This window comes from Parapusillimonas granuli (assembly GCF_013416525.1).
Taxonomy (GTDB): domain Bacteria; phylum Pseudomonadota; class Gammaproteobacteria; order Burkholderiales; family Burkholderiaceae_B; genus Parapusillimonas; species Parapusillimonas granuli.
Genome location: NZ_JACCEM010000015.1, coordinates 1 through 56145, shown reverse-complemented (window position 1 = coordinate 56145; position 56145 = coordinate 1). Strand labels below are relative to the sequence as shown.

At 62.4% G+C, this 56145-nt stretch carries 57 protein-coding genes and 1 pseudogene (1 of these 58 only partly in view); 26 read left to right on the top strand and 32 right to left on the bottom strand.

The window, feature by feature from the left end:
* On the bottom strand, positions 1–19 hold the 5' end (the start) of the coding sequence (locus H0A72_RS20820; RefSeq protein ID WP_180158438.1) for an NADH-quinone oxidoreductase subunit A. Its footprint begins 341 nt before the window's first position; the window shows 19 of its 360 coding nt (coding positions 1–19); the start codon lies at positions 17–19; the stop codon falls past the left edge of the window.
* Positions 20–262: 243 nt separating this feature from the next.
* Positions 263–1402, bottom strand: coding sequence for a porin (locus tag H0A72_RS20815; protein ID WP_180158437.1), 1140 nt, complete (start codon positions 1400–1402; stop codon positions 263–265).
* Positions 1403–1540: 138 nt separating this feature from the next.
* Here H0A72_RS20815 and H0A72_RS20810 point away from each other — a divergent pair, with 138 nt between their 5' ends.
* On the top strand, positions 1541–1837 hold the full coding sequence (locus H0A72_RS20810; RefSeq protein ID WP_180158436.1) for a hypothetical protein: 297 nt from the start codon (positions 1541–1543) through the stop codon (positions 1835–1837).
* A gap of 55 nt (positions 1838–1892) precedes the next feature.
* Here the strand turns inward: H0A72_RS20810 and H0A72_RS20805 are convergent, their stop codons facing one another.
* From H0A72_RS20805 to H0A72_RS20790, 4 genes are read right to left on the bottom strand one after another with little or no spacing between them, the layout of a single operon-like run.
* The gene (locus tag H0A72_RS20805; protein ID WP_180158462.1) at positions 1893–3008 is read right to left on the bottom strand and encodes a DUF1513 domain-containing protein; all 1116 of its coding nucleotides are present in this window, start codon (positions 3006–3008) and stop codon (positions 1893–1895) included.
* Complete coding sequence (locus H0A72_RS20800; protein WP_343060234.1) at positions 2998–4176, bottom strand: imelysin family protein; 1179 nt, start codon at positions 4174–4176, stop codon at positions 2998–3000. Before H0A72_RS20800 ends, H0A72_RS20805 begins: the two co-directional genes overlap by 11 nt.
* On the bottom strand, positions 4173–5684 hold the full coding sequence (locus H0A72_RS20795; protein WP_180158435.1) for a di-heme oxidoreductase family protein: 1512 nt from the start codon (positions 5682–5684) through the stop codon (positions 4173–4175). Before H0A72_RS20795 ends, H0A72_RS20800 begins: the two co-directional genes overlap by 4 nt.
* A 21-nt stretch (positions 5685–5705) precedes the next feature.
* Positions 5706–7004, bottom strand: a complete 1299-nt coding sequence (locus H0A72_RS20790; RefSeq protein ID WP_180158434.1) for an imelysin family protein — start codon at positions 7002–7004, stop codon at positions 5706–5708.
* Between the two features lie 132 nt (positions 7005–7136).
* Between H0A72_RS20790 and ku the strand changes: the two genes are divergently transcribed.
* Positions 7137–8288, top strand: a complete 1152-nt coding sequence (gene ku, locus H0A72_RS20785) for a non-homologous end joining protein Ku (protein WP_180158433.1) — start codon at positions 7137–7139, stop codon at positions 8286–8288.
* 5 nt (positions 8289–8293) lie between these two features.
* Entirely contained in the window at positions 8294–10729 is a 2436-nt protein-coding gene (ligD, locus tag H0A72_RS20780; RefSeq protein WP_180158432.1) for a DNA ligase D, read from the top strand.
* Here the strand turns inward: ligD and H0A72_RS20775 are convergent.
* From H0A72_RS20775 to H0A72_RS20735, 9 genes are read right to left on the bottom strand one after another with little or no spacing between them, the layout of a single operon-like run.
* A complete protein-coding gene (locus H0A72_RS20775) occupies positions 10686–11294 on the bottom strand; it encodes a glutathione S-transferase (RefSeq protein WP_180158431.1) in 609 nt (202 codons plus the stop codon). The two genes, ligD and H0A72_RS20775, sit on opposite strands and share 44 nt — an antisense overlap.
* Entirely contained in the window at positions 11291–13024 is a 1734-nt protein-coding gene (locus tag H0A72_RS20770; protein ID WP_343060232.1) for an FAD-binding protein, read from the bottom strand. Before H0A72_RS20770 ends, H0A72_RS20775 begins: the two co-directional genes overlap by 4 nt.
* A 5-nt stretch (positions 13025–13029) precedes the next feature.
* Positions 13030–13755, bottom strand: a complete 726-nt coding sequence (locus H0A72_RS20765) for an SDR family NAD(P)-dependent oxidoreductase (protein ID WP_180158430.1) — start codon at positions 13753–13755, stop codon at positions 13030–13032.
* Positions 13756–13761: 6 nt separating this feature from the next.
* On the bottom strand, positions 13762–14481 hold the full coding sequence (locus H0A72_RS20760) for an ABC transporter ATP-binding protein (protein ID WP_180158429.1): 720 nt from the start codon (positions 14479–14481) through the stop codon (positions 13762–13764).
* Positions 14474–15238 carry an ABC transporter ATP-binding protein gene (locus tag H0A72_RS20755; protein WP_180158428.1) on the bottom strand — a complete coding sequence of 255 codons (765 nt, stop codon included), beginning with the start codon at positions 15236–15238 and terminating at the stop codon, positions 14474–14476. Before H0A72_RS20755 ends, H0A72_RS20760 begins: the two co-directional genes overlap by 8 nt.
* On the bottom strand, positions 15235–16218 hold the full coding sequence (locus H0A72_RS20750) for a branched-chain amino acid ABC transporter permease (protein WP_180158427.1): 984 nt from the start codon (positions 16216–16218) through the stop codon (positions 15235–15237). The genes H0A72_RS20755 and H0A72_RS20750 overlap by 4 nt, the downstream gene beginning before the upstream one ends.
* The gene (locus H0A72_RS20745; protein ID WP_180158426.1) at positions 16215–17117 is read right to left on the bottom strand and encodes a branched-chain amino acid ABC transporter permease; all 903 of its coding nucleotides are present in this window, start codon (positions 17115–17117) and stop codon (positions 16215–16217) included. Before H0A72_RS20745 ends, H0A72_RS20750 begins: the two co-directional genes overlap by 4 nt.
* A 10-nt stretch (positions 17118–17127) precedes the next feature.
* On the bottom strand, positions 17128–18348 hold the full coding sequence (locus H0A72_RS20740; protein ID WP_180158425.1) for an ABC transporter substrate-binding protein: 1221 nt from the start codon (positions 18346–18348) through the stop codon (positions 17128–17130).
* 33 nt (positions 18349–18381) lie between these two features.
* Positions 18382–19164: an SDR family NAD(P)-dependent oxidoreductase gene (locus H0A72_RS20735; protein ID WP_180158424.1), complete on the bottom strand. Its 783-nt coding sequence runs from the start codon at positions 19162–19164 to the stop codon at positions 18382–18384.
* A gap of 185 nt (positions 19165–19349) precedes the next feature.
* Here H0A72_RS20735 and H0A72_RS20730 point away from each other — a divergent pair, with 185 nt between their 5' ends.
* Positions 19350–20090 carry a GntR family transcriptional regulator gene (locus H0A72_RS20730; protein ID WP_343060231.1) on the top strand — a complete coding sequence of 247 codons (741 nt, stop codon included), beginning with the start codon at positions 19350–19352 and terminating at the stop codon, positions 20088–20090.
* A gap of 22 nt (positions 20091–20112) precedes the next feature.
* On the opposite strand, the gene H0A72_RS20725 is transcribed toward H0A72_RS20730, so the two are convergent.
* Entirely contained in the window at positions 20113–20652 is a 540-nt protein-coding gene (locus H0A72_RS20725) for a cytochrome b (RefSeq protein ID WP_180158422.1), read from the bottom strand.
* A gap of 267 nt (positions 20653–20919) precedes the next feature.
* Complete coding sequence (locus H0A72_RS20720; protein ID WP_246437036.1) at positions 20920–21276, bottom strand: hexameric tyrosine-coordinated heme protein; 357 nt, start codon at positions 21274–21276, stop codon at positions 20920–20922.
* Positions 21277–21773: 497 nt separating this feature from the next.
* Here H0A72_RS20720 and H0A72_RS20715 point away from each other — a divergent pair, with 497 nt between their 5' ends.
* Genes H0A72_RS20715 through H0A72_RS20705 form a run of 3 tightly spaced genes read left to right on the top strand, consistent with a single transcriptional unit; the run spans position 21774 to position 23459 of the window.
* Positions 21774–22067 (top strand): plasmid mobilization protein, encoded by a 294-nt coding sequence (locus tag H0A72_RS20715; protein WP_180158421.1) that lies wholly within the window; start codon positions 21774–21776, stop codon positions 22065–22067.
* Positions 22068–22117: 50 nt separating this feature from the next.
* Complete coding sequence (locus H0A72_RS20710; protein ID WP_180158420.1) at positions 22118–22789, top strand: TrbM/KikA/MpfK family conjugal transfer protein; 672 nt, start codon at positions 22118–22120, stop codon at positions 22787–22789.
* Between the two features lie 10 nt (positions 22790–22799).
* A complete protein-coding gene (locus H0A72_RS20705) occupies positions 22800–23459 on the top strand; it encodes a lytic transglycosylase domain-containing protein (RefSeq protein WP_180158419.1) in 660 nt (219 codons plus the stop codon).
* On the opposite strand, the gene H0A72_RS20700 is transcribed toward H0A72_RS20705, so the two are convergent.
* Complete coding sequence (locus tag H0A72_RS20700; RefSeq protein ID WP_180158418.1) at positions 23435–23686, bottom strand: hypothetical protein; 252 nt, start codon at positions 23684–23686, stop codon at positions 23435–23437. The two genes, H0A72_RS20705 and H0A72_RS20700, sit on opposite strands and share 25 nt — an antisense overlap.
* A 111-nt stretch (positions 23687–23797) precedes the next feature.
* Here H0A72_RS20700 and H0A72_RS20695 point away from each other — a divergent pair, with 111 nt between their 5' ends.
* From H0A72_RS20695 to H0A72_RS20675, 5 genes are all read left to right on the top strand, one after another.
* Positions 23798–24118, top strand: a complete 321-nt coding sequence (locus H0A72_RS20695) for a TrbC/VirB2 family protein (protein ID WP_180158417.1) — start codon at positions 23798–23800, stop codon at positions 24116–24118.
* A gap of 3 nt (positions 24119–24121) precedes the next feature.
* Positions 24122–24442, top strand: a complete 321-nt coding sequence (locus tag H0A72_RS20690; protein ID WP_180158416.1) for a VirB3 family type IV secretion system protein — start codon at positions 24122–24124, stop codon at positions 24440–24442.
* An 11-nt stretch (positions 24443–24453) separates the two neighbouring features.
* Positions 24454–26898, top strand: a complete 2445-nt coding sequence (locus H0A72_RS20685; protein WP_180158415.1) for a VirB4 family type IV secretion/conjugal transfer ATPase — start codon at positions 24454–24456, stop codon at positions 26896–26898.
* A 9-nt stretch (positions 26899–26907) separates the two neighbouring features.
* Complete coding sequence (locus H0A72_RS20680; RefSeq protein WP_180158414.1) at positions 26908–27453, top strand: hypothetical protein; 546 nt, start codon at positions 26908–26910, stop codon at positions 27451–27453.
* Positions 27454–27644: 191 nt separating this feature from the next.
* Positions 27645–28025 carry a hypothetical protein gene (locus H0A72_RS20675; RefSeq protein ID WP_180158413.1) on the top strand — a complete coding sequence of 127 codons (381 nt, stop codon included), beginning with the start codon at positions 27645–27647 and terminating at the stop codon, positions 28023–28025.
* Between the two features lie 121 nt (positions 28026–28146).
* Here the strand turns inward: H0A72_RS20675 and H0A72_RS20670 are convergent, their stop codons facing one another.
* Complete coding sequence (locus H0A72_RS20670; RefSeq protein ID WP_180158412.1) at positions 28147–28683, bottom strand: hypothetical protein; 537 nt, start codon at positions 28681–28683, stop codon at positions 28147–28149.
* 150 nt (positions 28684–28833) lie between these two features.
* Here H0A72_RS20670 and H0A72_RS20665 point away from each other — a divergent pair, with 150 nt between their 5' ends.
* The 13 genes from H0A72_RS20665 (at position 28834) to H0A72_RS20605 (ending at position 39686) form a co-directional block, all read left to right on the top strand.
* A complete protein-coding gene (locus tag H0A72_RS20665; protein WP_180158411.1) occupies positions 28834–29538 on the top strand; it encodes a TrbJ/VirB5 family protein in 705 nt (234 codons plus the stop codon).
* Between the two features lie 74 nt (positions 29539–29612).
* Positions 29613–30500, top strand: coding sequence for a TrbL/VirB6 family protein (locus H0A72_RS20660; RefSeq protein ID WP_246437035.1), 888 nt, complete (start codon positions 29613–29615; stop codon positions 30498–30500).
* A gap of 76 nt (positions 30501–30576) precedes the next feature.
* The gene (locus H0A72_RS20655) at positions 30577–30714 is read left to right on the top strand and encodes a conjugal transfer protein (RefSeq protein ID WP_102776198.1); all 138 of its coding nucleotides are present in this window, start codon (positions 30577–30579) and stop codon (positions 30712–30714) included.
* Between the two features lie 3 nt (positions 30715–30717).
* Positions 30718–31404 carry a VirB8/TrbF family protein gene (locus tag H0A72_RS20650; RefSeq protein WP_180158409.1) on the top strand — a complete coding sequence of 229 codons (687 nt, stop codon included), beginning with the start codon at positions 30718–30720 and terminating at the stop codon, positions 31402–31404.
* 26 nt (positions 31405–31430) lie between these two features.
* Positions 31431–32282: a P-type conjugative transfer protein VirB9 gene (virB9, locus tag H0A72_RS20645; RefSeq protein ID WP_180158408.1), complete on the top strand. Its 852-nt coding sequence runs from the start codon at positions 31431–31433 to the stop codon at positions 32280–32282.
* Positions 32283–32293: 11 nt separating this feature from the next.
* The gene (gene virB10 / locus H0A72_RS20640) at positions 32294–33403 is read left to right on the top strand and encodes a type IV secretion system protein VirB10 (protein ID WP_246437034.1); all 1110 of its coding nucleotides are present in this window, start codon (positions 32294–32296) and stop codon (positions 33401–33403) included.
* On the top strand, positions 33375–34400 hold the full coding sequence (gene virB11 / locus H0A72_RS20635) for a P-type DNA transfer ATPase VirB11 (protein ID WP_180158406.1): 1026 nt from the start codon (positions 33375–33377) through the stop codon (positions 34398–34400). The genes virB10 and virB11 overlap by 29 nt, the downstream gene beginning before the upstream one ends.
* Before the next feature lie 129 nt (positions 34401–34529).
* A complete protein-coding gene (locus H0A72_RS20630; protein WP_180158405.1) occupies positions 34530–35447 on the top strand; it encodes a TrfA in 918 nt (305 codons plus the stop codon).
* 449 nt (positions 35448–35896) lie between these two features.
* Positions 35897–36355 (top strand): hypothetical protein, encoded by a 459-nt coding sequence (locus H0A72_RS20625; RefSeq protein ID WP_180158404.1) that lies wholly within the window; start codon positions 35897–35899, stop codon positions 36353–36355.
* 26 nt (positions 36356–36381) lie between these two features.
* On the top strand, positions 36382–36849 hold the full coding sequence (locus tag H0A72_RS20620; RefSeq protein WP_180158403.1) for a hypothetical protein: 468 nt from the start codon (positions 36382–36384) through the stop codon (positions 36847–36849).
* Positions 36846–37553 carry a StbB family protein gene (gene stbB, locus H0A72_RS20615; protein WP_180158402.1) on the top strand — a complete coding sequence of 236 codons (708 nt, stop codon included), beginning with the start codon at positions 36846–36848 and terminating at the stop codon, positions 37551–37553. Before H0A72_RS20620 ends, stbB begins: the two co-directional genes overlap by 4 nt.
* 6 nt (positions 37554–37559) lie before the next feature.
* Positions 37560–37994, top strand: a complete 435-nt coding sequence (locus tag H0A72_RS20610; RefSeq protein WP_180158401.1) for a hypothetical protein — start codon at positions 37560–37562, stop codon at positions 37992–37994.
* Between the two features lie 12 nt (positions 37995–38006).
* Entirely contained in the window at positions 38007–39686 is a 1680-nt protein-coding gene (locus tag H0A72_RS20605) for a type IV secretion system DNA-binding domain-containing protein (RefSeq protein ID WP_180158400.1), read from the top strand.
* Here H0A72_RS20605 and H0A72_RS22460 read toward each other — a convergent pair.
* A complete protein-coding gene (locus H0A72_RS22460; RefSeq protein WP_343060230.1) occupies positions 39664–40410 on the bottom strand; it encodes a DUF2321 domain-containing protein in 747 nt (248 codons plus the stop codon). The genes H0A72_RS20605 and H0A72_RS22460 overlap by 23 nt on opposite strands.
* Positions 40411–40647: 237 nt before the next feature.
* Between H0A72_RS22460 and mobF the strand changes: the two genes are divergently transcribed.
* Complete coding sequence (gene mobF / locus H0A72_RS20595) at positions 40648–43545, top strand: MobF family relaxase (RefSeq protein WP_180158398.1); 2898 nt, start codon at positions 40648–40650, stop codon at positions 43543–43545.
* Positions 43546–44044: 499 nt separating this feature from the next.
* Here the strand turns inward: mobF and H0A72_RS20590 are convergent, their stop codons facing one another.
* From H0A72_RS20590 to H0A72_RS20535, 12 genes and pseudogenes are all read right to left on the bottom strand, one after another.
* A complete protein-coding gene (locus H0A72_RS20590) occupies positions 44045–44245 on the bottom strand; it encodes a type II toxin-antitoxin system PrlF family antitoxin (protein ID WP_180158397.1) in 201 nt (66 codons plus the stop codon).
* Positions 44242–45378: a Fic family protein gene (locus H0A72_RS20585; protein WP_180158396.1), complete on the bottom strand. Its 1137-nt coding sequence runs from the start codon at positions 45376–45378 to the stop codon at positions 44242–44244. Before H0A72_RS20585 ends, H0A72_RS20590 begins: the two co-directional genes overlap by 4 nt.
* 279 nt (positions 45379–45657) lie before the next feature.
* A pseudogene (locus tag H0A72_RS20580) lies at positions 45658–45942 on the bottom strand (hypothetical protein); the annotation flags it as partial.
* A gap of 45 nt (positions 45943–45987) precedes the next feature.
* Positions 45988–47142 (bottom strand): S1C family serine protease, encoded by a 1155-nt coding sequence (locus tag H0A72_RS20575; RefSeq protein WP_180158395.1) that lies wholly within the window; start codon positions 47140–47142, stop codon positions 45988–45990.
* Positions 47143–47165: 23 nt separating this feature from the next.
* Positions 47166–48131 carry a zinc metalloprotease HtpX gene (locus tag H0A72_RS20570; protein WP_180158459.1) on the bottom strand — a complete coding sequence of 322 codons (966 nt, stop codon included), beginning with the start codon at positions 48129–48131 and terminating at the stop codon, positions 47166–47168.
* A 7-nt stretch (positions 48132–48138) separates the two neighbouring features.
* Entirely contained in the window at positions 48139–48393 is a 255-nt protein-coding gene (locus tag H0A72_RS20565; protein ID WP_180158394.1) for a phosphate-starvation-inducible PsiE family protein, read from the bottom strand.
* A gap of 65 nt (positions 48394–48458) precedes the next feature.
* The gene (trxC, locus tag H0A72_RS20560) at positions 48459–48899 is read right to left on the bottom strand and encodes a thioredoxin TrxC (protein ID WP_180158393.1); all 441 of its coding nucleotides are present in this window, start codon (positions 48897–48899) and stop codon (positions 48459–48461) included.
* Positions 48896–50779, bottom strand: a complete 1884-nt coding sequence (gene ftsH, locus H0A72_RS20555) for an ATP-dependent zinc metalloprotease FtsH (protein ID WP_180158392.1) — start codon at positions 50777–50779, stop codon at positions 48896–48898. The genes trxC and ftsH overlap by 4 nt, the downstream gene beginning before the upstream one ends.
* Before the next feature lie 27 nt (positions 50780–50806).
* Positions 50807–52237, bottom strand: coding sequence for a cardiolipin synthase (gene cls, locus H0A72_RS20550; protein WP_180158391.1), 1431 nt, complete (start codon positions 52235–52237; stop codon positions 50807–50809).
* A 16-nt stretch (positions 52238–52253) separates the two neighbouring features.
* On the bottom strand, positions 52254–55103 hold the full coding sequence (gene clpK / locus H0A72_RS20545; RefSeq protein ID WP_180158390.1) for a heat shock survival AAA family ATPase ClpK: 2850 nt from the start codon (positions 55101–55103) through the stop codon (positions 52254–52256).
* Between the two features lie 100 nt (positions 55104–55203).
* Positions 55204–55776 (bottom strand): Hsp20/alpha crystallin family protein, encoded by a 573-nt coding sequence (locus H0A72_RS20540; protein WP_180158389.1) that lies wholly within the window; start codon positions 55774–55776, stop codon positions 55204–55206.
* A 28-nt stretch (positions 55777–55804) separates the two neighbouring features.
* Positions 55805–56014 (bottom strand): helix-turn-helix domain-containing protein, encoded by a 210-nt coding sequence (locus tag H0A72_RS20535; protein WP_281389353.1) that lies wholly within the window; start codon positions 56012–56014, stop codon positions 55805–55807.
* Between the last annotated feature and the right edge of the window lie 131 nt (positions 56015–56145).

Here is a 56145-nt window from a genome sequence, read left to right as displayed (position 1 = left end):
AGTACTGTTGCAGATTCATCCGGGGCGTCCAATCACAATAAATAAACTCTCGGATTGTAGCATTTCGAGCGCGTCATTCGGCTGAAAGTCCCTGAACGGAAACAAGTTTATGACCGCGCGCAAACCTTTCTTCACTAGGAAAAAGCGCGCAGCAAAAAGCCACCCGCGAGGGGTGGCTTTTTGCTGCAAGCCTGGCTTGCCGCTTTTTGCATCGGCCCGGAAAACCGGGCCGACTCGGTGCATAGCGAGCTATGCGAACCGATTAGAAGCGGTGACGCAGGCCGACGCCGATGACGGTCGACTTGGCATCGGGCAGGAACTGGGCGTGCTTGGTGTACGAACCGAGAGCGTACACGTTGGTGCGCTTGGACAGGTCGTAGGTGTAGCCCAGGCTGTACGTTTGCTGCTTGTCGGTGTCCAGATCGGTGCCGTTCCATGCATCGGGGTTGCTGCGCGGATCAGCCATGTGCCAGGAAGCCAGGATCTTGCCAGCGCCCAGGGGAGCGGACAGACCAACCAGGTAGGAGTTGATCTTCAGGCCTTCGGCGTTGATTTGGCCGGTGGGCAGTTGGCTGCCGAAGCTTTCAGCCGCGAACAGACCATTGCGGGTTTGGCCATAAGCCAAGTGCAGCTTGACGACTTCGAAGTCGTACGCTGCGCCCAGGTTCCAGGCGCGGACCGTGAAGCCTTGCGAGGAAGTCTTGGTCTGGTCGTAGCTCAGAGCAGCGGTCAGAGGACCGTTGGCGTAGCGCAGACCGGTGGTGATGCCGCGGTTGTTGGGATCGTCGTTGCCGCTGATCTTGAACTGTTGCGTGCCGCTGGTACGGAAGGAGTAACCTGCACCAAACTGGAAGCCCGAGAAGCTGGGGGTTTGATACATGATCATGTTGTCCCAACGAACGGTGTTGACGGCCGTGAAGGCGGCACCGATGTTGGCTTGGCCAAAGCCTTGGGCGAACGGATCGATCGCGCCGAAGTACTTGGAACCGATGTTGGTTTGACGACCGACGTCCAGACGGCCCCATGCGTCGCTTTGCAGACCCAGGGTGGCTTGACGGCCGAACAGGCGATCGCTGTTGGTGCTGGAGCTGGACTGAGCCTGTTGGCCGGTGCCCAGATCAAAGCCGCTTTCCACTTGGAAAATGGCTTGCAGGCCATTGCCCAGATCTTCGGTACCACGCAGACCCCAACGGTTGCCGGACTGAACGCCGTTGATCATGCCAGTCTTGGTCGCTTTGGAATCGGTCGCGCCAGTGCGGCTAGCCGAGTAGCTGGTGTTACCTTTGACTTGTTGATAGCCAATACCACCGTCCAGGATACCGTAGAGGGTAACCGACGTTTCTGCTTGAGCAACGCCAGCGAAGCCGGCGACTAGAGCAGCAGCGAGCAGAGTCTTTTTCATGTAAGAAATCTCCGTAGATTTGAGTAACTAGAGCAGCGACTACCAAACTGTGCTGCTGCTCTTTCTAACTCCGCGATGGGAAGTTGCTGCTATTGCATCAAAATTCCGGCCCCATGGCTACGACCGGTTCAGCAAAAGATGCGTTTTTCGCTGTCTCTGTTGGCTAACAACAACAGAACAGCCTCGGGAGAAACAAAAAGTAAGGGATTACCCGAGGCTTTTTTGTGGCGGCGACACGACAGCGCAGGCCCTCGTTTTTGCTTTAAGCACGGTTTTAAGTATGCGCCGCAAGCACCTGTTTTTATTGATGCTTTTACGGATCCTCCCGGCATGGAAAAATCGCACGTTTTTCAATGGCTTACCTGCCTGGATCCGCAAAAAATAGCGAAAATTCACCTTTCCGGAGCCTGTACGCCGCGACGCATTCCTGGATAATGTAACGATCGCCGCGACCGGCGCCCGCGCCGTGGCCCGTCGACGCTGCCGGGCCCTAGACGCGGCGCAGGTGGTTGTCCCAGGCCACGCCGCGCGTGACCGGATCGGCAAGCGCGAAGCCATTGTCCGGCGCGGCTCTTGCCAGGCGGCCGTCGCCGCTGCTGATCAGGAAGCCGCCACCCGGCGCCGCCGCGACGCCGCAGCCGTCGAACACGGCGCAAGCGCCCACGCAGCGGCCGCCGGCCGCGTCCCAGAACACCGTCACGCCGCCCACCGGGCTGGTCGCCGCCACCAGCCCGCTATGCGGGTCATAGGCAAGCGAGCCTATATAGTTCCTCATGGCGCGCTGCGTATCGCCCGGCGCCGCGTACAGTTCGGCGGCCCGTCCGCGCCGGTGCCGCCCCAGCAGCGGGGGCTGGCGGGTTCCGGGCCCCGTGTACTGGCAGGCGAACCACACGTGGCCGGCGCCGTCCACCACCAGGTGCCGGATGGAAAGGCGGTTCAGCGCGTCGTCCAGGAAGACCTGCTCCGCCAGTTCGCCCGTGGCAAGATCCAGATAAGCCAGGGAAGGCCGCATGGTGTCGGCATTGAGCTGCAGCTTGCCGTAATCGGGATGCGTCAGGATGCCGCCGTTGGCCACGCACAGCGTGCGCCCGTCGGGCAACAGCACGGCTTCGTGCGGGCCGACGCCGCCCGTGGGGTATTCGCCCAGGCGCCGGTAGCCCCCGCCGGCCGCGCAATCGTATACGCCCACCACGCCCCGCCCTGCTTCATAGTCGTTTTCCGTCGCGTACAAGCGCCGGCCGTCCGGGGCATACACGCCATGCCCGTAGAAGTGGCGCCCCGGCGCGACGTCCAGGACCAGCGGCTCGCGTTCGCGGTAGAGATCCACCGCCATCGCGAAATAGCCCGGCTGGCGGCCAAAGACGACGCAGCGCCGCCGCTCGCCGTCTATGGCGAAGCTATGCCCCCTGCCGGGCAGGGCCACGGCCAGGCGGTCGCGCGCCCGCCCGTCGAACAGCGCCATTTCGTAATGGCCGCCGTTCTTTCTTGCGGCAAGATAAAGCGCGCCGTCCCGCGGCCGGCCTTGGGCCGACGCCCGCGGCCCAAGGCCCGCGCACAGGCCGCCCAGCGCAAGGGCCGACAGCAAGCGGCGCCGTTCAATCCCCATCGAGCGCATTGAAGCCTATCCTCACGCCGAAAGCCGGCGCCACGTGTTCGTCGATGATGTCTTTTGCATTCTTCAAGACCAATGAAGCCAGCTGCAGGCGCCGATGGCCTTCAGCGGAGTGCAAGCCTTCCTCCCAGGCGGGAAACGCCTCGAAGCCCTGCGCCGCGCGCAGCAGCTCGCCGCGCACGCCTTCGTCCATCCATTGCTCGTCCCGCCGGTATGCATAGGCGCCGGCAACGTAAAATCGGTACAGGCCGTCGATTCCCCATTGCTGCGACCTGGCCGCCAGCCCGCTGCGCCAGAACGGAGCCCGGCGCGGCCTGGCGTCCTGGGCGCTTGCGCCCAGGACCGGCTGCAGCTTGACGGTACGCGCGAATTGCAATCCGGTCGACAAGGCCTTGAAGGCCTCGGACGCGACTTCGCGCTGATCGCGATACAGCGCCCGGCCGGGCGCGGGCTGCACGAATTGACGCCCGAATTCGCTGTCCGCGCGCCACTCGGCCGCCAGTTCGGCGCCGATGGCGGCGAGGTTGCCGGCCACGGCCTGGGCATGGCCGCAGCTGCGCCGCGGGGCGGCGGCCGGCTGCGACAGCAGGCCGTGCTCTCTATAGAGCAGGTATTCCAGCGCGGGCAAGCCCTGCAGCGCCACGCTTTGCGTGGCCAACGCCGCGACGTCGGGCATTTCACCCGTGCCGTCGACGAGCTGGCGCACTTGCCGCAAGACGACGCCTCGGGGATCCGGCCAGAAATGAACGCGCTCGTAGCGGTTCTGTTCCATCAGCGGGCCGAAGCGCAGGAACTCGATGTACGACCAGGCGCGCACCACGGCGGCGAACTCGCGGCCCACGGCCTGGCTGGTCGTCGCGGCCGGCCGGGCGCAGTGCGCATCCAGCGCCTCTTGCAGAGCGCGGGTGGAATCGTGAAATTCGCGCATGGCGGGTTGTATATAGGCTTGCAGCAGACGTTCGCCCAGATCGGGAGGCAGCGTGGCGGCCCGGACCGCCGGCGCGGCAAGCGGCAGCGCCCACGATGCCAACGACACCGCCAGCGCCACGGCCGGTTTCACCGCCGCCTGCATCGCCGGCGCCGCCGCCATCGCGCGCGCCGCCAAGCCGCCCGCTGCCGCCGCCCATCGCCCCACGCCGCAGCATATTTTCCACGGGCTCATAAGGACTCCAGAAACCGTATCAAGTCCGCCCGCTGCGCGGGCGTCATGGCGCGGACGCGGTCACGGGCCGCCTGCGCCTCGCCCCCATGCCAGAGTATGGCTTCCAGCAAGCTGCGCGCCCGCCCGTCATGCAGCCACGTCGCGGCCGGATTCACCACTTTCGTCAGGCCTATGCCCCACAAAGGCGGGGTGCGCCATTCGCGCCCGGAAGCCTCGCCCTCCTCCACGCCGTCGGCCAGGCCCGGGCCCATGTCGTGCAGCAGCAGGTCGGTATAGGGCCAGATCAGCTGGAAGCGGTGCTCGGGCCGGTCCGCATCGCGCCGCGTCACGTACTTGGGCACGTGGCAGCCGATGCAATTGGCCTCGTAGAACAGCTTTTTCCCGGCGAGCACGCGCGCGTCGTCGACCTCCCTGCGCTGCGGCACGGCCAGATTGAGCGCATAGATGGCCACCAGGTCCATCAAGCGCCCCGGCACTTCGTGCTCGCCCAGATGCGGCTGCGCCCCGTGAGGCATGGCGCGGCAGGCTTGCTGCAGCGGCGTGCAATCGCCGTAATGGTCAGGGAACAGCGGCGAGGACAAACCCATGTCGCCCGAAAAAGCCTTGGCCGACTGGCGCGCCACCGAGGGCTCCGCCGCCTTCCAGTTGAAGCGGCCCAAGATCCGCCCGCCCGTGCCGGGATCGACCGCCCAATTGGGCCTGCCCGAAATGCCGTCTCCGCGCTCCGCCGCGGCATTGGCCAGGATATCGTCCGGGTGAATGGCTTCCAGCAGCCCCAAGCCCGGCATGGGCGGCGCCAGGCGCGGGGAGATGCGCACGTCGGGGTGCATGGGCCCATAGCCCAGCTTCCCCAGCTCATAGCTGGGCGCCATCAGCGATGCCGGCGCTTCGCCGTTCAAGTCGACCGGGATCTCGCGATACGAGATGCGGATCTCCCCTTCCGCCGGCAAGCCGGCCACGGCGAAGGGCTGGAACTGATGGCCGTACACCGGATCGGGAATCATCCGCCTGCCGGCGTTTTTCAACCGCTCTCGGGCCTCTTGGGCGGTGTCCGGCAGCGACAGCCGCAGCAGCAGGGCCACGGCGTCGGCCTGCTGCAGGGGATCGAAGCCCGGAACGGAGCCGCGGCCGTCCTTCACATGACAAGCCTGGCACGACCGCGCGTTGAACAAGGGCCCAAGGCCGTCCGACGCCTGGGTGGAGGACGGCGAGGAAACCCAATCCTTGCGGAACAGGCCGTTGCCGACCATGAAGTCCTGGCGGCCCGCGAAATCGAGGTTGGCGGCGGGATGCGAGAAAATATCGGGGTTGATCAGCTTGCGGACCGTGCCCGCGCCGCCCTGCATGGCCTCGAAAGACTCCGCCCGCTCGAATTGCGTGGCGGGCGCCGTGACGCGCCGGACGCGCGAGCGGTCTTCGTCGGACAGGTCGGCGCGCGGCGGCTCGGCCGCCGCGGCCCAGCCCGCGCAGGCGGCCAGCAGGCAGGCGAGAAAGGCGGAGGGGTGCACGCTGTTCGCCGCCGGGGGCGCCTACTGGAAGACGGCGGACGGGTTGTCCAGGCTGTCCGAGCCTTCCAGCTGGATCCGGCCCAGGTCCAGCGCTGTCACGACGCGCTCTATGCTGCGCGTCTGCGCCACCAGCGCGTCGATGACGGCCTGCACCACGGCGTTGCCCTCGGCATTGCCCTGGGCGATCATCTGATCGTAGGTTTCGACCTGCTCCGCCCTGTTCTTCATGGCTCGCATGGCGGACAGCGTCTCGTCCAGGCGGGCGCGCATTTCCTGGTCCAGCGCCGGGTCGCGCCCGCGGACCAGATCCGACAGCGACGGCCCCCGCACCCGGGTGCCGTCCACCCGCTGGTATTCACCCAGATAGACGTTCATCATGCCGACCTGGTTGTAGAAATGCGAGTTGTGGGTGTTGTCGGAAAAGCAATCGTGTTCTTCTTCGGGATCATGCAGCATGAGCCCCAGCTTGATGCGCTCGCCCGCCAGCTCGCCGTAGGAAAGGCTGCCCAGGCCGGTCAGCATGGCGACCAGGCCCGCCTGGGCGTCTTCCTGGACGGTCTGGCGCGCTTCGCCGCCGCCCTTCCAGTTGGCCACCATTTCCTCGAGGTCGGACACGAGCATGTCGGTCGCCACCTGCAGGTATTGGCCGCGCCGGTCGCAATGTCCGCCCGTGCAATGGCGCACGTCGTAGTCCGTATGAGGCCGGTTGCCCGCATGCCGCTCCTGCGGCGTGCCCCGGCGGCCGTCCGGCGCGGGGCCCGTGCCGTTCAAGTCCTGGCCCCACAGCAGGAATTCGATCGCGTGGTAGCCGGTCGCCACATTGGCTTCGTTGCCGTCGGCCTCGTGCAGGACTTCGCGCAGCAGCCTGGCGTCGATGCGGCCGGCGTCCACCGATTTTCCGCCGACTTTCAGCTGCCTGTTGGCAATGACGTTCACGACGTAATAGGCGTTGGCGTCGGAATCCGTGCCGTAGGACGCGTCGACGTAGTCGATCAGGCCTTCATCCAGCGGCCAGGCGTTGACCCTGCCCTCCCAGTCGTCGACGATGGGATTGCCGAAACGATAGGCTTCGGTCTGCTGGTAGGGGACGCGCGCGTCCAGCCAGGCCTTGCGCGCGGCGGCCATCGAGGCGGCGCTGGGCTTGGCCACCAATTCCTGCACGGCCGCCTGCAAGGTCTTGGCGGTGGACAATGCGTCTTCGTATTCCGCCAGGGCGATGTCGGCATAGGTTTCGAGCACGGCGGACGGCGTGACGTCGGCGTGGGCGGCCATGCCGAACATTGCGATCCCCAGACCGCTGGTCAACAGCCATTTGCGCATGATTTTCCCCTGACACGGAAGCAAAGCGCAATTGTAAACGCTTTTCATTAACAAAAGCCCCGCCGGGCGGATCCGCGGGCCGCCGGCATGGAACTTGCTGCGTGACCGCACACTCTCGGCAAGGAACGGCATATGGCTGCTGGCGGCAGGCGCGCCCTCTGGAAAGGCGCGATTTCTTTCGGTCTGGTCCATATCCCCGTCGCCCTGTATTCGGCGACGGAAAGCCAGGACCTGGATTTCGACTGGCTGGACGAGCGCAGCATGGAGCCCGTCGGATACAAGCGGGTCAACAAGGTGACCGGCAAAGAGGTCAAGAAGGAGCATATCGTCAAGGGCATCGAGTACGAGGATGGGCAGTACGTGGTGCTGTCGCCGGACGAAATCGCCGCCGCTTACCCCAAGACCACGCAGACGGTGGAGATCGAAACCTTCGTGCCGATCGACGACATCCCCTTCGCCTATCTGGAACGCCCGTATTACCTGGCGCCGGTCAACAAGGGCGCGAAAGTGTATGCGCTGCTGCGCGAAGTGCTGGCCAAGAACGACAAGGCGGGGATCGCCAAAGTCGTGATCCACACCCGCCAGCACCTGGCCGTCGTCATGGCCTGCGGGCGCGCGCTGATCCTCAACCTGATGCGCTGGGAAAGCGAGCTGCGCGGCACCGAGGACCTGAACCTTCCCGAGAAAGGCATCAAAGCCAACGGACTGAGCGCCAAGGAGCTGGGCATGGCCGAACAACTGGTCGACAGCATGAGCGGCGCCTGGGAACCCGCCGGATTCTCCGACTCCTTCCGCGAACAGATCATTCTGCTGGTCAAGGAGAAGGCCGAAGCCGGCGAGCTGCATGCCGTCGCCGGCGCCGAGGCGATGGAAGAAGCCGCGCCCAGCGCCCGCATCTATGACCTGACGGAGATGCTGCAGCGCAGCCTCAACAAAGGCCCGGGCGGCGCCCGCAAGCAAACGCAACGCAGAGCCGCCGCGGAACGCGAGCCGGCCTCCGTCAAGGCGGCGCCGAGGACGGGGGCAAAAACCGCCGCCCGGCGGCCGGCAGGGGCCGCGAAAGCCGCCCAAGGCGCGGGCAAGCCCGCCGGCAAATCGGCCGCCAGGTCCGCTGCCAGAGCTTCCACCAAGTCAGCCGCCAAAGCTTCCACCAAGTCCGCCGCCAAACCGTCCGCCAAATCCGCCGCAAAATCCACCGCCAAGCCCACGGGCAAATCCGCCGCCGGGAAAACGGCCGCCAAGCCTCGCGGCGCGGCGCACAGGAACGGCGCGAAAGCGGCGTGACCGCCATGCCGAAGAAGGATCCGCTGCGCCAATACCGTTCGATGCGCGATTTCTCGCGGACCGCCGAACCCAGCGCGGGCGGCGTCGCCGGTACGGAAGCGCCCGTCTTCGTCGTGCAGAAGCACTGGGCGACCCGGCTGCACTACGATTTTCGCCTGGAGCTGGACGGCAGCCTGAAGAGCTGGGCCGTGCCCAAGGGCCCCAGCCTGGATCCGGCCGACAAGCGCATGGCCGTGCACGTCGAGGACCACCCCATTGCCTACAAGGACTTTGAAGGAACGATTCCGCCCAGGCAATACGGCGCGGGCAAAGTCATCATCTGGGACCAGGGCGTATGGAAAGCCAAGGGCGACGCGGCGCGCGGATACCGGGAAGGCAAGCTGAAATTCACGCTGGAAGGCAGCAAGCTGCGCGGCGGCTGGACGCTGGTAAGAATGCGCGGCAAAAGCGAGAAAAACCCGCCCTGGCTGCTGATCAAGGAAAACGATGCGCACGCCCGCCCGTCCGGCGACTTCAGCATCGTCGACGAAATGCCGGACAGCGTGGCCGGGCCGCAAGCCGCGCCGGACGCGAGCCTGCCCGCCACGCTGCAGCCCCAGCTCGCCACGCTGGTCGATGCCCCGCCGGCCGACGCGGACCAATGGCTGTTCGAAGCCAAGTTCGACGGCTATCGCGTGCTGGCGCGCGTGGCGGGCGGCGTGGCCAGGCTGTATACCCGCAGCGGGCTGGACTGGACACGGCGCTTGAAGCCGCTGGCGCAAGCCGCCGGCCGCCTGCCCGACGGCTGGTACGACGGCGAAATCGTCGTCCTGAACGCGGACGGCGTCCCGGACTTCCAGGCGCTGCAAGGCTCCTTCGACAACGGCTCGCCGGAATCCGTCGTCTACTACCTGTTCGACCTGCCCTATTCCCAGGGCCGGGATCAGCGCCGCCGCCCCCTGGTCTGGCGCCGCGAACGCCTGGCGGAGCTGCTGGACCGATCGGGCGCGCCGGCCGATACCCGCATCCGCTTCAGCGAAAGCTTCAACGTCCCGGCCGCCGATCTTCTGGATTCGGCCTGCCGGCTGGGTCTGGAAGGCCTGATCGGCAAGCGCAAGGACTCCTTCTACGTCCCGGGCCGGTCGCTGGACTGGATCAAGCTCAAGTGCGGCCACCGCCAGGAATTCGTCGTCGTGGGCTATACCGAGCCGCGCGGAACCCGCATCGGCGTGGGCGCCCTGCTGCTGGCGGTGCACGACGAGAACGGAAAGCTGCGCTATGCCGGCAAGGTCGGCAGCGGTTTCCGCGCCGCATCCCTGCCCGCGCTGCGCAAGCGGCTGGAAGCGGTCCGGGCTCCGCGCAGCGCGCTCGCCTCCACGGCGGGGACCGAAAAAGGCGCCCTATGGGTGCGGCCGGACCTGATGGCGGAAGTGTCTTTCGCGCAATGGACCGGCTCCGGCCGCATACGCCACGCCGTCTTCCACGGGCTGCGCAACGACAAGCCCCCGCGCTCCATTTCCAGGGAAACCAGCATGCCTGCCAAGAAGACCACGTCTCGGTCCGCCCGAGTGAGCCACCCCGAACGCATCGTGGACGCGACGACCGGCACCCGCAAGATCGACGTCGTCGATTACTACGCCGACGCCGCCCCCTTGCTGATCGAGCACCTGAAAGACCGGCCGGTGTCGCTGCTGCGCGCGCCGGACGGCGTCACGGGCCAGATGTTTTTTCAAAAGCACCTGGGGCCCGCCAAGATCCCCGGTGTGCGCGAGCTTGCCCGGGAACTCGACCCCGGGCACGACCCGCTGATGGAGATCCCCGGGCCGGAGGGCCTGCTGTCGGCCGCGCAGATGAATGTGATCGAATTTCACACCTGGAATGCGCGCAAGACCCTGATCGCGAAGCCCGACCGCATGACTTTCGACCTGGATCCGGGCAAGGGCGTGGCCTGGCCGGCCGTTCAGGAAGCGGCGCTGATACTGCGCGCCTTCCTGAACGAGCTCGAGCTGACCGGCTTCATCAAGACCAGCGGCGGCAAGGGACTGCACGTCGTGGTGCCGCTGCAGCGGCGCCACGACTGGGACACGGTCAAGTCCTTCTCGCGCGATGTGGTCGCGCACCTTGCCCGCACCCTGCCCCGCCACTTCAGCGCGCGCAGCGGGCCGCGCAACCGCGTCGGGAAGATCTTCATCGACTACCTGCGCAACGGCTTCGGTGCGACCACCGTCAGCGCCTGGTCGCTGCGGGCCCGGCCCGGCATGGGCGTTTCGGTTCCCATACGCTGGGACGAAGTGGCAAGCCTGGAAGGCCCGCAGCACTGGCGCCTGGAAAACATACGCGAGCGCCTGGGCGAAGGCAATACGCCCTGGATGGGCTATGCGAAGGCCGCCGCCACCCTGACCCGCGCGGCGCGGATGCTCAAGCGTGCGGCGCCGAGTCGCGCAAGGAGGGACGCTGAGTGAAATCGGCTTCCCATTTGGCCAATGCGGGGTGCGAGGCGCGCCAGTCGTAGTCCGGGAAACGGAAGTCCAGGTAGCCGAGCGCGCAGGCCAGCGATATCGTGCTGATGTCCACGACGCCGGCCTTGCCCGCGATGGTTTTCTCGAAATAGCCGAGCCCGCTGGCGATTTTCTCCATCTGGCCCTTGGTCCAGCCTTCCCATTGGAATTCCGCCGGACGTGCGGCCTTTTCATAGCGAGTGAGCAGCGCGGCGTCCAGGATGCCGTCGGCCAGCGATTGTTCCGTCAGCGCCTGCCAGCGGCGCGCGGGGTCGGACGGGAAGATCTCCCCGTTTCCGCGGTGGTTCAAATACTCGCAAATGACGCGGCTGTCGTACAGGGCCTGGCCGGTTTCGGTAAGAAGGGTCGGCACCTGCCCCAAGGGGTTGGTGGCCACGATGGTCTGGTCGCGGGTGACCGGGTTCGCCGCGCTCGGCAGTTTTTCGATCTGGCCGGCCAGGCCCAGTTCGGCGGCGACCACCATGCATTTGCGGACGAAAGGCGATGCGGGTGAAAAATAAATCTTCATGACTGGTTTTCCTGTTGATGTTGTTGGCTGTAAGCGCGGGCCAGATGCCGGCCCGCGACCCACCCGAATGTGAGTCCAGGCCCTAATGTAATACCTGGGCCCGGGTAGGCGCCACCCATGACCGATTGCATGTCGTTGCCGACCACATACAGGCCGGGAATCGTCGCGCCCTCGGCCGTCAATGCCTGAGCGTGTTCATTGACGGAAATGCCGCAGGCCGTGCCGATATCGCCGGCGTACACCCGGACCGCATAGAAGGGCGGCTTCGCAAGCGGGCCCAGGCAGGGATTGGGCAGGTGGCCCGGCGCGCCCAGGTAGCGGTTGTAGGCGGTGCCGCCCTTGCCGAAATCCCAGTCCACCCCGTCCTTCGCCATGTCGTTGTAGCGCTTCACGGTCGCCGACAAGGCCGCCGCATCCAGGCCGAGCCGCCGCGCCAGGTCTTCCAGGCTGTCGCCGCGTATCAGGTAGCCTGCGTCGATCAAGTGCCGCCGTGGCCTTCCACCCGGCAACGCCAGCCCCAGCCCCCATTTTTCGATGAAATCGTGGTCGCAGACCAGGTAGGCGGGAATGGCGGGCGCCGGGTCGGCGCCATACATCGCCTTCACGAATTCATGGTAGGAGGCCGATTCGTTGACGAAGCGCTTGCCCGATGCATCGACCGCGATCAATCCCGGTTTCGCCCTGTCCCAGACCAGGTGGGGATAGCGCAGCGGGCCGCCTTCCCTGCGTTCGAGTATGGAAACCGGCGCCCAGAAAGCGGGCGACACGTGGCCCGTGCCCATGGCCGCGCCCGCCGCCAGGGCGAGCTCTATGCCCTGGCCCTCGTTGTCGCGCGGCGCCATGGACCATGGGCCGGTCGGCTTGGGGTAGTGCTGGCCGCGCAAGGCTTCGTTCCAGGGAAAGCCCCCGGTCGCGATGACCACGCCCCTGCGCGCCTGGATGTTGACGACAGCGCCCCGGCGCTCCACCGCCACGCCCAGGACCCGCCCCCAGCCGTCCTGGTGTATGGCGCGGATGGGAGACTCCAGCCAGTAAGGCACGCCCTGCCGGACGACCGAGTGGAACAGCTGGGCTGCCAGGGAATTGCCCAGCAGCAGGCGCGTGCCGCGATGATAGCCGCGCAGCCGGTCTGCCCAGTAGCGCAGCACCAGGCGCGCGCCGTGCAGGAAAGACTTCGGCGAACGGCCCGCCCCCAGCAGATGATGGACGTCGGTGATGTTGACCATCATGCCGCCCAGCACCAGGAATTCCCGCAGCGGATCGCGCAGTTCGCGAAACCGCTTGCCCAGCTTCCTGCCATCGAATTCCACTGGATCCAAGGCGCGCCCGCCCATCGCGGCGCCGGGCAGGTCCGGGTAATAGTCGGGGGAATAGGTTCGCGCCGCCAGCTTGAAGGCTTCGCGCGACGCCATGTAGTCGTACATGGCCGGCCCGGCGCGCAGGAAGGCGCGCTTCATGTCAGCGGGCGACGCCTCGCCCACCGTGCCGGACAAATATTCCCAGACCTCTTCGTGGCTGTCGGGGTGGCCGGCCCCCGCGGAATCGGCGTTGAGCGGAATCCAGACCGCGCCGCCCGATACGGCGGTCGACCCGCCCATCCTGGCCGCCTTCTCGACGATCAGCACCTCCAGCCCTTCGAAGTGCGAGGTCAGCGCGGCCGACATGCCGGCGGCGCCGGAGCCGGCGACGACCACGTCGAAGGAGAAGTCCCAGCGTATGGCGTCCATCATGATCGCTATGCTCCCGAACCGCCCAGGGATTTCCCGCCGTCCACGAAAATGACTTGGCCGGTAATGAATTCCATGCCCGGATCCGCCAGGAAGGACACGGCGTTGGCGACGTCTTCCGGCCTGCCGGCCCGGCCGGTGGGCTGCAGCGCCAATTGCGCCGCCAGGCGTTCCGGGGTCAGGGCGCGCAGCATGGGCGTATCGATCAGGCCGGGAGCCACCGCGTTCACCAGAATGCCGCGCGGCGCGAGCTCCATGGCGCAGGCCCGGGTGTAGCCCACCAGCGCGGCTTTCGATGCCACGTAATGAATGTGGTTCTTGGCACCCAGGTATGCCCGGGAGGCGATGTTGACGACCTTGGCGCCCGGCCGCATGCCCGCCGCGACCGCCTGGGTCAGGGTGGCCACGGCAACGAGGTTGACTTCGTACATGCGCCGGAAATCCTGGGGGCCGGCGTCGAAGAATCCGCGCTCGTCGAAAAGGCCCGCATTGTTGACCAGGACGCCGAGGCCGGGAAGCTCCGCCGCCAGCGCGCGCACCGCCGCCGCGTCGGTCAAGTCCAGCACGCGCCCCTGTACATGCAGCCCCTCGCCGCGATAGAGATCCACCACGTCCTGCAAGGGTTGCGCGTCGCGGTCGACGAGCACGACGCGAAAGCCGTCCTCGGCCAGCCGGCGCGCGATCGCCTTGCCCATTCCGCCGGCGCCGCCGGTCACCAAGGCTGTCTGTTCCATATGCGTTCAAGCCCCCAGATAGGCGCGCCGCACGCCTTCGTCGTTGCGCAGGTCGGCGGACTTGCCTTCCAGGGCGACTTCGCCGTTTTCCAGAATGTAGGCGTAGCTCGACACCGACAGCGCCAGCTTCACGTTCTGTTCGACCAGCAAGATGGTCATGCCCTGCTCCCGATTCAAGGTCAAGATGGTGTCGAAGATCTGTTCGATGATCAGCGGCGCGAGGCCCATGGAGGGCTCGTCCAGCAGGATCATGCGCGGCCTGGCCATCATGGCGCGTCCGGTCGCGAGCATCTGCTGCTCGCCGCCCGACAGCGTGGCCGCCTTCTGGGACGCGCGTTCTCGCAGCCGAGGGAAGGTCCGGAACACCTGCTCGAAGTCGTCCGCCACGCCCGAACGGTCGCGCCGCGCGTACGCTCCCATTTCCAGGTTTTCGCGCACGCTCATGTCGCGGAAGACTTCGCGCCCTTCCGGCACCTGCACGATGCCTCGGCGCACGATTTCGTCGGTCGGAAGCTCGTGTATGCGCTGGCCGTCGAACCAGACCGAACCCGCCGTGGGACGCACGATGCGCGAGATCACATTGAGCGTCGTCGACTTGCCCGCGCCGTTGGCGCCCAGCAAGGCGACGATCTCGCCCCTGGGCACTTGCAGCGACACGTTCTCCAGGGCGGAAATGTTTCCATACGATGCGGAAATCGACTCCACGCGCAGCAATGGCTCACTCATCGGCGCCTCCCTTGCCCAGATAGGCTTCAATGACTTTCTCGTTGCTGCGGATCTCCTGCGGGCTGCCTTCGGCGATTTTCTCGCCGAAGGACATGACCGTAATGCGCTCCGAAATGGACATGACCAGTTGCATGACGTGCTCCACCAGCAGGATGGTCACGCCTTCCCCGGCGAGCTCGCGCAGGATGTTGTCCAGCGCGTCGATCTCGCGGTTGCGCAGCCCGGCGGCGGGTTCGTCCAGCAGCAAGAGCTTGGGCCGGATCGCCATGGCGCGGGCAAGCTCCAGCATTTTCTGACGGCCGAAATCCAGGCCTCTTGCCGGCTGGCGCCGGTAATCGATCAGCCCCACCCGCTGCAGGAGATGTTCGGCGAATTCGCGGGTTTCGGCGACGGCCGGCTTCAGCGCCCGGCGCAAACCCCGCGCGCCGTGGGAATAGGTGCCCAGCAGCACATTCTCGAGCACGGACAGCTCGTTGAAGAGCTCCAGGTTCTGGAAGGTGCGCGCCACGCCCATGGCGGCCATTTCATCCGCCCGCCTGTGCGTGATGTCCGCCCCGTCGAACCGGATGCTGCCGCGCGTGGGGTCGTAGTATCGGGAAATGCAGTTGAAGGTGGTCGACTTGCCGGCGCCGTTCGGCCCGATCAGCGCATGCACGGTGCCGCGCTCGACCTCGAAGGAAAGATCCTTGATGGCGGTGAGGCCGCCGAACTGCACCGTCAGCCCCTGCAGCGACAATAGTTTGCCCGGCCGGCTCATGATCCGGCCTCCTTCGCTTCAGGCGCCGTGCCGCTGGGGCGCCGAGCGCCCGCGGCGACTGGTTGCCGGGCGTCGCGCCCGCTGAACAGGCCTTTGGGAAGAAACATCATGAACACGATGAGGATGACGCCGTAGATGATTTCCTGGAACGACAGGACCTGGCGCAGCAATTCGGAGATCAGCCCGAAGATGACGGCGCCGGCGATCGCGCCGCGGACGGAGCCGATGCCGCCGACCACGATCATGATGAGGATCAGCACCGTCGCCTGGAAGCCCAGGCTGTCCGGGTGGATGAAAGAGGAAAAGGTGGTGAACAGTCCGCCCGCCAACCCCGCATAGGCGGCGGAAATCATGAAGGCGATGCGCTTGACGCGGTTGACGTTCACGCCCATGGCTTGCGCGGCCACGTCGCTTTCCCGCACGGCCCGAAAGGCCGAGCCCAGCTGCGAACGGGACAGGTAGACGGTCAGCCACAGCATGGCGGCCGCCGCCAGCACGACGAAGGGATAGGCGCGTATGTCCGAAACCAGTTCGTAGCCGAAGAACTGGGCGGGCGACATCCGATAGCCGTTGGAGCCGTTGGTGACGGACACCCAGTTCAGGAAGACCCACTGCATGGCCTCCCCGAAGGCGAAGGTGGACAGGGCCAGGTAGATGTCGCGCATGCGGATGGCGAGCGCGCCCAGCACATATCCCAGGGCTCCCGCCACCACGGCGCTGACGAGGATGGAGACGAGGAAATTGGGATGCCAGGCGTTGTTGATGATGCCGGCGGTGTAAATGCCTATGCCGTAGAAGGCGATGTGCGCCAGCGCGAACTGCCCGGTCTCGCCCAGCACGATGTGCAGCCCCAGCGCCAGGACGATGTAGACCATCAAGAGGTTGACGATGAAGAGCACATAGCCGCTGGCCACGAAGGGCAGGACCGCCAGTATCGCGGCGCAGGCGAGCAGCAGCCCCCTGTCGAGATCGATTTTCATACTTTCTTAACCTGCAGCTTGCCGCCCAGAATGCCTTGGGGACGGACGATCAGAACGATCATGATGGCCAGGAAAGGCGCGACGACGATGGCGTTGGTCGAGATGAACAGCCCCACCAGGTTTTCCGCGACGCCGATGATGAAGCCGCCTACGACGGCCCCCGGAATGCTGGAGATCCCCCCGACGATGGCGGCGGCGAAGGCCAGGATGGCGATGTGCCCGATGTCCGGCGTGATCAGGATCTTGGGCGCGATGAGCAGCGCCGTCACGGCGGAGATCAGGCCGGCCAACGCCCAGACCGCCATCCGGATGCGCAGCAGGCTGACCCCGACGATCTGCGCCGCGCGCGGATTCATGCCGACCGCCCTCATCGCCTTGCCGACCCGGGTGAAGTTGAACATCAGGAACAGGGCCGCCATGGTGCCCACCGCGACGGCGAAGATCATGAGGTCGAGCTTGGTCAGGAAGGCGTCCCCGATCATGACGGTGTCGGTGGACACCAACGGCGGCAAGGACCGGGGCGAATCGCCCAGCCCGGTCTGGCGCACCGCGCCCTTGAGCACGTAGGCCAGCCCCAGGGTCGCGATGACGAGCTGGACCCCGGCGCCTTTCGAGCGGATCACCTTTTCCATGACGACGCGCTGGAAGACGGCCGTGATGGCGGCCACGAACAGCAAGGTCAGCGGAATGACCGCCCAGGACGGCCATTGCTGGACGAGCACCATGCCCAGAGCGGCGTAGCCCCCCACCATGAAGATCTCGCCCTGGGCGAAATTGGGCACGTCGGTCGTCTTGAACACCGTGACGAAGGCCACGGCCAGCAGCGCGTAGACGCTGCCCGTGACCAGGCCCGAAAGCACGCCCTGCTGCAGGAACAGCCAAACTTCGGTGAGCGTCATCGTCTTTCTTCTATTGCTTGGGAACGTACTTCCAGACGCTCTTGAAGGTGCCTGGAATCAGTTCTTTGTTGACGCCGTCGAACTTGATGTAGATGGCCGATTTCAGCGCGGCGTGATCGGTGGGCGTGAATTCGACCGGCGCCGCCATGACCTTGGTTTCCAGCTTCAGGTTCTCGAGGATGCTCAGCACTTTTTCACGCGTGGGCTCGGGCCCGGCTTCCTGCAGGGCCTTCACGACCGACATCGCGGAAGGCAGCCCATAGGGCATGTAGCTTTGCGGATGCCCCGGCTTGGCCGCCAGTTCCGGATAGTATTGCTTGTACATGTCGTACACCCAGGCCAGCTTGGGGTCGGACGGCAGCGCGGCCAGCACGTCCTGGATGTAGAAGTTCTTCAAGGCGTCCGGCCCGCCCACGTTCTCGACCAGTTGAGTCAGGTCGGCCGTGCCGGTAACCGTCAGCACGATGGGCTTGGTCCAGCCCAGTTCGCGCGCCTTCTTGATGATCAGTGCCGCCGGCCGCGCATAGGTGGTGAGCACCAGCACGTCGGGGTTCGCGGCCCGGATCTTCAGCATGGGTGCGGTCACGTCGTTGATGTTCGCGTTGATGGACTGCACGTTCAGGGTGACGTCGCCCAGGTGCTTGGCCTGGGTCTGGGCTGCTTCCAGGTTCCAGGTGCCGTAGGCGTCGTCATGATTGATGTAGCCGATCTTCTTGGCCTTGAGATGCTCCGCCGCGAACTGCACGGCCGACCCGCCCAGCGCGTACTGCGAAATGGAGAACGCCCCATAGATGTACTTGGACGGCGGATACAGCGCGCCGTCGCCCGACGCGTTCAGCATCAGGAAGGGAACCTTGGCGCGCTCGACGTATTCCCGGGCCGCCACCACCGCCGCCGAGCAGGAGCCGCCGTTCAGCAGGAAGACCTTGTCCTGCTCCACCAGCTTCTTCACGGCCGCCAGCAGGTCGTTCGCGTTGCAGCGCGTGTCTTCAATGACGAGCTCGATCTGGCGGCCATGGATGCCGCCTTCCTTGTTGGTCTTGTCGTACCACATCTTCGCCGCGTTGACCACGTCGAAGCCATAGGCCATGCCCGGCCCGGACAGCGGCGAGAACAGGCCTATCCGTATCGTCTTGTCGGTGATGCCCGGATCGGTCTGCGCGAGCGCGGGCTGCATCGCCCCCATGCCGAGGACCAGGGCCGCCACGGCCAAGCGTTTGAATGTCTTCATGTCGATGTCTCCAGAATATTATTTATGGTCAGGTCATTGCATGCGATAGCCGCCGTTCACGTCCATCACGCTGCCGGTGATGTATCCCGCCTCTTCGGACACGAGATAATCCACGGCCGAGGCCACGTCGGCCACGGTGCCGATGCGACCCAGGGGGATGGCGGCCGCCGCAGCCTCCATCGCCCCGCTGCTTGCCACCGTGCTGCGCAGCATGTCGGTGTCGATCAGACCCGGCGAAACACTGTTGACGGTGATGCCCATGGGCGCCACTTCGCGCGCCAGCGCCTTGGTGAAGCCGAGCACTGCTGATTTGGCGGCTATATAGGAAGCGCTGGACCGGTAGCCGCCCAACTGCGCGGCCACCGAAGCGAAAGTGATGAAGCGGCCGTGCGCGACGGGCGCCGCCACGCGGTGCCTGACGTAGGCGCGGGCGCACAGAAAGACGCCCGTGGCGTTGACGGCCATGCTTCGATTCCATAGATCGAGTTCCGTGGACTGGATCAGCGGGCGTTCCCCGCCCGGCCCGAACTGCAGCAGGCCCGCCGCGCACACGACCACGCGCACGGGCCCATGATCGGATTCCAGCCGCTCGAACGAGGCATCCACCGACGCCTCGTCCGCCACGTCGAACGCCAGGGAAACATGCGCGGGGCCCAGTCCTTCAGCCACCGTCCGCGCACGCTGCGGATCGAGGTCCGCCACGGCCACCGTCAAGCCCCTGGCCGCCAACCGCCGGCAGATTTCCGACCCGATGCCGCCCGCCGCCCCCGTCACCAGCGCCAGCCCGCCTTCCCCGGCTCCCTTGTGCTGCTCCATGTTTTTGCCTCATATGTATACATGCGATGCGCGATCCCTTCCTATTCATTGATACAAATCAAAGATATTTGATTTATCGCGCTGGAGGTGGCAATTATGAATACATGATTGCCAGGCAAAAATTAAGGTTAACCCTAGGATTTCGTGTTTTGGGCGCCAGATAAGATGGCTAAACACGGACTTCCATGTATACAATCTTGGTCATGGATACACTATCACATTCAGTTACAGAAACTTTGCGTGAATGGATACTCCAGGGCATGCTCGCCCCCGGCGAACGGCTCGAGGAAATCCCCTTGGCGAAAAAACTGGGCGTGTCGCGCACGCCCGTGCGCGCCGCGCTGGCCCTGCTGGGCAACGACGGCCTGCTCGAACATCAGCCCAAACGCGGCTACACGGTGCGCGTCTACAAGTTCGAAGAAGTCATGGGCGCTTATGAAGTCAGGTCGGTGCTCGAAGGCCTGGCATGCCGGCGCGCCGCCCAGCGCGGGCTGGACGAATCCACCCAGGACGAGCTGCTGGCCTGTCTTGCGCAGGGCGACGCCATCCTGGCCTGCGGCCGCCTGCGGCCCGAAGACCACGCGCCCTACCAGCAAGTCAACGTGCGCATCCACAACGCCATCTTGCATGCCGCCGACAATTCCTGGGTGACGCGCTTCGCCACCCAGGCGCAAACGACGCCTTTCGCCTCGGATCGCATCATGCTCTGGGACGACTACGAGACCATCTACCGGTCGCACGGCGACCACCATCGCATCGTCGAGGCCATCATCAAGCGGGACGCCGCGCGCGCCGAAGCGCTGATGCGCGAGCACGTCTACTATGCCGGCGTCATCCTGACGAACAATTATGAAAGGCTGGCCCGGCAGGAAACGCCGCCGGGCGCGCCGGCCAGGCTGAAACAAGGGCTGCTCGCGCAGCCGTGAGCACGGGCCGGAGGGCCGGGCGTCAGCCCAGCATGCGCGGCATCACCGTGGTCGCGCTGGACCGCGCATGCCAGAGCGCCGCGACGATGTGCCCGATGATGGAGAGCAGCAGCAGCATGCCAAGCAGGCCATGGAAATTGCCGCCCAGGTCCACCATCCATTGGATGCGCTCGCCCTCGAAACCGGCCATCAAGGGCATGCCGAAGGGTTCGAAAGGCTTGCCCGAGCCATACTGGCGAATCAGGCCAATGACCGGCACGGCGAACATCAGCAGGTACATCAATTTGTGGCCGATGCTGGCCGCGGCGCTGACTGGCGCCGGCCGTTTCGACAAGTTGAAGACGGCCCACAGGATGCGCAGGACGATCAGGTTCAGGAGCAATACGCCCATCGGCTTGTGGGTCGCCCACATGAATTGGTCGAACGGCGAGTCCTTGGCCAGGACTCTTGCGCCGACGGAGGTGAACTGCCAGGCCAGCAGCACCGCCATCACCCAGTGCAGGAAGCGGCTGACGAGCCCGTAGCGGGATTGCGAATCACAGAATGTGGCGGGTGCTTGCATGGTTTTCTTCCCCCTGTGGAGTTGTGGCTGGACTGACTGTAGGCTGAATATAGACGACCCCGGAGGGGAATAGTTCCTCCGGGGCCTTTAAGGGGGGGATTGTTGATTTGTTGCGCTGCGGATTGTGTGGATTCTTGGACGGCCTGCTTGCTGTCAGTCGGGTGGCCCTGCGTCGCAGGACCGCGGGGCTCCCCGTCCGAAGCTGGAAAAGCGCGCGGCCACGCCAGCGGCGCGGCTGCGAAGAAGAATGGCGTGGCGACGGCTTGTTTACTTGCGCCAGTAGTTGTTGGCGGCCGCCACCGTCTGGAAGTGAACCGCAACCACATGTGAAACGGCGATCAGGCTGTTGGGATCATTCGCGTATTGCCCGCGCAAACCGCTGCGGACCTTGGCGTCCGCCTGCGTGAACACCACCCCTTTCTGCGACAGCTTGACCGCCAGGGCAAACCCCTCTTCGGGCGTGCCGGTGATCAGGCTGGGTACCGGCGGGCCTTTGATTGCGGGCTTGTCGTCCGCAAGGGCGATACCTGATGCGGCCAGCATGATTGCCAGGGCGGCCGCCAGGCTGAACAGCATGCTCGTACAGGCGCGCATGTTTTTTTGATGGCTGATTGCTGTGTTCATCTTCATCTCCCTATTCACGTTTTACTGTGGCGCGAGCCTTCATGGCGTGGCTCTCCAGGCGGGAGGACCACCAAGACTCTGTCGGGAGCTTATCAGAGGGGCCATGCGATACCTGCCATACCCACTATGCGAATGCCGGTATCGGAACGACCGCAACCCTTTGGCGCCTTGCTGCGCCATGAATGCAAAAAACCCGCGTGAATCAGTGTTCATGCGGGTTTCCGGTACTTCATCAGGCGTTGTGCGGCGGCCTGATTTTGAATCCTGGTGCGACGGCGAGACTCGAATAGTCAGCATCTATGCGGTCTTCAAGCCATCTGAATTAAAAAAGTACCCAAACAGGTACCCAAAAAGAAAAACTCGAGATCAGTGGCCATTACGCCCCTAAACATAAGGCCAGCACGCGATGTGCGCTAAAACAGCCTGGCTTCATGGTTGCGCCTGATTGTCTAACTATTCTACGCGAGCAACTGCACTCACGGCAGCAAGGAACTTGTATGAACGAACCTCTTTCCGAGGTCATCCGTATCCGGGTGACCCCGTCTCATGCTGCGCGCCTGGGCGAAGCTGCTGCCCTGTCCGGGCTATCCCTCTCTAACTATATAAGGCGACGGCTTTCCGCCGACGATACGCAGCAGGAAGAACTGACGCTGCTGCGCAAGGTCGTGGCTGATCTGGGCCAGCTGCGCGATACCCGCCTGGCTGCCATCGAAAGCGCCCACCTGCTGCGGGCCATGGCAAAACCTGAACATCTCGCCATCGCACAGCAGACGCTGCTGCAGCAGCGCTGATCCCCCAGGCCGACAGGCCGCACGCTCTACCCCTTCCCGGAGACTTTCTTATGCACACCCTTCCCGCACTGCGGGCTGGGGCGCTAGCGCTTGCCTGCGTCCTGGCTCCTGCTGCCCATGCAAACGGCACCATTAAGCTACTAACCGGCACCCCCCGACTGGCCTGCGAAGCGACGCTATGCCTGTCGTCCAGTCTGCGTCCTGGTGAGTGCAGCCCTTCGCTGGATCATTATTTCGCCATCAAGAAGTTCAACAGGCGTGGCCTGGACTGGTCTGCGACGGTCGCGGCCAGACGCGCTTTCCTGTCTGAATGTCCCGCTTCCGGCGAACCGGGCATGGCACAGCGCATCGACGCGATTTCACAGGGTGCAGGCAAGTGTGATGCGGAATATCTGAACAGCAGCTATTCCGGCACCGCCTACAAATGGCGCGAACGCGGATACAACTACGGCGGCGACAGCGCGGAACCCGTCTACGAGGTGCATTCGCTTCGCACCGTCACGCTCACACAGCTGCCCGCCTATTGTGTGGTCTACAACGATCACGCCTGGACCTATGAACTGTCTATCCGGTACGTGGGCAGACCGGCCATGGGTGGCTACTGGATCAAGTCTGAAGACTACGAAGCGGCTCAGGCCAAGTGGGAAGCTGAACACACGGGCCAGTGGGCCAGCGGCTGGAACTTCTCTCTGACCGACCCCAGGCATCTCAGCGATAACTAAGGACGCCGTCATGTTTGCCGAACTCGCCACTCTGGCCCTTGCCTGCGCGCCCGATATTCACCCGGTCACACTGCATGCCGTGGTCAAGCATGAGTCCAGGGCGCAGCAGTACGCCATCGGCGTCAATCGCAAGGGTCACCAACTCAAGCGTCAACCCCGCAGCCTGGAAGAAGCCACGGCGGCAGCGCAGAGGCTGATTGACCAGGGTATCGACTTCGATGCCGGGCTGGGCCAGATCAATGTGCGTAACTGGGCATGGCTGAAGCTGGATGCCACGACCGTGTTTGACCCCTGCAAGAACCTCACTGCCGCACAGACCGTGCTGGCTGAGTGCTACGCCCGTGCCTTACCCACGCACGAAGACCCACAGCAGGCGCTGCGCGCCGCACTGTCCTGCTACAACACCGGCAACTTCAACCGTGGCTTTACCAACGGCTATGTGGGGAAGGTACTGACCCAGGCAGGTATCAAGGTTCCTGCCCTGGTGCCGCTTGCCGACGCGACAGCACCACAGGCAGCAGCTGACACACCGGCCCAGCCCTCAGAGAAGCCCAAGCAGAAACCTCAGCCTGAAGCGCCACGCGGCGCACCCGACGGTTTCACCTCGAACCCGGCTACTGACGGATTTCAGAGGCCTGCAACCGATCAGCCAGCATCTGGAAGTTTGTAGAAGACATTCCGACCCCGCTTTTCCTGTACCAACCGACCTTCATTAACTAGGAGGCCGATCACAGACCAAGTCAGATAGTTCCTCTGCTTACCCTGGAAATCACTTTCCAACTGAAGTAAGCGTGCAATCTCACTATTTCCCACGCCATCTGGAAAGGAAGCCACCTTTTCAATGATGGACTCCTTCAATAACGCCAGTCCATCGGCAGCCTTTTTAGTTGCCGTCATAAGTTTTCTGCCTCAATGGTCAATGTCGAATTCTTCGACTGTATCAGAGGAAGCTCACACGAAAACCATTATTCCCCTGCGCCGCCCGGCGTCTGGGGCAGGAGTCTTTCCATGTCACTACTGCACCGCATCAGAAATGCTACGCAACGCCTGCACAGTCTCAACAGATGGATGACAGCCCTGCTGCTGTTCGGCATTACTCAGGCGGCATCGGCCCAATCCATCGGCGGGCTTTCCAGGGCGCAGACCACACTGCAGACCCTGCGCGACAACCTGGATGTCATTTTGCCGATTGCCGCCATCATCATCGGCATCATCATCTTTGTGCTGTATTCCGCAGAGGTCATGCGCAAGGATGACGCCATCCGCTGGGGCATCGGCGTGCTGCTCGCCGGGTCAGCCGCTGAGCTGGTCGTGCTGCTCTGGAAGTAAGCCATGAACGATCACACCTACCCCGTATTCAAGGGGCTGGGCCGCAAGGCCACGTTCATGGGTGTTCCCACACGGCTGTTGTTGGGTGCCTTCGCCGTTGTCGCAATGATCGCCATGACGGCGGGCCTGGCCTGGTGGGGACTCGTATTCGTGGTCATGCCTACCCTGGCCATCCTCACCCGCGACGACGACAAAGCCCTGGACGTGCTCTGGCTTGAGTTCAAAACTCGCAAACGCAACCGTAATCAGCGCTTCTGGAAGGGTTCCAGCTACGCCCTGCACGGCTACCACCGGCGCCGCCCCTGGCGCGCACTCATCCGATAAAGGACGCCACCATGACTGCTGCAGCCACTCTCGCCGTGGATGAACGGCGGGTTTCGCGCTATCTGCCCTATTCCCACCATGTCACAGATCAGATCATCGCCTGCGACAACCACGAGTACCTGGCCGTCATCAAGGTGGCAGGGCGCGCGCCCGACGCCTACGCTCAGGAGGAACTGAAGGAATGGATTGAAGCCCTGCATAACGTGCTGCGCGGCCTGCCCATGGGTTCGGTCGGCTTCTATTCCCACATCATCCGCCGCCGCGTTACCGAATACCCGGAAAGCACCTTCAGCCAACCCTTCGCCTCCCGGTTCGACGCGGCCTATCGCACCACCTTCGACGCAAGCGGTCTGATGATGAATGACCTGTACCTGTCAGTGCTGGTTCACCCGGTCGAGGATCCGATACTTGGCACCTTCGCCAGTCTGGAAAAGGCCGACAGCCAGCGCATCGCGCACTGGCAGGCGGAATCCATCGCTCGCCTCAGCGACATACTGCGTACCCTCAAAGCGGGCCTGTACCGCTACGACCCGCAGACGCTGGGGATTGTGGATCGCAACGGTTTTTCTTTCAGTGAAACCGCTGAGTTTCTGGGTTTCCTGCTGTCGGGGCGGCAACGGCCTGTACCGGTTTCGCGGGAACGGCTACGCGACACCCTGCCCTATGCCCGGCCCATCTTCGGCAAACATGGCGAGCTTGGCGAACTGCGTACCGTGGCAGACTCACGCATCTTCGGCATGATGGAGCTGCGCGACTACCCGGAAGCCAGCAAGCCCGGCCATCTGGACCGGTTGCTGGGCCTGCCGCATGAGTTTGTACTGACCCAATCCTGGGGCAGCCACACCGGGGCCGCTGCAAAGAAACTGGTGAAGCGCCATCAGAAGCTGCTGGTAGATTCCGGCGACGACGCCGGCAGCCAGGTGGCCCAACTGACCCAGGCCATGGATGACCTCACTTCTGGTCGTCTTGGCCTGGGCGACCACCACGCTACCTTGCTTATCTATGGCGACACGGCGGAAGGCGTGCGCCAGGCGCTGGCGCATACAGCCACCGCCTTGGCCGAAGAAGCCATCGGCTTCAGGCCATTGGAAAAAGCCCTGGAGGCTGGCTTCTGGGCGCAGTTGCCCGGCAACTGGCACTGGCGTCCGCGCCCGGTGCCCGTCACGTCGCTCAATTTCCTGTGCTTCTCCAGTCTGCATAACCAACTGACCGGCAAGCCCGCTGGCAACCCCTGGGGGCCAGCCGTCACCATGCTCAAGACGCAAACCGGCAGTCCATTCTTCTTCAACTTCCACGCTTCAGTGGAAGACCTGGACGAAACCGGCAAGCGACGCCCGGGCAACACCATGATTATTGGCATGACCGGCACCGGCAAAACCGTGCTGCAGGGCATGCTGCTCACCCAGGCACAGAAGTTTGGGGCAACGTGTGTAGTGTGGGACAAAGACCAGGGTATGCAGGTACTCATCATGGCGCTGGGAGGGCGGTACTTCAATATCCGCCTTGGCGAAGCGACCGGTTGGAACCCATTTCAGATGGAACCCACCAAGGGGAACGTCGCCTTCATGGTGCGACTGGTTGTATTCCTGGCGGAACGCAGGGGTGAAACAGTCACCACCCGACAACATGCCGACATTACCCGGGCCGTACAGCAGCTGACCACGCTCATCGACCGCGAAGCCCGCACGCTGTCCACCCTGAACACCCTACTGCCCAACCCTTATAGCGAGGATGACAGCACCAGTACCATTCACGCACGCCTGGCACCGTGGTGCCGGGGCGGTGAATACGGCTGGGTGTTCGACAATCCGGCAGATCAGCTGAGCCTGGCAACGGATGACGGCACACCCGCTATCTTTGGCTTTGACCTTACCGAACTGCTGGACGATGACGCGGTACGCGGCGCGGCCACCATGTATTTGAAGCACCGCATCGACGCCCTGCATGACGGACGGCGCATCATCAACCTATACGACGAATGCCAGCACCCGCTAAAAGACAAGCATTTCCAGGATGACATGCAGGACGCCAGCCGCACCATCCGCAAGAAAAACGGTGTGCTCGCCTTCGCTACACAGGAACCGGGCGCCATCACCCAAAACCCGGTCGGCCCTTCACTGGTTCAGCAGACGGCCACCCTGATTCTGCTGCCCAACCCCAGGGCCAAAGCCCGCGATTACATCGAAGGATTCGGCCTGACCCCCGCCGAGTTTGAGTTGCTGAAAACGCTGGGCGAAGCCAGCCGGAAGTTTCTCGTCAAGCAAGGCTCCAGCGTCACGGTAGCCCAACTGGACCTCTCCGACTGCGAAGACGAACTACTGGTGTTCTCCGGCAGCCCCGATATGGCAGAGATTGCAGAACAGGCAGTCGCCCAGGCCGGGCCTGACCCAGCACACTGGTTGCCGTTGTACCTGGATGCGGTTCGCCAAGGCCGTATTGTCCCGGCCTCTTCATAGGAATAACCCATGAAACACAATGCCAACGAGCGTGAGAAGCAGCAGGCGCTGGATGAAGATCGACGCCAGACACAGGCTCGTGATGATCTGCAGGCAACGAAAGATCAGGATTTCTATACGCGGCTGGGTCTGCACGACCCGGACGCCGACCGCCCAGAAGACACTTTCCTGATCTCGGTCTATAGCGAACACTGGACGCATGAAGACCTGGAGGCTGGTGAAACCAATACCCGTGACATCGAGCTTGACCGGGTGACGGTGGACGCTGACGACCTCGAACGACACAGCCAGGATTTCGGCGTATCCGATCCGTCATGCAGCGACCCACGCATAAGTCCTGACATCTGGTTTTCGTCCACCCACCCGCGCCAGAATCGTGCCTATTTTGAGCAAGGCGTGCAAAAGTATTACAGCCTGCATGTCCATGAAGTGAATGGGCAGCGCCCCACGCCGGAGGATTATCAGCGTGTAGCCGACCTCATCGGCGCACGCTTCGATCATGCGATAAGGCTGTCGCCACAGCATGAACAGGAGGGACCAGACCTGTGCCTTTAACCCGTCCCTACCTCCAGACTCAGCCCACTGCCGATGAGATAGCCGGCATGGCCTGGTGGAACAATCTGAAACCTATTGAACGTGTTTGCTGGCTTACAACTGCCGGACACGCTTGCAGCGTGGCCGACGCCTGGGCAGCGTACAAACGCAGCCAGGGGCTTACTGACAACCGACCACCATAGGAACACCCAATGAAACGAAGACATTTCATCGCCGCTGCCGGAGCCACCGCCCTACTGAGCATCCTGGCGGGATGCAAGACGGAACCGAAGGGCGAGAAGTTTATCGGTCATTGGTTCTCGGATAACGGTCGCTACCCTCCGACCCTGGTCCACATTGAACGGAACGACGACACGTTCCTGTTCACAGAAACCGCATGGAACAACCTCGGCAAAGTTGGATACCGGTCCAATACCGTGCCAGCCACACTCAACGGCGCAGACAATATCCTGGTCGTCGGCGACAGTAAACACATTGCCTACAAAGAGGCTGACGATGAAATTGTCTCGGACAGCCTGAAGGCCCGCCGCATAACGGAAGCCGAATACCAGGCAGCCGCTTCCAAGCAGTAATTTGTACGTGCTTAGACCTAATCTGAAAACATTATCAACTGCTGGAAGACAGAGAACAGCCAGAAGCGGACTGTTAAGCTGGTTGAGCATGGTTAGATGATGATGGTGCTTCTGAGCTCCGTTAAAACTCCCTAGCCGGCGGCCCCATCCCAGGCTGCCCGTTCGGCCCGTCAGCCTCGCAAATAGCAATTATTCGAGCTGCTAGCTGGATGGCCGTGTCACACCGATATGAGATAAAGCGATCTTTACTGTCGTTGGCCATGCTGGGTCTTATGACCCATTTTCCTGAGATGTTGCGCGCGATCTGTGGCAGTTCAAACATCGGTATGAGCCATGTGGCGACGAAGTCTGTCAAATCCTCGTTGCACAGGGCACCAACGAGATAAGCACGCCGCGCTTCGTTGAAAGTAGTGTGACGCACTTCGAAGTGAACCGTGTGTCCGCGCTCTTCAGAGCCGGCTCTACGCAATGTTGTCGTTCGACACTTCAGTTGGATGGCGGCAGAGTTGCCGGTCTGCTTATCGTAGAAAAGCACGTCGAGACCATCGTCATCAGCCAGAGGCTGAAATGGTGACAGCCTGCCGTCGCTTGCCTTCATCACGGCGTTGATAAGCAAGTTTTCGCCAATTGCTCCAATCTGGGTGGATGTAAGTGCCATTCGGTGATTCTCCTCGTGGCATGCATAGTAACGAAAGAAGGATCCTCTCTAACAATCTCAGAGGGTACGGACCCCCGCCCGTTCTAGACAGAGCCCTGTACCTCATCTGGCGAATTAGCTCGCCACCCCCTTTACCCCCGGAGTTCTCCCATGACACGCTACAAGCATCTTGCGGCGGGCATTGCCCTGGCCGCTGTTTTCATGAATCCTGCCCGCGCCAGCGGCATCCCTACGGTCGATGCTGCCACCATTGCCCAACTGCAAGAACAGCTGCTGACCGCCCGCGACCAGCTGAAGAACCTGACGGATCAACTGGCGACAGCCAAGGAGCAGCTTGCCGCATTCACGCAATCCAGCGGCTATGGTGTCATTCCCAATGATTACGTCATCCGAGATCAGCTTCGCGCTGCGCTGCCCTCCAACGCTCAGGACTTGCTGAACCGATCCGGTAGCTCAGGCTTGAACGGAGATGTTTCCCGCATCACAGACGATGTCATGGCCCCGGTGAACTTCACCGAAGACAGACAGGAGCTGTCAAAACGGTCACTGAACATAGAGGCAACCGCAAAAGCCATGAGTGAGCGGGCCTACGATTCGATGACTCAGCGGCTGGCCAATGTTGATGCCCTGCAGGATCAGATCAATCAAACGACCAACCCCAAGGAAATTGCTGAACTGCAGGCGCGGATTCAGATTGAGCAAGCGAATATCTCAGCCGAACAGACCCGCATTCAGCTTGCTGCACAGCAACTGGATGCGGAACGACAACTGCTGCAAGCCCGGGCTGAACGTGTCTATGGAGGATGGTTTGGGAACAAGCCAGCGTCAGACTCATCCCCCGGCGCAGCTGAATAGGCTGGCACGCCATGGCCAGCCTAACTCCATCCGTCGCGGCACCCACTACGCCAAGCAACATCGCTGAGTGGGTCATGACGCAAACCGAAGGCATCCTCAGCGATGCCATCAACGGGCCGATGCAGGCACTGTTCGAAGCACTCATGCCTGTCATCGTGGTGGGCCTGACTCTGCAATTCGTTGTGTATGCGTTTGCACTCATGCACGGTCAGAGCAATATGACTGTCACCGAGTTCTTCCGCAAGGCCATTCTCGTGGCGATTGTGTCTATGATCTTTGGGGCAGGCGGCCTGTATCAGAACGACATCGCCAAAACCATGATCGCACTGCCTGACAATGTCACACAGCTCGCGCTCGGCACGGGCAACGTGGCGGCAGAAGTCGATAAGCTGCAGAACGAGACCAGTGAGGCATCCAATGCCATGCTGGGTTCCAGCGACCGGCCCTGGTACAACTTCATGCCTTCCACCAGGGAAGTGCTGGTCAGCATCCTGGCGACGCTGTTGCGAATCAATGCGGCCGTCGTAGGCAGCATCATCATGGTCATTGTGGTGGTCTGCAAAGTCGGCATGGCACTTGTGGTTGCTGCAGGGCCACTCTTTATCTCCGCGACATTGTTCGAGCCAACAAAACCTCTCTTCAATAACTGGGTTTCGCAGGCATTGAACTTTGTCTTCCTGGCCTTGCTTGCAGGCCTGGTCTTCGGCCTTATCCTGCAACTCAACATTCAGCTGATCCGCATGATCGCTGACCAGATAGAAACAGGGATGGCCGACGTGCTTTCACTGTTCGGCGCTCAGGTGCTTGTCGGTGCTGCCAGTCTCGTCATCATGATTCTGATTCCCGGCCTTGCCGCCGGCCTCTCCAACGGCTTCGGTGCTCAGCTCGGTGTCGGTTCCGCCGCCCGGGGCGCGTTCTCTGTTCTGCGTCTGCGTAGCATGTTGCGCCTGCGCGCCAAGTAAACCCCTCCCTACCCGCTGCCCAGCGGGGCCATCACCCCCTTCCTTCTGCCCGCGCGGCAGGACAGGAGCCCTTCCCATGCACAAACTCATTGCCGCCCTGGCGCTGGCCGGGCTGCTGGCCGGCTGCGCCTTTCATGCGCCCCAACCGCCGCAGCCTGCTGACGGGCCGCGTGTGCCGGTGAACGCCAGCGCACCGATTTTCAAAGGAGCCTGAACCGTGGCAGAACCCCTCAAGTCTGAAGACGTAGCTGCCTGGCTGGAACAATCGCGCGGCCTGGAGCGCGACCACCTGGGCGAACTGGTCACCAGCCGCAAGCGCGCCTGGCAGGTTGCCATGGGCGCGGGTCTGATCGCCTTTGCCGCCGTCGCCGCCGTGGCTGGCCTGACGCCCCTGAAACAGCCACCCGAAATGTATGTGGTGCGCGTGGACAACGCCACCGGCAGCATCGAGCATGTCAGCACCCTGGGCGAACCGATGGAAGACTACGGCCAGCGCATCGCCAAGTATTTCCTGAACACCTATGTGCTGAACTGCGAAGGCTACAGCTGGCAGACCATCCAGGAGCAATTCGACACCTGCGCCTTGCTGTCTTCCCCGCCCATTCAGGTGCAGTACGGCAAGCGGTTTGAAGGGCTGGATGCTGTGACCACGCGGCTTGGCACCCTGGGTACGGTGGATGTTCAGGTTCATTCCATCACCCTGGGCGCCAATCAGGCAGCCATTGTCCGCTTCACCAGGACGGAACGTGAAGTCTCCACCGGCAACGTCACCAGAACGCGGCACCTGATCGCCACCATGGCCTACCAGTACGCCGACGTACCCCTCACAGAAGCCGTCGCCCGGCGCAACCCGCTGGGCTTTCAGGTTGTGCGCTACGACCTGGCCGCCGACCTTTCGCGCTGACCCGCCCTGGAGCAGAAGGAATCCCCATGTTTGAACTCTTCCCACGCGGGCGAGCTGTGGCGCTATTGCTGTGCCTGGCCCTGCCAGCCAGCGCCTGGGCGCTGGAGACGCCCCGCTCATCACGGCTCGACCATCGGGTGCGCTATGTCAACTATGACCCGGCCAACGTGATTCAGCTGGATGCGGTGATCGGCGTCGCGACCCACATCATGCTGGAACCCGGCGAAACCTATCAGTATCACGTCTTTGGCGACAGCCAGGCTTACGCCTTCACGTACAAGAACCACCATCTGTTCTTCAAGCCCACCGCCGAAGACGCCGACACCAACCTCATTGTCATCACCGACCGGCGGGAATACAGCTTCCGACTGTCCTACAGCCACGACCGCAACGCCCCAGCCCTTTACAAACTGGTGATGCGCTACCCGGAAGTAGAGGCTCGCATGAAGGCACAGGCGGCACAAAAGGCAGCGATTGAGCGCTCGTTGCAAGCATCTGCCGGCACGATGAACTGGCAGGCATACACCCGAAGTGGCAACGCCAGTATTGCCCCCGTTCACGCCTGGGATGATGGCCGCCATACCTGGCTGCAGTTCCCCCCGGAAACCGACATGCCCACGGTGTACCGCGTGACGCCTGACGGCCAGGAAGTCATCACCAACTATCACATGGCCGATGAGCGCACGATGGTGCTGCATCGCACCTCACCACGCTGGCATCTGCGCCTGGGCAACCAGGTACTGGCCATCCATAACGAAGCCTTTGGCCTGACCCCTGTACCTGCCCACACCGGCACAGCCTCCCCCACCGTCCGGCGCACAGTGAAAGGCGCGGCAGCGCCTGTACCGACGCTGCGGGTTCGGGAGATCACGCCATGAAGGAACAGCCCATGAACGACACCGATCCGCACCGGGACGAGACCACCACGGCCAGCCTGGAGCGCGAAACCCTGAGCCTGGAAACCGCCGGGCGCAGCGCCCCACGCGGCGCACGCGCTTTTCTGTGGCTCACCATTCTGGTGGCCATTGCCGTCGCCATCGGTGTGCTGCTGAAAGCCTGGAGCCGGGAACCGGTGCCTGCCAGCGACAGCAGCCTGGAAGCCGATCAGAGTGGAATTACCAACCGGCTGAAGCCGCCCAGGGTCGAGCGACCAGCGCCACCCAAGCCCTTGCCACCCACGGCACCTGAGCCGGTCCCTGCGCCCGCCTATGCCCTTCCCCCACCCACGCCCGCAGCACCGCCGCCTGTCGATGAAGTTGCGCAGCGGCGGCTGGCCAGCCCACTACAGGCGGGCGGCGCAGAAGGGGGAAGCGCAGGCAGCAGCCAAGCCAGCGCCCCAAGCGGCCCCTACAGTGATGCCGGCCCGCTGGCCGACAGGCTACGGCCTCTGGAGCTGGCGCCCTCTGTGGCCGGGCTGCTGGGAGATCGCAACTTCCTGCTCACACAAGGCACCATGATCGACTGCACGCTACAGACCAAATTGGTCAGCACCCAACCAGGGTTGCTCACCTGCCTGGCCACCTACGATGTCATGAGCGCCAACGGCAAGGTCAAGCTGATCGACGCCGGCACCAGGTTCACCGGCTATCAGTCCGGGGGCATCCAGCAGGGTCAGGCCCGCGCCTTTGTCACCTGGAACCGCCTGGAAACGCCCACTGGTGTCATCGTGGAACTGGCCTCACCCGGCACCGGACCTCTGGGCGAAGCCGGGCTGGATGGTCATGTCGATAACCATTTCTGGGAACGCTTCGGCAACGCCATCCTGCTGTCCCTGGTTGGGGACTTCGGTAACTGGGCATCGAATCAAGGCCAGTCCGGCGATAACAACATCCGCTTCGACAATACCGCCCAGGGCGGACAGGAAGCAATCGCCAAGATTCTGGAACGATCTTTGGACATACCCCCCACCCTCTATAAAAACCAGGGCGAACGCATCGGCATCATGGTCGCCCGTGATTTGGACTTCAGCCATGTCTACGACCTTGAACTTACCCCTTGAAGTGGTCCCTTTTGATCGCGCCATTTCGGTACGCACCTTTCTACGGCCCCTGGCCCAGCATCTGCAGGATCCGAAAGTCACGGAAATCGCCATCGTGCGCGAGGGCCATCTGTACGCCCGCACGGACGGACACTGGGTGTCGCACGAATGCGAGGAACTAAGTTACCAGCACCTGGAAGCGCTCGCGACGGCACTGGCGGCCTACAACCACATGGCACGCAGCCCCATCATGTCCGTGATCCTGCCTGATGGGGAGCGCGGCCAGATCATTCTGCCACCGGCCTGCATAGACGACACCAGCGCCATCAACATCCGCAAACACGCCACGGAAACTTCCCACCTGAAGCAGTTGGCGTCAGGCGGGGCGTTCAATGGCACCATGGATGCCAGCGCCAAATATAGTGCTGACGGACTGTCTAAACTCGATCAGCGGCTACTGATGCTCAAGGACAGGGCCGATTATTTCGAGTTCCTGGTGAACGCCGTCCGCGCGCGCAAGAACGTGGTGATTTCTGGCGCAACAGGGTCGGGAAAAACGACCTTTGCCCGATCCCTCATGAATGAAATACCCGTCCATGAACGCCTTATCACCATTGAAGACGTGCATGAACTGATCCTGCCATCGCATGACAACCGCATTCACATGATGTACGGCGGCACACGAGGCCGCGTGTCGGCCACTGACTGCCTGGCGGCATGCATGCGCCTGTCGCCCGACAGGATTTTTCTGGCTGAGCTACGCGGCCCTGAAACCTGGGATTATCTGGCTGCCCTGAACACCGGCCACCCGGGATCCGTCACCACGACGCACGCCAACAGCGCAATCGACGCCTTCGACCGGCTGGCCATTCTTATCAAGCAGTCCCCTACCGGTGGCAACCTAGACTTACCGACCATCCAGACCTTTCTGCAGCAGACCGTGGACATCGTTGTTCATGTCGAGCAGTTCCGTGTGAAAGAAATCTGGTTTGAACCCCGGCGACACGTCGTTGCCTGAGTTTACGCAACAGCGCTACACCCAGCCCATTCGACCCGACAGCATGCCGGGTCCATCTACCCCGAACCCGTGTGAGGCGCTGCACACATTCCGGGCAGCCCTTACATGAGTTCGCCCGGAGCATTCTCAATGACCACGCCCACCCGCACGCCTTTTCACAAGGATGCCAACCTGCAGCGGTTGTCAGCTGCCATGCAGCGCGCCATGCAGAAAGCCGCCCAGGCCATGGCTGACGCTGCAGAAAAACAGGCCACCACCCCAACACCCTTCATGCTGCCCGGCATGAACGAAACGGTACGTGCCATCCCGAACTACATTGCCCGCAGCGCCATCTTTGCCCCGGTGCGTCGCGGCTGGCGACCTCTGCACGATGAAACCGTGTTTCTGGAGGGGAGCCACATTCTGCTCAAGGGTTCGGGCAAGCAGCTGAGCGAAGACCATGCCGACATCTGGATGCACGCCATGTATCTGCAGACCACGGCCTTGCTGGGCGAAGCGCCGGTTATCAACCGTGCCGACTTCCTGCGCGGCATGGGCCGGCCCACAGGCGGCAGCGCCTACGAATGGCTGCATGAAGGCATGAAAGACCTAGCGCGCTTTACTCTGAGCATCGAGGCACGCAGAAAAGACGGTTCTGTGAAATACAGCTATGGTCGCCACCCCTCCACCCGCGTCATTGCCATGATCGGGGGCTTCGATTACCACGAACCCACGGGTAGCTACACCCTATATGCCGACCCGCGCTGGGCGCACATTTTCGGCAACCGGGAATATGCCCTGGTGGACTGGGCCAAGCGTCTGCAGATGCGTCATGACCTCTCAAAAAGTCTGCAGCGGCTGATTGGCACCTCTGCCGATATCCAGCAGAAATACAGCCTGGACATCCTTAAGCAACGCGCTCAATACACCGGGCGCATGCGGGATTTCCGGGTCACGCTGGAGCGCAGCCTGGACGAACTGGAAGCCCTGAAGGTGATTGCAGAACCCAGGATTGAAGCCGCGATTCGGGGCCATGAACAGGCGGTCTGGACGCGCCTTGAACGGTAATTTTCATCGTCATAGCATCGCGCTTCATGCCTGCAAACAGCCATTTCAGACACTATTTCAGCCTGTGGATAAGTGGCTTTTGGTGTCGTCATAGCATCGCGGCAGGCGCGTCATAAGATCGCGGCCTTTCGTCAGAACATCGCGCTTTATCGTCACAGCATCGCGCAAGATTTTTTGAAACCCGCATGAATACTGGCTTTCCAGCCATCGCAGCGCCTTCTACCTTATTTCTACCTTTCTTCTACCAAACCGGCCTGTGAACAAGTCACACCGTCAGCCAGCCTGACGCGCGGCACCGAACCTGTTCACGCGAAGCCATCTTGCATCGCTACGCTGCACAGCCGCACAACGGCTGTCGGTCAGCAACGAAGCCAGCACTCGCCCACCCGGGCCACCCCTTCCTTTCATCCCAAGCACTGCCCGTCAAGTCACAGGGCAAAGGAGATTCCATGCACTCGACCATCGACACCCGCATGCTCAACATCGCACAGGAAGCCGCCCTTCATGGCATCGGCACCATGAGCCTGGGCGAAGCGCTCACTGCGGCGCTCATCCTGAACCGCTGCGACTGGTTGCGCGAATGCGACTACAGCATCGCGGAAGCCCTGGACCGCATCGGCCCGGAGTGGACCGCCCGGCTTCGCGAAGTCGAAAAACAGTTCTACGACGAAGTCACCCAGGCCAGGCTGCGCTTCAATTTCGAGATTCTTCCCCACCCCGCCGATACGGGTTGCTTCACCCTGCGCCTGCTGGAAAACGGCCAGGAAGTCGGCGGAGGTCAATTTTCCACCCACGGCAAGACTGCCCTGTTCACAGACGAACAATCCGCCTACGACGAAGCGCTGGCCACGGGCCGCTCCTGGCTGGTTGCCAAGCAGGCTGCCGTCTTTCCTGAATTGTCGCGATAAGCGGCATCAATCCCCCCTGGAACCCTATGACTGAATCCGCTCCCGTCGCACGCTACCGGGCCGCGCTCGCTGAGCTGGACCCCCGCATCAGCATCGCCGCCCAGCTGCGCGCGCTCTTCCCTCTGATCGAAGCTGAGCTCGCCTCAGGCGTTCCCCATGCAGCCGTGCTGGATGATCTGGCCGCAGCGGGCCTGTCGGTCCAGTACAGCACCTACGCCATCACGCTGTACCGCTGGCGCAAGGCCCAGCGATCTGCTGCAACCGGGCCAGCAGCTTCTACGACACCACATGCTGCGCCCGCCACGCCACCCAAAGCGCCACCCGCAACCGCACCGGCCCTTGATGCCATCCAGGGCCGGCCCCGCAACATCCAGACACCCGGCGACCTGCGAAAGATTCGCGACATGCGTATCGACCTGGAAGCCCTGCGCCGTGAAGGCCAGGATAAGCCCTCTCTCTCCACTGACAGCACCACCACAAGGAATAAACCATGAAAGTCGCCGTTCTCAACTACACCGGCTCCGTTGGCAAGACGGTTGTTGCTTCCCACCTGCTCGCACCCCGCATGAACGGGGCGCAGATTTTTGCGGTGGAATCCACGAACGAAACCGGGGCCGACCTGGGCTTGAACGTCGATCAACTGCGCGGTGAGCACTTTGGCCGCCTGTTCCGTGAACTGCTCACCCGGGATGACGCCATTGTCGATGTGGGGGCCAGCAACATCGAAGATTTTCTGACCCACATGATGCGCTACGAAGGCGCGCACGAAGAAATGAGCTACTTCGTGCTGCCGGTCATCAATACGGGCAAAGCTCAGCGAGAAACCATCAAAACCGTGGCTGCGCTGGCTGAACTGGGTGTAGACCCGGATCGGGTGCGGATCCTTTTCAACCGGGTTGCTAGCAGCGTCGAGGAAGAGTTTCCCTCCATCCTGGCCTATGCCGCCAAGTCAGGCGAAGTTCAGGCCAACCCCCAGGCCGCCGTCTACGAAAACGAAGTCTTCGAACTGCTGGCCGACCAGCGCACCACCATTGCCGATGTCCTAGCCGACCAGACCGACTATCGCGCCCTGCTGCGCAGCGCCGACCCTGACGACCATGCCCGCATCTCGCAGCTGAGTAACCGCCACGCCCTGCGCGCCCTGGCCAAGCCGGTGGACAGGCAGATGAATGCAGCCTTCGCTGCCTTGTTCTCGTAATCCGTCATGGACGCCCACACCCCGCCCAGCGGCCCCCGTTCAAAACTGGATTTGCTGTACCACGAAGTCCTGGGCGAAGTCGCCGGCCTGGTGGACAGGCTGGAAGCCGTCACCCGTACCTTGGACGTCGCCCAGCAGCAGATTCAGTCTATGAGCGAAACCCAGCAGATGCTGCCGCAACAACTCAGCCGCCACCTGAGCGCCACCCTGGAAACGGCTGCGAAGCCAGTAAACCAGCAACTTCAGCACACCCTGCAGGCCATGCTCACCGACACCGGCACCCGGCTGGATCAGCTGAGCCAGGAATCCGCGCAATACGCCCGCATTGCCCACCGATCAGCGCGCCGCATGGCCATCATCGCCCTGGCAGTGGGCGGCGCAGCCGGTGTGCTGGGTGGGCTACTGGCCGGGCTTGCCCTGGGTCAGCTTCTGATTTCTTGAGGTTCATGCCCCATGTCCACCCTGATCTCACCCATCACCCGGCGGCGTATTGCCGCCTTCTCGTTGGTGCTGTTTCCAACGGCCACTTGGATGGCAGCAGCCACCTGGGCCAGCCAGATGCAATGGCGCGACTGGAACGCCCGCACCTTCCGGTATTTTGTGATGCTCACACCGCAGTACCCTCTGCTCTACGGTGCGCTAGGTGTCGGCCTGGTTCTTTCCCTGATGTTGATTCTTTTCATAGGACGCACTGCCAGGACAGAAGGCTTCGAAGGCGCGGCCTACAAACGCTTTGTGCGCGGCACCCGCACCACCAGCGCTAAAAATCTGGCACGCCAGTGTGAAGAGCGCGGCAAGATGCAGATAGACGTGGGCGGCATCCCCATGCCGACCGCCAATGAGAATCTGCACCTGCTTATCAGCGGGGCGACAGGTTCCGGTAAATCTGTGCTGCTGCGAAACATGGCGGCATCGGTGCTCAAACGCTCACAGCATGACATGGTCAGGCATCTACCCGGCCAGACGCCAACACGCAATGACCGCATGATCGTCATTGACCCCAATGGCGATCTGCTGAGCAAATTCTGGCAGCCCAACGATGTCATCCTCAATCCCTACGATGCCCGCAGCCAGGGCTGGTCTTTCTTCAACGAAGTGCGAGCCGATTACGACTGGAAGCGGCTGGCCCGTTCCATGGTCCCCATGAGCCAGGACCGCAATGCGGAGGAATGGAACGATTTCGGTCGCCTGCTGCTACGTGAAACGGCAAAGAAACTTTATGAGCTGCAGGGCGAAGAAGCCAGCATCATGGACTTGTTTCGGCTTTGCACCATCGAAGATCCCAAGGTGCTGAAGCAGTTTCTGGAAGGCACCCTGGCCGAATCCCTGTTTGTCGGTTCCAGCGAAGCCAGCAAGGCGCTGTCCTCAGCCCGATTCGTGTTGTCGAACAAGCTCTCGGAACATACCGGCATGAAACCCGGCAGATTCTCCATCCGTGACTGGCTGGCAAAGCCAGACGGCGGCAACCTGTATATCAACTGGCGCGAAGACATGATGAGTTCCATGAAACCCCTGGTGTCATCCTGGGCCGACGTGTTCATCACCTCCATTCTGTCCATGCCTGAAAGCGCCTACCGACGCTGGTGGCTGTTCATTGATGAACTGGCCAGCCTGGAAGCGCTGCCTTCACTGGAAGCCGGCCTGACCAAAGGCCGCAAGAACGGTCTGCGTATCGTGGCGGGCCTGCAAAGCACATCACAGCTGGAGCACATATACGGGCGCACCATGGCAACCACCATCCGAGCCAGCTTCCGCAACCTGGCCGTGCTCGGCGGCTCCCGCACCGACCCGCAAACGGCCAAGGACATGAGCGAAAGCCTCGGCAAGCATGAAGTGGAACGCCCCAAGTTCAGCATCAGTCGCAGTGCGGACAATCGCAATACATCGGACAACATGGAACGGGTGACGGAAGACGTGGTGACGGCAGCGCAGATACAAGCGCTGCCGGCATTAACTGGATATATTGCCTTGGCAGGCAATTACCCGATTACAAAGGTCAATTTGCCGTTCAGTGCGTATACAACAGCAACGAAGACTTTTGAGGATTGGAGTAACGCCAACCGGCCGTCAAGCATTGCCACGACCAGACCCGTCAAGATATCAGTTCGGCCTAGTGCCCCTTCGGGACAATAAGAACCTTTACCTCAAGATCACCCTCGCTGCGCGTCAGATCGTTTTCTAAACCACGCGGATTCGCAACCCATCCTTCCGGATCGTAAACAAAACAGATTAGCTTTTTGCAGTCAGGGTGCGCGCGATAGCGTTGTATATCGACGATCAGTTGCTCTCCAACATCCTTCGCCTTTAACGTCGCCCGTGTTTTTTTAACTTCGACAATAATCTGCTCGTCCTTCAAAAGGAAGTCGACTCTTGAACTAGCACCAGCATAGCTGGGTGTCCATTCTTCAGGTCGAATATCCTCGAAATGGACTCTCAATAGCGCGTGCAACAGATCCTGGACATCATATTCATCATTCACCAATAACGAAGGCCGGTCACTATACCTTGTCCGTAGTTGTTTCGCGACTAAATGAAACCGGCTGCAAATGTGTTCCAGGAGCTTGAAGCCGTCCACAGTAGTATCGACAGCTTCAGCAAGTTGCTTCTTCTTCTCTAACCATGGAAATGGTTTCCCACAATTTTCGCAGTGTGTCGGAACAGGAGTCCTGAATCCCACTGCGAACACTCCCTCTACGTGATAGTCGCCACGTATGTCAAACCCGCAAGCTTGGCATTGATGGATTGTTTCCGCCCCGCATTTAGAACAATGTTTCCTCCGAAATTCAGGCGACCGATGGTACGAATCGGTGATCTGATGACCATTCATACAGACTTGCTGAACATCGTGATATCCCACAGGTTCCCCCTAACCGAAAAATAATGAAGCTAAACCGGTCTCTAGCCATTCGGGCGAATATGCGCCAAATCTATGAGACAAAAAGCTAGAGAATGACCGCCATGTTAGGGGCCAGCCGCGACAGGCTGATCAGCTTCGAATCACCCGTGCGCAAGAAGGATATTACTAAGTTTTTCAATATGTAGGCTTTCACTTAATCAATCGGTCCACCCTATCAGTTTCCTTTCTGGAGCCACGATGATCTCCCACAGCCAGATCTATCGCGCCCGCGCGTCCCTTGCCACCCACTACTACGCTGACCAGGCCGACGACTACTACAGCCGCGACGGTAGCGCCGCGACCTGGCAAGGCAAAGGCGCCCGGCGCCTGGGCGCGGTCGGTGAGATCGACCCTGCCCGATTCAAAGCTATGTTGCAGGGCGACTTTGGCCGGAGAGTGACGGCTGGCCGGTCAATCCGCAAGGATGCCAAAGGCCGTGCCGCCCTTGATCTGACCTTTGGTGCGCCCAAGAGCATCACGCTGCAGGCGCTGATCGGTGGCGATGAACGCCTGATTTATGCCAACGATCAGGCGGTGGCTGCTGCCCTGGCCTATGTTGAACAGCATCTGACTATGGGACGACGCAAGGAAAACGGCAAGTCTCGGGTTGAACAGACCGACAATCTCATCATTGCCAAGTTCCGCCATGAGACTGCGCGCCCTACGGAAGATGCAGCGCCTGACCCTCACCTGCATGTCCACGCCCTGCTGATGAACGTGACTCAGCGTGCGGACGGCAACTGGGTGTCGCTCTCGAACGAGGCCATTTTCAAGCTGCTGCGGGTGACCGATGCCATCTATCAAGCTGAACTGGAACGTAATGTTCGCGCTCTGGGGTATGCCGTCCGCCATGAAAAGAACCATATCGAGCTAGCCCATATCACTCGTGAACAGATCGAGTTCTTCAGTAAGCGCAGCGCCGGCATCACGGCTGAACTGACTGCACGCGGCACAACCCGCGACAATGCGCCTCATGCACTGCGCCAGGGCATCAATCTGGCGCACCGCCAAGAGAAATCCCAGGCTTTCAGCCGCACGGAACTGCACCAGCAGTGGCGGGAAGCCGCTGCTGCTATCGGGATGCAGTTTGACGAGGCTCGCCACGACACGGAACGACAAGCGCCCGAAGCACAGAAAGCGTCTGCCGATCTTGTCGCGCAGGCTTCGCTGGATTGGGCTATTCAACATCTGGCTGAACGGGAATCGGTCATGCCCCTGGCCGATCTTCTGCACAGCGCCATCCGCCATGCCGGCGGTCATACCGATATCACGGCCATTCAGGCGGCTATCCAGGGCCGTGTCGAATCTGGCGCGCTGATTCAGGAAGCGCCACACTACAGCAGCACACAGGACAAGGAAGCCCAGCCCATGAACCGCGAAGGGTGGGCGGCAGAAGTCACCCGGCTGGCTGGCTTGAACCAGGACGCTGCCCTGCAGCTGGTTGATGACGCCATTGCCCAGGGCCGCCTGTTGATGGAAAGCCCCCGCTACGCCACCCGCAATGCCCATGAAGCGGAATCCAGGATATTGGCAGTTGAACAGGCTGGCCGGGGGGCCTGGCATTCCACGATCAACGCCGCCAACGCAGAAAATGCCCTGGACGCTCTTCTGACACCCGGCCAGCGCGAAGCGGTCATGCTGGTTACCACCGGCAGCGATCAAGTAGCTGGCATCCAAGGTTTAGCCGGCACCGGGAAGTCCTTCGCCCTGCAAAACGCCCAAACCATTCTGCGTGAACAAGGTCACAGCATGACAGCGCTCGCGCCCTACGGAAACATGGTTCGCAACCTGCGCGATGACGGCATTCCGGCCAACACCGTTGCATCTGTCCTGGCCGCTACCGACAAGCGCCCGTTCCTGGATTCCCTGGGGCCAGCATCCGTCGTGGTCATCGACGAAGCAGGGGTGGTGCCTGTGCGGCAGATGGACAAGCTACTGGCCCTCATCCAACCGACAGGCGCCAAAGTCGTGCTGTTGGGCGACACGGCTCAGACTAAAGCCATTGAGGCAGGCCGCGCCTTCGCCATGCTGCAGGAGCATGGAATGAAGACCGTATTGATGGGAGACATCCAACGCCAACGTACGGCACGGTTGCGCCAGGCGGTTGAATTCGCTGCTACAGGCCAAGCCAGCCGGTCACTGCCGCTGCTGAATGCCATCCGCGTGATTCCAGACGAGTTCACCACGGACGAGCATGGCAGGAAGACCCGCGACAGCTCGGCCCGTTATGAGGCCATCGCCAAGACTTACACAGGGTTGAGCGCCGCCGAACAGGCCAACACCATTGTCGTGACCGGCACCAACGCATCAAGGAATGAGATCAATCAATGCATCCACGCTTCACTCGGCCTGGAAGGCAAGGGCCACCCATGCCAAATGTTGACACGACATGACACCACGCGCGCTGAACGCAGCGTCGCCCGTTTTTACACGGTAGGCGACATTGTCATTCCTGAGCGTGACTACAAATGCGGCCTGAAACGCGGCGAACTTTACCGTGTGACCGGCAACACCTGCCATGACCGCATCAGCGTCACGCCTGTCCAGGCGGAAGCTGCCAACGTACAGCCCACAGAGATCATCCCCAAGACCATGAGCAAACTGTCGGTCTATCACTTGAACGAGGCTGAATTATCCGTGGGCGACCATGTCCGCATCACACGCAACAATGCCGAGCATGACCTGGTCAACGGGCAGCAGGCGAAAGTCGTAGCCATTGACGCAAGCATCGTCACACTGGAAACCCAGGGCCGTCATGTCCAGCTACCCACAGACCGGCCCTTGAACATGGACTACGCCTATGCCACCACCGCGCACAGCGCTCAGGGGCTGACCTGCGACCGGGTGCTTTACAACGCCGAGAGCTTCAGCCGCACCACCGCCCAGGACACCTACTACGTCAGCATCTCGCGGGAACGGCATGAGGTGACGGTGTTCACCGACGATGCAGAGAAGCTGCCGGAAAGAGTGGACAGGCAGACTTACAAGGGACTGGCGCACGACCTGCAGCCTGCTGCCGCAAAGGTCTTTGGCCAGGATGAAAAGGAGCTGGCCGCATCGACTCTACCTGTCGAATCTGACCTTGAGGTAGATTGACGCAATTGTGCAGGCCGGTTGCAGGCAATGTGTAATTGGTGGGTAGTCCACCAAGTTACCAAATCCCAACCCTTATCGGTTGGGATTTTTTTTGCCTGGAACGCCAGTATTGGCGCGGTTTCTGGGCATGGCCTCGAGAGCGGTGGATGGTTTCGCAGCCCCGTTTTCGCCCTCTCCCGCCTCTCTGTTCTCTGTTTTTCTCTACTGACCTCGCGAGCGTTCGCGAGGCTTCCCCCTGGTTTTATGCGGGTTTCGGGTCGATGGGTTGTGGTTGGTCACTGCATGGATGGGACGACCGAGGGCCGAGCGACCAAAGAAAACGGCCTTCAGGCGGTTCCTGGCGCCGGATGCGAGACGGGACGGACTCAACCCCAAACAGCGGCTGGCCATGGCCGCTTAACTCTACTTTTGAGCGCCCCTAGTTCCGGGGGGATTACCGCAGGAGTCCATGAAGGCGCTGTTCGGCCGACGAGCCAAGCGATTCTTCTGTTGATCTGAGTTACGCATCGTCTGGCGGCAGTGGAGTGTCGAGCTCTACCGAAACGTCTCCAACCAGCGACTGAATACGGCGCACCTGCTCGGCAGTGACAGGCTGCAACCGTTCGGGCTGCGCGGCGATGTCCCGCTCGAGGAAATCCAGAACAACCTTCTCGGATGAGCTGATGATGGCAGTTTCCGCGTCGTCTGCGTCCTTCTTCATGCGCGCTCCCCCGTTGGAGCATCGTCCAACACATAGCTTGTACTGCGCCCGCCTGCATCCGATTTCCGCAGTACACCCCGTGCAAGCAGATCGTTGATGTCACGCAGGGCTGTGTCGGACGAGCACTTGGCAATGGCCGCCCACTTGCTGCTGGTGAGCTTGCCTTCAAAGCCGTCGAGCAGCTTGTTCAGCAACTTCACCTGTCGCTCGTTCAGTGGCGTGGTTGCCCAGCGCTGCCAGAACCGCGCCTTGGCCAATACGGAGTCGAGGGTGTGCTGCGCCTGACCGACAGCGCGATGGAGCGTGTCGAGGAACCAGGCGAGCCACTCGGTGACGTCCATCGACTGCTTCTGCGTCCGCTCGAGGATGTCGTAGTAAGCCTTGCGTTCGCGCTGGATCTGCGCCGACAAACTGTAGAAGCGTTGCGGGCTGCCATCGGCGCGCGCCAGGAGCAGATCGCCGATGGCCCGTGCGATACGGCCGTTCCCGTCATCGAAGGGGTGCAGAGTGACGAACCATAAATGACCGAGACCGGCCTTGATGAGGGGCGGCTCGTTCGAGACACCATTGAGCCAGTCATGGAAGCAGCTGGTTTCGGCCTCGAGGCGATCGGCCGGTGGTGCTTCGAAATGCACCCGCTGGCGGCCGATGGGGCCGGACACCACCTGCATGGGCCCGCTGGCATCGTCGCGCCAGCCGCCGACCTTGATCTTGGAGAGTCCGGAGTAACCGGTGGGAAACAGTGCGGCATGCCAACCGAACAGACGCTCCCGTGTTACCGGAGCCTGGCAGTTGGCCGTGGCATCCAACACCATCTCGACCACGCCCTCGACGTGCCGATCGACCGGCGCAAGCGCACCGATGTCCACGCCCAGCCTGCGCGCGATGGACGAGCGCACCGATTCGACATTGAGCTGCTCGCCCTCGATCTCGCTGGTCTTGATCACGTCCTCGGTGAGCGCCGCGAGGCTCGCCTGAGCGCGCAGCGCCATGCCGACGTCAGCCAGTCGCCCCAGCAACAGCCCCTGGGCACGACTGACCTCGGCCATGGGCCCGGCCAACACCGCCAGGTCGAAACGCCAGTCCGGCCAGTCGCCGGCCTGCCAGATATATTTGTAATCGCCGCTATTCATGCGGAGATTATGATCCGCAATCTCCGCATGCGCAAGTTATTCGCCGCAGTTAGTGCGGCGATAGAGGACACCATTCGCCGCATGGCGGCCGCATTTCCGGGAATGGGTGTAAATGGGTGCGCTTTTGGTCAGGATGACGGCCGCGGGTTCGATTCCCGTTTCGGGAGTTGAACTGGCCCCGGAAAACAGGCGAGGTTGAGCGGCCCTTCCGGCCACCAACCAGGCCGAAAAACCTGCTTGAATGTCCGCAGATTCGCCTGTCAACCCCCGCTTTTCGCATCGCAGGACTGCGTCTAATGAAACGGCAGCAGAGGAGGCAAGGCGCTCAATTGTGCAGGGCGCCAATAACGTCAGCCGAATGACCCGACGCACCTGCGTCACGTCCATACCTTCGGCCTCCGCGATCTCGGCCATTGACGCAGCCCGCTGCTCGTCCAAGAGGCGTTGCCAGTGGTGCGCCAGTCCGAATGCCCGCATTAAAGCTGTGTCCTGCGCAGCCGACCGGGCGTCCTGCTCCCGCCTAGCCTCTGGCAGAAATTTCTGCGGCGCGAATACTTCATGCATCCCATCGTCATTCTTTGCCAACCCCCAAATGTCCTCAACTCCAGATCAGATGCCAGGTTGCAACTCCACGCGCACCTCCCGTAGCTTACCGGCCCTCTCAACTGACAAGACCACCACATCTCCTACCTTTCGGTCGTCAAGCCGTGCGAGCAGTTTGGCGACATCGTCGACGGGAACGCCATCCATGCCTGTGATGCGGTCTCCCGGCACGATGCCTTCGGGGCCAAAGGTGATACCGCTCAGTCCCGCCTTTTGCGCCGCTGAGCCAGGGGCGACGCGGAGCACAAACACGCCTCGGGTGCCGGTCAGCGCCTGCAATCGGCGGTTGAGCTGCTCGTCTAGCTCGATCCCAAGCGCCGGGCGGATGTATTTGCCGGTCTTGATGAGTTGTGGCACCACACGCATGACCGTGTCCACCGGCACGGCGAAGCCGATCCCAGCCGATGCGCCGGAAGGGCTGTAGATCGCTGTGTTGATGCCGATCAGGCGGCCGGCCGAATCGAGCAACGGCCCACCCGAGTTGCCGGGGTTGATGGCGGCATCGGTTTGAATCAGGTGTTCGATGGTCACTCCGCCAGATTCCCCGGGTAGCGATCGATCGAGCGCGGACACGATGCCTTTGGTGAGTGTCCAATCCAGGCCGAAGGGGTTGCCGATGGCGAACACCTTTTGCCCCACCTTGAGGTCTGCGCTGGTGCCGACCGGAACGGCGGGCGGGCGCTGGAAGCCAACGCCGATTTTGAGCACCGCGATATCGTGGGCCGGACTCACGCCGACCAGCGCGGCTTGGTAATCGCGGCCGTCGGCCAGTTTGACCGTGGCCTCCGACGCCCCCTGGATCACATGAAAGTTGGTAACGACGTGACCGGCGTCATCCCAGATAAAACCCGAACCCGTCCCGCGCGGCACGGAAAAGACGTTGCGCGTCCAGGCATCGCGCACCAGTTGGGACGTCGTGATGTAGACCACCGATGCTCGGGATTTCTCGAACAGTTCGATGGTGGCCTTTTCATCAGCGGCCAGATCGCCACGCGGCGTGACGGTGCGCTCGGCGGCTTCGCGCGGACTGAACCAGGCCTCGATGGCGGGCAGGAACTGCCAGAACAGCATGAGTGCGGCAACGCACGCGGTGATGAAGAGCCACCGCCGGACGAATTGATCCGGAGATGGGCGTTGTGGGTAAGGATCGGGGTAAGCCATGACGGGGGTTCCTTTCGAGTGACTTAGCGCCAAAGGCCGCTCAGGCCCCGGCGTGGTGGGCGCATCGGGGCGAACGACCTTGGCGCGAGATATTCCGTTTGGAACGGCAGGGTCTGCGATGGCTGAGGCGCCAACGCCATCAGGCGCGCGATACGATCCTCTGTCGTCGGATGCGTGCGCAACCAGGACGGTTCGGGATTGCCCCAACCGGGCAACATCCAGGCGCGCCACGAGCGGCTCACCCGCTCGATCTTCGCCAGCGCCGAGGCGAGCCCGTGCGGATCCCCCGTCAGCTCTACGGCCATCCGGTCGGCATCGAACTCTCGCACGCGTGACAGGCCCAACTGCGCGAGCAGTGCCAGTTGCGGCGAAGCGGCCAACAGCAGTAAGCCAAGCCAGTTAATTTCTACGGCACCGGCCAACAGCGCCGGCATACTGATCAGGAGCGTAATCTGACCCAGCAATGCCAGCAGGCTCGTGAGCCGGCTGATCGAATCAGCCAGGCCCATGACACGCAGATCGTCTTGAGCGATGTGTGCGACCTCATGCGCCAGCACGGCTTGCAGTTCCCGGATACTCAGGCTGCGGAGCAGGCCATCAGTGAGGGCAATGGAGGCATGGCATCGCGAACCAGTAGCAAAAGCGTTGACGATACCGCTGGGCACATAGTGGGGAACCGGCGTATTCGGCAATCCGGCGCGCGCGGCCAACTCCCGCAACAGCGACCAGATTGCGGGGGCTTCCTGGTAATGCAAGAGACGGGCGCCATAGAGGCGCAAGGTCATCGCGGAGGCGGCGACAGGTTCGATCAGCAGAGTCAATGCGCAGGTTGCCAGTGCTAGCCAGAGGCCAATCTCGCCGAACAGCAGACTGCCAGCGGTAGCCGCGATCCCCACCAGGGTCAAAACCAGCAGTACGGTTTGAAAGCGATTGAGCCAGCGGTGCCTCGACCTGGCATCGTGTCGGCCGGCTAGACCAGATAGAGCCATGGTCCAATTACCCGCTCTTCCGGTCGTCGCGTTCACGCATGAGCCAATAAGTCAGCCCCAACGCCAGTACCGTCCCCGCCAGCGCGGCCACTTTGGCAGGATCAACGTCGGGTTCGAGGATGATGAACTTGCGGGCCAGTACCAGGATCGCGATCAGCAGCGCCATGATGGCAACGAACTGCTCGAAACGCTCGTAAACCGTCATCAACCGCCACTGGGAGCGTATCTCGTCAAGGGCCATATGGTCAGATTCTTTACTCATAAGCGTTGCGCGCTCTCTTTCAGTGCAACTTTAATGTCCGAGAAGGCTACTCGATTGCGCCTGAATCATTGGGGCAGTTGCGAAACCACCCAGCGCACGATGTCCTGCGCACCCATAGCGCCACTCTGTCGAGCGATCTCACGGCCACCGTGAAACAGGACCATGGTGGGGATGCTGCGAATGCCATGCCTCGCAGCCGGCCCCTGTTCGGCTTCGGTATTGAGCTTTACCAGTCGCACGCGTGGCTCTAGCTGTTTAGCGGCCTGCTCGAACTGCGGCGCCATCATCTTGCACGGTCCGCACCACGGCGCCCAAAAGTCAACCAGCACCGGCAGCTCACTGCGCTCCAGATGACGGGCGAAGGTCGCTGTGGTCAGATCAATGGGTTCTCCGGTGAACAGCGGGTGCTGGCACCGCCCGCAATTGGGCTTCTCTGCCAACTTGTTGGCTGGCACGCGATTGATGGATTGGCAGTGTGGACAGACGATATGAATGCTGTCACTCATGAGGTGGCTCCTTGGGACACAGGGGAAGTAATGGCTCCGGCAGTTGGGCCGCTGTGACATGGGGATTCGAGCTGTAGCCCTTGCGTCAGTTGCCGGATGCTGTATTCATCCAGCGTTTCCTGTGCGAGCAGTTCGCGCGCGCACCGCTCCAGTACTTCTCGGTTAATTTCGAGAATTCGGTATGCACGATCAAACACACCCATCACGATGTCACGGATGGCTTGGTCGATGCGTGCCTGAGTCGATTCGGCTACTCGGCAGCCACCCTGTGCCAGTTCAGGCGCATCAAGAAAAGGCGGCCTCTGTGCCTCAAAAGCAACGTACCCCAAGCCCTCATCCATGCCGAAGCGGGTAATCATGTCGCGGGCGATGTCGGTGGCCCGCGCGAGATCGTCTGAAGCCCCTGTGGACAGCTCGCCAAACACGAGTTTCTCGGCCGCACGCCCGCCCAGGAGCACGGCGATCTTGTGCTCCAGGTCGGCACGTGTCATCAGAAACCGGTCTTCGGTGGGCCGCTGCAGGGTGTAGCCGAGTGCACCGATGCCACGCGGAACGATTGAAACCTTGTGTACTGGGTCGGTGCCGGGCAGCGCCAGCGCCACCAGCGCGTGTCCCATCTCGTGATAGGCGACGGTTTCCCGCTCCTTTGGATTGAGCACGCGGTTCTTCTTCTCCAGACCAGCCACGATGCGCTCGATGGCGGCAGTGAAGTCCTGCAGTTCCACGGCCTGAGCCTTGCGCCGGGTCGCGGCCAACGCTGCCTCGTTGACGAGATTGGCCAGATCGGCGCCGGAAAAGCCAGTGGTCAGCGCCGCCACCTGTTCCAGATCGACATCGTGGGCCAGGGTGATCTTCTTGACATGGACCTTCAGGACATCCAGGCGCCCCTTCTTGTCGGGGCGATCTACCAGCACCTGACGGTCGAAGCGACCGGCGCGCAGCAAGGCCTGATCCAGGATCTCCGGCCGGTTGGTGGCTGCGAGGATGATCAGTCCGACCGAGCTGTCAAAGCCGTCCATTTCGGTGAGCAACTGGTTCAGCGTCTGCTCACGCTCGTCGTGTCCACCGTTCGGTCCTCCGACACCGCGTGCACGGCCCAGGGCATCCAGCTCATCGATGAAGATGATCGCCGGTGCCTGCGCACGCGCCTGTTCGAACAGGTCGCGCACACGGGCCGCTCCCACGCCGACAAACATCTCGACGAACTCTGATCCGGAGATGGAGAAGAAGGGCACCGCCGCCTCGCCGGCCACGGCCTTGGCCAGCAGTGTCTTGCCCGTGCCCGGTGGGCCAACCAGCAACACGCCCTTGGGAATGCGCGCCCCGAGCCGTCCATACTCCTGCGGATTCTTGAGGAAGTCGACGATCTCAACCAACTCCGCCTTGGCTTCATCAACGCCAGCGACATCGGCAAAGGTCACACCGGTATTCTTCTCCATGAATACCTTGGCGCGGCTCTTGCCAATGCTCAGGAAGCCGCCCATGCCCTGTTTCTCAGCGAAGCGTCGGAACAGGAAGAACCAGACCCCAAAGAAGGCTATGGCCGGCAGAATCCACGACAGGATGTCGCGCAGCCAGGTGCTTTCCACCACACGGGCATAGGGCACTTCATATTTCGACAGGCGATCTGCGAGGTCGGGTTCGACCCGGGTGGCCACGATCGTCGTCTTGCCACGGCTATCAGGCGATTTCAGGCGCCCGGTGACCGTGCGGTCCGACACCAGTACTTCGGCAACGCGCCCCTCCGCCAGCGCCTTCTCGAATTCGCTGTATGGCACGGGCTCGACCGTCTGAGCCGCCTGCCAGTAGTTCTGCAACATGAGCAACAAGAGGATCGCGACGATCCAGTAACCGATATTCCATTGATCTTTCTTTTCCATGGGCAATGTTCCTCGCAAGTCGTGTCGCTAGAGAATGGGGGTGAACAGACGGGCCACCCCGTCGCGCAAGCGGATGGCCAGCGGGCGGGCGCGCAACGCCATCGCCGATATCTCGTCCGCCGCATCACGGGCGGCATCAAAAAGGGATGACAGCCGCGTAGACAACGCGGTGTCGTACACCTCCACATTGAACTCGAAGTTCAGACGCAGGCTGCGTGCATCCCAATTGGCCGAACCCAGGCAGCACCACGCTCCGTCTACCAGCATCAGCTTGCTATGGTCGAACGGGCCAGGCCGTTCGAAGATGCGCACACCGTGCTCCAGCACCTGCCAGTAGTGGGCGCGCGCGGCCCATTGCACCATGGGATGGTCACCGTTCGCAGGCGTCAGCACGTCGACACGCACGCCGCGCAACGCGGCCGTGCTTAGCGCCGCGATCATCGGCTGATCGGGCACGAAGTAAGGTGTCCAGATGCGCACCGAATGCTTCGCCGCGCTCAAAGCGCCCATGAAGGTCCAGCGCATCCGGTCCAGGGCCTCGTCGGGACCGGCCTCGATGCCGCGCGCCCAACTGGTTCCCGGCTCATCAGCCGTTGCGTGCGGTTCGCCCCAGTAACCCTTGCTGAGCCGCTCGCCCGTGGTATCGCACCAATCATCGGTGAAGCTCCGCATCAGATGCTCTACCACCGGCCCGCGCAGACGAAAGTGCAAATCGTGACAGGCCTGCTCCGGCGCATCGGGCCGCCAATACGGACCGAAGATGTTCATGCCGCCGGTGAAACCCGTCTCGCCATCGATCACCAGCAGCTTGCGGTGATTGCGCAGATGCGCGGCATGCAGGCGCGCGGGAATCAATGTCGGGTTGAACGTCGCCACCGGAACGCCGGCGCGCTGCAAGGCGCGGTAGGCGCTGCGGGGCGTCCAGCGGGCATACACGTCGTCGATCAGCACCCGTACTTGCACGCCGCGCTCATGAGCCCGGCGCAGCGCATCGACGAACTGCGCCCCGATGCCTTGGCTGTCGAAGATGTACGAGGTCAAGGCGACGCTGTACCGCGCCGATTCGATGGCGGCGAGCATGGCCGGGTAGGCCTGCTCGCCATCGACAAGCGGCTCGATGCGGTTGCCGCCGGTCAGCGACTGGCCGGTGGCGCGTCCCACTAGGTGGGCCAGACCGGCAAGCGGCGGCGATACAGCCTCGGGCATCGTGGGCGAGAGGTCCTGCCGAGCAGCAGGATCTGCCCCCGAGAAGAGCCGCCGCGCCCGCCGCTGGTAACGGTTGATGCCGAACAGCCCATACAACAGCGAACCGCCCAGCGGCAACAAGGCGATCAGCAGTACCCACAGCGTGGCCGATCGAGGGTCACGCTTGTAGATGACCGCGTGCCCCGCTGTGGGGATAGCGACCGCCAGCGACACGAGGGTGGCTGCCCATGTCAGCCCATTGGGGTCGGACACGCCAGCCTCCCATCGCTCAAGATTCGCCGCCCGCTGACTTCTTCTTGCGCACAGGCTTGCTCGCGTCGCTAGGCGGTGCCTCGGCCACGTTCGCGGCATCGGGCTTTTCAGGCTCGGCCGGCTTCGCGGGTGGCTCCTGGCGCTCGAAGACCACCCGTTCGGCCTTGTCGTCCCAGCGGGCGCTGGCGTGATCGCCCTTGCCGATACCGCCACCCAGTATCTCGCGCGCCAGAGCCGTTTCCAGCTCGCTGCGGATCAGCCGCTTGAGCTCCCGCGCGCCGAACTCGGGCTTGTAGCCTTCCTCCGCGAAGTGGTCGATCAAGGTCTGATCGAAGGTCAGCGTCACACCCTGGCTGGCGGCGTTGCGGGCCACACGATCGAGCTGCAGGCCGACGATATGGCGGATCTCCTCCTTGCCCAGCGCATGGAAAACGATGATCTCGTCGATGCGGTTGAGGAACTCGGGGCGGAAATGCCCGCGCAGCACGTCCATCACCTCGGACTTGGTCTTCTCGTATTCCTCGCCGGCGGCGCCACCGGCCTTCAGCCGACGCTGGATGATGTCCGAGCCCAAGTTCGAGGTGGCGATGATGATGGTATTGGTGAAATCCACCACCCGGCCCTTGCCGTCGGTGAGCCGCCCGTCGTCGAACACCTGCAGCAGGATGTTGTAGACGTCGGGGTGAGCCTTCTCGATCTCGTCCAGCAGCAACACGCTGTAGGGCTTGCGACGCACCTTCTCGGTGAGCTGGCCGCCCTCGTCATAGCCCACATAACCCGGAGGCGCGCCCACCAGGCGTGCCACGGTATGGCGTTCCCCGTACTCGGACATGTCGATACGCAGCAGCGCACCTTCATCGCCATAGATGGACTCGGCCAGCGCCTTGGCGAGCTCGGTCTTGCCCACGCCGGTCGGCCCGAGGAACAGAAAAGTCGCCACCGGCTTGCCGCCTTCGCGCAGGCCCGCGCGCGACAACCGCACGGCATCGGCCACCGCGCGCACCGCTTCGTCCTGACCCACGAGGCGCTCGTGCAGCCGCTGCTCCAGATGCAGCAGCTTCTCGCGTTCTTCCACCGTCAGCTCGTTGACCGGAATGCCGGTCAGGCGCGAGACGATCTGCGCGACATGCTCGGCCTTGACTTCGGCGCTGCCCGAGGCGCGCTCGCGTTCCCATTCCTCGACGAGCTTCTTGAGTTCGGCCTCTTTGGCCTCGATGCGCTTGCCGAGCTCGGCGGCCTTGTCGTACTGCTTGCGCGAGGCCACGTAGTCCTGCTCACGCCGCAACTGGTGCAGTTCGGACTCCAGCTCTTGTACGGCCACCGGGCGGGCCGTGGCCGACAGCTTCACGCGCGCGGCAGCCTGGTCGAGCAGGTCAATGGCCTTGTCGGGCAGAAAGCGGGCGGTGATGTAGCGGTCGGACAACTCGGCGGCGGCGATGATCGCATCCTCGGTGATGCTGACCTTGTGGTGCGCCTCGAAGGTGTCGCGCAGGCCGCGCAGGATCATCATGGTCTGCGCTATCGTCGGCTCGGGCACCATCACCGGCTGGAAGCGACGCTCCAGCGCGGCGTCCTTCTCGATGTACTTCTGATACTCGTTGAGCGTGGTAGCGCCGATCAGGTTCAGTTCGCCGCGCGCCATCATCGGCTTGAACACGTTGGCCACGTCCAGCCCGCCTTCGCCGCCACCCTGGCCTGCACCGACGATGGTGTGCACCTCGTCGATGAAGAGAATCAGCTCGCCCTGGTGCTCGGTCACTTCCTTGAGAACCTTCTGCACGCGCTCCTCGAACTCGCCGCGGTACTTGGCGCCTGCCACCATGGCGTTGATGTTGAGTTCGACCAGACGCTTGTCGCGCAGCGTCTCGGGCACTTCGCCGGCTACCATGCGCTGCGCCAGCCCTTCGACAATGGCGGTCTTGCCGACGCCGGGCTCACCGATCAACACCGGGTTGTTTTTCTTGCGCCGGGCCAGCACCTCGATGGTGGTCTCGATCTCCTGCGCACGGCCGATGACCGGATCGAGCTTGCCGTCACGCGCCATTTTGGTGAGATCACGCGAGTACTTGTCGAGCTCAGGTGTGTTGGTCGGCGTCTCAGCGCGCCCGTCCTCGGCCCCCTTGCCGACCACCTTGCTAACCTGTTGACGCAGCGCTTGCGGCGTGAGACCGTAACGGCGCAGCAGGTTGGCCGCCAATCCTTCGCCTTCCTCTGCCAAGCCGATCAGGAAGTGTTCCGGGCCGACATACGAGTGACCCAGTTCGTTGGACGCCACGAAAGCACGACTCAGTGCGTCCTTGACCCGGGGCGACACGCCGATCTCGCCCTCGAACGGCTTGTCGCCGCGCTTGGCTTCGGATTCGATCTGTCGCTTGAGGTCATCGACCTTGATCTTGAACTGCCCCAGGATGGTCTTGACCACGTCGCTGTCGGATAGCGCCAGCAGCAGGTGTTCGGTATCGACTTCGGAGCGGCCAAATTCGGCGGCATGTTTGGCGGCCTCCTGCAATAGGGCCTCGGACTGTTCGCTGATACGGCTGGCGAGCCCACTGCCGCGACGGCGCGCAGTGCCCGTACCGGCCGGGGCGGGTTCGCCGAACGAGGCATCGACCACCTCGTCGGTATCGGCCGCCATGGACGGTGCGTCGTCACCGATGCGGAAGAAGTCGCTGCCGAGGAAGTCTTCGAATAGGCCGTTACGTGAGCCGAACAACGCTTCGAGCGGCGAGACGGTACGCTTCTGCTGGCGCACCAGTTGGCGATAGTGATCGTCACACAACAGCATGGTGCTGTGGCGACCATTGAGATTGGCTTCCACCCGCACCGTGGCGATCTGGCCGCAGACTTGACATTGTTTTCTGGCCATGCTGACACTCCTTAACTTAGAGAGACAGCGAGGCACCGTATGTCACAGTGCCCCGCCGATCGTTTGATCACTTTCGATATGAAAGAGTTGGTTGAGGACGTCAGCTATTGACCGGAATCAAACGCCCCTGTTTTGGTGCACTGACCTCACGTTTGTCCATGGTGATCGTCAGCACTCCGTTCTTGAAACTGGCTTTGATCGAATCCTGGTTGGCATCATCCGGCAGGTTCAGGGCGCGCTGGAAACTGCCATACGAGCGTTCGATGCGGTGAAAGCCACCCTCATTCTTTTCCTGCTCCTGACGCTTCTCACCACGCACTATCAGCACGTCGTTGTCGAGGGTGATCTGGATATCCTTCTCCTCAACACCGGGAAGTTCCAAAGCGATCTTGTACTGTTTGTCGGCTTCCTGGATATCCAGGGCCGGCTTCAGCATGCCCGGCCAGTCGGCTGGCAAGCGCGGAACGGCCAGTGTAGGAAATCCGAACCCCCGAAAAGCATCATCGAACAGACGATCAATCTCGCGATGCAGCTGCAAGATCGGACTGACTGCCCCTCCAGGCACTGGCACATCATTGCGCTGCACAGGCAGAGCGGAAGAGGCGGTTTGCTGCTCCTCCTGCTCCTTCTTGAACCAGTTCCAGGGTGCCAACTTCTTGAAGTCAATATCCATGTTACACCTCCAAATAGAGAAGATTCAGTTAACTCGTTCGCCTGCTGCGACGGACATTGCGCGGCTGCGACAAGTCCTGTTCGGCTGATCTCTGCTGTTCACGCTTGCGCATCACCTCCTTCTTCATGCTGGCTCGCGTTTGATCGGCAATCCACTGATCAATCTCGCCTCTCCGAAATCGCCATACACCACCCATTTTGAAAGCAGGAATCTCCCCTTTCGCGGCGAGTCCATACAGTGTTTGACCTGTCCGGGAATTTCCTACCAGTAAGGACTAGAGATTCTGGCCTCGGATGTTAATTCGTTGGTCAGGTTTCCCACAAACTCGTGTGGGGTTTGGTAATTCAGGCTCGAATGCGGCCGGATCTC

Coding starts and splice junctions, on each gene's coding strand:
- H0A72_RS20815 (WP_180158437.1), bottom strand. CDS start 1,402: ATGAAAAAGACTCTGCTCGCTGCTGCTCTAGTCGCCGGCTTCGCTGGC.
- H0A72_RS20810 (WP_180158436.1), top strand. CDS start 1,541: ATGCGTTTTTCGCTGTCTCTGTTGGCTAACAACAACAGAACAGCCTCG.
- H0A72_RS20805 (WP_180158462.1), bottom strand. CDS start 3,008: ATGGGGATTGAACGGCGCCGCTTGCTGTCGGCCCTTGCGCTGGGCGGC.
- H0A72_RS20800 (WP_343060234.1), bottom strand. CDS start 4,176: ATGAGCCCGTGGAAAATATGCTGCGGCGTGGGGCGATGGGCGGCGGCA.
- H0A72_RS20790 (WP_180158434.1), bottom strand. CDS start 7,004: ATGCGCAAATGGCTGTTGACCAGCGGTCTGGGGATCGCAATGTTCGGC.
- ku (WP_180158433.1), top strand. CDS start 7,137: ATGGCTGCTGGCGGCAGGCGCGCCCTCTGGAAAGGCGCGATTTCTTTC.
- ligD (WP_180158432.1), top strand. CDS start 8,294: ATGCCGAAGAAGGATCCGCTGCGCCAATACCGTTCGATGCGCGATTTC.
- H0A72_RS20775 (WP_180158431.1), bottom strand. CDS start 11,294: ATGAAGATTTATTTTTCACCCGCATCGCCTTTCGTCCGCAAATGCATG.
- H0A72_RS20770 (WP_343060232.1), bottom strand. CDS start 13,024: ATGATGGACGCCATACGCTGGGACTTCTCCTTCGACGTGGTCGTCGCC.
- H0A72_RS20765 (WP_180158430.1), bottom strand. CDS start 13,755: ATGGAACAGACAGCCTTGGTGACCGGCGGCGCCGGCGGAATGGGCAAG.
- H0A72_RS20760 (WP_180158429.1), bottom strand. CDS start 14,481: ATGAGTGAGCCATTGCTGCGCGTGGAGTCGATTTCCGCATCGTATGGA.
- H0A72_RS20755 (WP_180158428.1), bottom strand. CDS start 15,238: ATGAGCCGGCCGGGCAAACTATTGTCGCTGCAGGGGCTGACGGTGCAG.
- H0A72_RS20750 (WP_180158427.1), bottom strand. CDS start 16,218: ATGAAAATCGATCTCGACAGGGGGCTGCTGCTCGCCTGCGCCGCGATA.
- H0A72_RS20745 (WP_180158426.1), bottom strand. CDS start 17,117: ATGACGCTCACCGAAGTTTGGCTGTTCCTGCAGCAGGGCGTGCTTTCG.
- H0A72_RS20740 (WP_180158425.1), bottom strand. CDS start 18,348: ATGAAGACATTCAAACGCTTGGCCGTGGCGGCCCTGGTCCTCGGCATG.
- H0A72_RS20735 (WP_180158424.1), bottom strand. CDS start 19,164: ATGGAGCAGCACAAGGGAGCCGGGGAAGGCGGGCTGGCGCTGGTGACG.
- H0A72_RS20730 (WP_343060231.1), top strand. CDS start 19,350: ATGTATACAATCTTGGTCATGGATACACTATCACATTCAGTTACAGAA.
- H0A72_RS20725 (WP_180158422.1), bottom strand. CDS start 20,652: ATGCAAGCACCCGCCACATTCTGTGATTCGCAATCCCGCTACGGGCTC.
- H0A72_RS20720 (WP_246437036.1), bottom strand. CDS start 21,276: ATGAACACAGCAATCAGCCATCAAAAAAACATGCGCGCCTGTACGAGC.
- H0A72_RS20715 (WP_180158421.1), top strand. CDS start 21,774: ATGAACGAACCTCTTTCCGAGGTCATCCGTATCCGGGTGACCCCGTCT.
- H0A72_RS20710 (WP_180158420.1), top strand. CDS start 22,118: ATGCACACCCTTCCCGCACTGCGGGCTGGGGCGCTAGCGCTTGCCTGC.
- H0A72_RS20705 (WP_180158419.1), top strand. CDS start 22,800: ATGTTTGCCGAACTCGCCACTCTGGCCCTTGCCTGCGCGCCCGATATT.
- H0A72_RS20700 (WP_180158418.1), bottom strand. CDS start 23,686: ATGACGGCAACTAAAAAGGCTGCCGATGGACTGGCGTTATTGAAGGAG.
- H0A72_RS20695 (WP_180158417.1), top strand. CDS start 23,798: ATGTCACTACTGCACCGCATCAGAAATGCTACGCAACGCCTGCACAGT.
- H0A72_RS20690 (WP_180158416.1), top strand. CDS start 24,122: ATGAACGATCACACCTACCCCGTATTCAAGGGGCTGGGCCGCAAGGCC.
- H0A72_RS20685 (WP_180158415.1), top strand. CDS start 24,454: ATGACTGCTGCAGCCACTCTCGCCGTGGATGAACGGCGGGTTTCGCGC.
- H0A72_RS20680 (WP_180158414.1), top strand. CDS start 26,908: ATGAAACACAATGCCAACGAGCGTGAGAAGCAGCAGGCGCTGGATGAA.
- H0A72_RS20675 (WP_180158413.1), top strand. CDS start 27,645: ATGAAACGAAGACATTTCATCGCCGCTGCCGGAGCCACCGCCCTACTG.
- H0A72_RS20670 (WP_180158412.1), bottom strand. CDS start 28,683: ATGGCACTTACATCCACCCAGATTGGAGCAATTGGCGAAAACTTGCTT.
- H0A72_RS20665 (WP_180158411.1), top strand. CDS start 28,834: ATGACACGCTACAAGCATCTTGCGGCGGGCATTGCCCTGGCCGCTGTT.
- H0A72_RS20660 (WP_246437035.1), top strand. CDS start 29,613: ATGACGCAAACCGAAGGCATCCTCAGCGATGCCATCAACGGGCCGATG.
- H0A72_RS20655 (WP_102776198.1), top strand. CDS start 30,577: ATGCACAAACTCATTGCCGCCCTGGCGCTGGCCGGGCTGCTGGCCGGC.
- virB9 (WP_180158408.1), top strand. CDS start 31,431: ATGTTTGAACTCTTCCCACGCGGGCGAGCTGTGGCGCTATTGCTGTGC.
- virB10 (WP_246437034.1), top strand. CDS start 32,294: ATGAACGACACCGATCCGCACCGGGACGAGACCACCACGGCCAGCCTG.
- virB11 (WP_180158406.1), top strand. CDS start 33,375: ATGTCTACGACCTTGAACTTACCCCTTGAAGTGGTCCCTTTTGATCGC.
- H0A72_RS20630 (WP_180158405.1), top strand. CDS start 34,530: ATGACCACGCCCACCCGCACGCCTTTTCACAAGGATGCCAACCTGCAG.
- H0A72_RS20625 (WP_180158404.1), top strand. CDS start 35,897: ATGCACTCGACCATCGACACCCGCATGCTCAACATCGCACAGGAAGCC.
- H0A72_RS20620 (WP_180158403.1), top strand. CDS start 36,382: ATGACTGAATCCGCTCCCGTCGCACGCTACCGGGCCGCGCTCGCTGAG.
- stbB (WP_180158402.1), top strand. CDS start 36,846: ATGAAAGTCGCCGTTCTCAACTACACCGGCTCCGTTGGCAAGACGGTT.
- H0A72_RS20610 (WP_180158401.1), top strand. CDS start 37,560: ATGGACGCCCACACCCCGCCCAGCGGCCCCCGTTCAAAACTGGATTTG.
- H0A72_RS20605 (WP_180158400.1), top strand. CDS start 38,007: ATGTCCACCCTGATCTCACCCATCACCCGGCGGCGTATTGCCGCCTTC.
- mobF (WP_180158398.1), top strand. CDS start 40,648: ATGATCTCCCACAGCCAGATCTATCGCGCCCGCGCGTCCCTTGCCACC.
- H0A72_RS20590 (WP_180158397.1), bottom strand. CDS start 44,245: ATGAAGAAGGACGCAGACGACGCGGAAACTGCCATCATCAGCTCATCC.
- H0A72_RS20585 (WP_180158396.1), bottom strand. CDS start 45,378: ATGAATAGCGGCGATTACAAATATATCTGGCAGGCCGGCGACTGGCCG.
- H0A72_RS20575 (WP_180158395.1), bottom strand. CDS start 47,142: ATGGCTTACCCCGATCCTTACCCACAACGCCCATCTCCGGATCAATTC.
- H0A72_RS20570 (WP_180158459.1), bottom strand. CDS start 48,131: ATGGCTCTATCTGGTCTAGCCGGCCGACACGATGCCAGGTCGAGGCAC.
- H0A72_RS20565 (WP_180158394.1), bottom strand. CDS start 48,393: ATGAGTAAAGAATCTGACCATATGGCCCTTGACGAGATACGCTCCCAG.
- trxC (WP_180158393.1), bottom strand. CDS start 48,899: ATGAGTGACAGCATTCATATCGTCTGTCCACACTGCCAATCCATCAAT.
- ftsH (WP_180158392.1), bottom strand. CDS start 50,779: ATGGAAAAGAAAGATCAATGGAATATCGGTTACTGGATCGTCGCGATC.
- clpK (WP_180158390.1), bottom strand. CDS start 55,103: ATGGCCAGAAAACAATGTCAAGTCTGCGGCCAGATCGCCACGGTGCGG.
- H0A72_RS20540 (WP_180158389.1), bottom strand. CDS start 55,776: ATGGATATTGACTTCAAGAAGTTGGCACCCTGGAACTGGTTCAAGAAG.